The organism is Enterobacter sp. 22452 (genome assembly GCF_052045065.1).
Lineage (GTDB): Bacteria > Pseudomonadota > Gammaproteobacteria > Enterobacterales > Enterobacteriaceae > Enterobacter > Enterobacter mori.
The window spans coordinates 1-57671 of sequence record NZ_JBQEOB010000012.1 but is presented as its reverse complement, the minus strand read 5'-3'; the positions used below and the strand labels follow the sequence as shown (position 1 = coordinate 57671).

General features: G+C 57.5%; 52 protein-coding genes (1 of these 52 running past the window's edge). 21 read left to right on the top strand and 31 right to left on the bottom strand.

What is annotated here, in order from left to right; genetic code table 11:
- Window positions 1-282: the end of an MFS transporter gene (locus ACTJJA_RS22365; RefSeq protein ID WP_042716414.1), read on the top strand. Its footprint begins 996 nt before the window's first position; the window shows 282 of its 1278 coding nt (coding positions 997-1278); its start codon lies beyond the left edge, outside the window; its stop codon occupies window positions 280-282.
- Here the strand turns inward: ACTJJA_RS22365 and rhaM are convergent.
- The 9 genes from rhaM to rhaB form a co-directional block, all read right to left on the bottom strand.
- A complete protein-coding gene (gene rhaM, locus ACTJJA_RS22360) occupies window positions 270-584 on the bottom strand; it encodes an L-rhamnose mutarotase (RefSeq protein WP_126546066.1) in 315 nt (104 codons plus the stop codon). The two genes, ACTJJA_RS22365 and rhaM, sit on opposite strands and share 13 nt — an antisense overlap.
- Window positions 581-1729 carry a lactaldehyde reductase gene (gene fucO, locus ACTJJA_RS22355; protein WP_440669238.1) on the bottom strand — a complete coding sequence of 383 codons (1149 nt, stop codon included), beginning with the start codon at window positions 1727-1729 and terminating at the stop codon, window positions 581-583. The genes rhaM and fucO overlap by 4 nt, the downstream gene beginning before the upstream one ends.
- Before the next feature lie 137 nt (window positions 1730-1866).
- Window positions 1867-2871 (bottom strand): ABC transporter permease, encoded by a 1005-nt coding sequence (locus tag ACTJJA_RS22350; RefSeq protein ID WP_440669237.1) that lies wholly within the window; start codon window positions 2869-2871, stop codon window positions 1867-1869.
- The gene (locus tag ACTJJA_RS22345; protein ID WP_440669236.1) at window positions 2868-3872 is read right to left on the bottom strand and encodes an ABC transporter permease; all 1005 of its coding nucleotides are present in this window, start codon (window positions 3870-3872) and stop codon (window positions 2868-2870) included. Before ACTJJA_RS22345 ends, ACTJJA_RS22350 begins: the two co-directional genes overlap by 4 nt.
- Complete coding sequence (locus ACTJJA_RS22340; RefSeq protein ID WP_120159764.1) at window positions 3872-5374, bottom strand: sugar ABC transporter ATP-binding protein; 1503 nt, start codon at window positions 5372-5374, stop codon at window positions 3872-3874. Before ACTJJA_RS22340 ends, ACTJJA_RS22345 begins: the two co-directional genes overlap by 1 nt.
- Before the next feature lie 99 nt (window positions 5375-5473).
- Window positions 5474-6460: a rhamnose ABC transporter substrate-binding protein gene (rhaS, locus tag ACTJJA_RS22335; RefSeq protein ID WP_440669235.1), complete on the bottom strand. Its 987-nt coding sequence runs from the start codon at window positions 6458-6460 to the stop codon at window positions 5474-5476.
- A gap of 82 nt (window positions 6461-6542) precedes the next feature.
- Window positions 6543-7373, bottom strand: a complete 831-nt coding sequence (gene rhaD, locus ACTJJA_RS22330; RefSeq protein WP_042716420.1) for a rhamnulose-1-phosphate aldolase — start codon at window positions 7371-7373, stop codon at window positions 6543-6545.
- Between the two features lie 121 nt (window positions 7374-7494).
- Window positions 7495-8754: an L-rhamnose isomerase gene (rhaA, locus tag ACTJJA_RS22325; protein WP_440669234.1), complete on the bottom strand. Its 1260-nt coding sequence runs from the start codon at window positions 8752-8754 to the stop codon at window positions 7495-7497.
- A complete protein-coding gene (rhaB, locus tag ACTJJA_RS22320) occupies window positions 8751-10220 on the bottom strand; it encodes a rhamnulokinase (protein WP_440669233.1) in 1470 nt (489 codons plus the stop codon). The genes rhaA and rhaB overlap by 4 nt, the downstream gene beginning before the upstream one ends.
- 301 nt (window positions 10221-10521) lie before the next feature.
- On the opposite strand from rhaB, the gene rhaS (ACTJJA_RS22315) reads away from it, so the two are divergent.
- Window positions 10522-11358, top strand: a complete 837-nt coding sequence (gene rhaS, locus ACTJJA_RS22315) for an HTH-type transcriptional activator RhaS (protein ID WP_010436901.1) — start codon at window positions 10522-10524, stop codon at window positions 11356-11358.
- Between the two features lie 73 nt (window positions 11359-11431).
- Window positions 11432-12280, top strand: a complete 849-nt coding sequence (rhaR, locus tag ACTJJA_RS22310; RefSeq protein WP_440669232.1) for an HTH-type transcriptional activator RhaR — start codon at window positions 11432-11434, stop codon at window positions 12278-12280.
- Here the strand turns inward: rhaR and rhaT are convergent, their stop codons facing one another.
- Window positions 12281-13315 (bottom strand): L-rhamnose/proton symporter RhaT, encoded by a 1035-nt coding sequence (gene rhaT / locus ACTJJA_RS22305; RefSeq protein ID WP_010436905.1) that lies wholly within the window; start codon window positions 13313-13315, stop codon window positions 12281-12283.
- A 288-nt stretch (window positions 13316-13603) separates the two neighbouring features.
- Here rhaT and sodA point away from each other — a divergent pair, with 288 nt between their 5' ends.
- Window positions 13604-14224 (top strand): superoxide dismutase [Mn], encoded by a 621-nt coding sequence (gene sodA / locus ACTJJA_RS22300; RefSeq protein ID WP_004203668.1) that lies wholly within the window; start codon window positions 13604-13606, stop codon window positions 14222-14224.
- Window positions 14225-14294: 70 nt separating this feature from the next.
- The gene (gene yiiM, locus ACTJJA_RS22295; protein ID WP_440669231.1) at window positions 14295-14969 is read left to right on the top strand and encodes a 6-hydroxyaminopurine reductase; all 675 of its coding nucleotides are present in this window, start codon (window positions 14295-14297) and stop codon (window positions 14967-14969) included.
- A 52-nt stretch (window positions 14970-15021) separates the two neighbouring features.
- On the opposite strand, the gene cpxA is transcribed toward yiiM, so the two are convergent.
- Both cpxA and cpxR read right to left on the bottom strand, forming a co-directional pair.
- Window positions 15022-16395 (bottom strand): envelope stress sensor histidine kinase CpxA, encoded by a 1374-nt coding sequence (gene cpxA / locus ACTJJA_RS22290; RefSeq protein WP_010436910.1) that lies wholly within the window; start codon window positions 16393-16395, stop codon window positions 15022-15024.
- The gene (gene cpxR, locus ACTJJA_RS22285; protein ID WP_003862004.1) at window positions 16392-17090 is read right to left on the bottom strand and encodes an envelope stress response regulator transcription factor CpxR; all 699 of its coding nucleotides are present in this window, start codon (window positions 17088-17090) and stop codon (window positions 16392-16394) included. The genes cpxA and cpxR overlap by 4 nt, the downstream gene beginning before the upstream one ends.
- Before the next feature lie 150 nt (window positions 17091-17240).
- Here cpxR and cpxP point away from each other — a divergent pair, with 150 nt between their 5' ends.
- The 6 genes from cpxP (at window position 17241) to ACTJJA_RS22255 (ending at window position 23364) form a co-directional block, all read left to right on the top strand.
- Complete coding sequence (gene cpxP, locus ACTJJA_RS22280; protein ID WP_420985051.1) at window positions 17241-17747, top strand: cell-envelope stress modulator CpxP; 507 nt, start codon at window positions 17241-17243, stop codon at window positions 17745-17747.
- 153 nt (window positions 17748-17900) lie between these two features.
- Entirely contained in the window at window positions 17901-18794 is an 894-nt protein-coding gene (fieF, locus tag ACTJJA_RS22275) for a CDF family cation-efflux transporter FieF (protein WP_010436917.1), read from the top strand.
- Between the two features lie 174 nt (window positions 18795-18968).
- Window positions 18969-19931 (top strand): 6-phosphofructokinase, encoded by a 963-nt coding sequence (gene pfkA / locus ACTJJA_RS22270; RefSeq protein ID WP_010436919.1) that lies wholly within the window; start codon window positions 18969-18971, stop codon window positions 19929-19931.
- A 210-nt stretch (window positions 19932-20141) separates the two neighbouring features.
- Complete coding sequence (locus ACTJJA_RS22265; protein ID WP_440669230.1) at window positions 20142-21131, top strand: sulfate ABC transporter substrate-binding protein; 990 nt, start codon at window positions 20142-20144, stop codon at window positions 21129-21131.
- A gap of 111 nt (window positions 21132-21242) precedes the next feature.
- Window positions 21243-21986: a CDP-diacylglycerol diphosphatase gene (locus ACTJJA_RS22260; RefSeq protein WP_440669229.1), complete on the top strand. Its 744-nt coding sequence runs from the start codon at window positions 21243-21245 to the stop codon at window positions 21984-21986.
- Window positions 21987-22059: 73 nt separating this feature from the next.
- Window positions 22060-23364 carry an SLC13 family permease gene (locus ACTJJA_RS22255; protein ID WP_440669228.1) on the top strand — a complete coding sequence of 435 codons (1305 nt, stop codon included), beginning with the start codon at window positions 22060-22062 and terminating at the stop codon, window positions 23362-23364.
- Between the two features lie 81 nt (window positions 23365-23445).
- On the opposite strand, the gene tpiA is transcribed toward ACTJJA_RS22255, so the two are convergent.
- Both tpiA and ACTJJA_RS22245 read right to left on the bottom strand, forming a co-directional pair.
- Complete coding sequence (gene tpiA / locus ACTJJA_RS22250; RefSeq protein WP_010436926.1) at window positions 23446-24213, bottom strand: triose-phosphate isomerase; 768 nt, start codon at window positions 24211-24213, stop codon at window positions 23446-23448.
- Window positions 24214-24324: 111 nt separating this feature from the next.
- A complete protein-coding gene (locus tag ACTJJA_RS22245) occupies window positions 24325-24882 on the bottom strand; it encodes a DUF1454 family protein (protein WP_430393483.1) in 558 nt (185 codons plus the stop codon).
- A 151-nt stretch (window positions 24883-25033) separates the two neighbouring features.
- Here ACTJJA_RS22245 and ACTJJA_RS22240 point away from each other — a divergent pair, with 151 nt between their 5' ends.
- The gene (locus tag ACTJJA_RS22240) at window positions 25034-25453 is read left to right on the top strand and encodes a DUF805 domain-containing protein (protein ID WP_010436930.1); all 420 of its coding nucleotides are present in this window, start codon (window positions 25034-25036) and stop codon (window positions 25451-25453) included.
- Here ACTJJA_RS22240 and fpr read toward each other — a convergent pair whose 3' ends face one another.
- The 4 genes from fpr to ACTJJA_RS22220 all read right to left on the bottom strand — a co-directional run bounded on the left by fpr (window position 25454) and on the right by ACTJJA_RS22220 (window position 29854).
- The gene (gene fpr / locus ACTJJA_RS22235; RefSeq protein WP_089599290.1) at window positions 25454-26200 is read right to left on the bottom strand and encodes a ferredoxin--NADP(+) reductase; all 747 of its coding nucleotides are present in this window, start codon (window positions 26198-26200) and stop codon (window positions 25454-25456) included.
- 96 nt (window positions 26201-26296) lie between these two features.
- Window positions 26297-27307 carry a class II fructose-bisphosphatase gene (gene glpX / locus ACTJJA_RS22230; protein ID WP_108417942.1) on the bottom strand — a complete coding sequence of 337 codons (1011 nt, stop codon included), beginning with the start codon at window positions 27305-27307 and terminating at the stop codon, window positions 26297-26299.
- A gap of 171 nt (window positions 27308-27478) precedes the next feature.
- Window positions 27479-28987, bottom strand: coding sequence for a glycerol kinase GlpK (gene glpK / locus ACTJJA_RS22225; RefSeq protein ID WP_089599288.1), 1509 nt, complete (start codon window positions 28985-28987; stop codon window positions 27479-27481).
- Window positions 28988-29008: 21 nt separating this feature from the next.
- Entirely contained in the window at window positions 29009-29854 is an 846-nt protein-coding gene (locus ACTJJA_RS22220; RefSeq protein ID WP_010436934.1) for an MIP/aquaporin family protein, read from the bottom strand.
- A 399-nt stretch (window positions 29855-30253) separates the two neighbouring features.
- On the opposite strand from ACTJJA_RS22220, the gene zapB reads away from it, so the two are divergent.
- The gene (gene zapB / locus ACTJJA_RS22215; RefSeq protein ID WP_010436935.1) at window positions 30254-30493 is read left to right on the top strand and encodes a septal ring assembly protein ZapB; all 240 of its coding nucleotides are present in this window, start codon (window positions 30254-30256) and stop codon (window positions 30491-30493) included.
- Between the two features lie 581 nt (window positions 30494-31074).
- On the opposite strand, the gene rraA is transcribed toward zapB, so the two are convergent.
- From rraA to priA, 7 genes are all read right to left on the bottom strand, one after another.
- A complete protein-coding gene (gene rraA, locus ACTJJA_RS22210) occupies window positions 31075-31560 on the bottom strand; it encodes a ribonuclease E activity regulator RraA (protein ID WP_010436943.1) in 486 nt (161 codons plus the stop codon).
- 92 nt (window positions 31561-31652) lie between these two features.
- Window positions 31653-32573: a 1,4-dihydroxy-2-naphthoate polyprenyltransferase gene (gene menA, locus ACTJJA_RS22205; protein ID WP_440669226.1), complete on the bottom strand. Its 921-nt coding sequence runs from the start codon at window positions 32571-32573 to the stop codon at window positions 31653-31655.
- A 68-nt stretch (window positions 32574-32641) separates the two neighbouring features.
- The gene (gene hslU / locus ACTJJA_RS22200; protein WP_023309685.1) at window positions 32642-33976 is read right to left on the bottom strand and encodes an HslU--HslV peptidase ATPase subunit; all 1335 of its coding nucleotides are present in this window, start codon (window positions 33974-33976) and stop codon (window positions 32642-32644) included.
- A 9-nt stretch (window positions 33977-33985) separates the two neighbouring features.
- Complete coding sequence (gene hslV / locus ACTJJA_RS22195) at window positions 33986-34516, bottom strand: ATP-dependent protease subunit HslV (RefSeq protein ID WP_008501802.1); 531 nt, start codon at window positions 34514-34516, stop codon at window positions 33986-33988.
- A 94-nt stretch (window positions 34517-34610) separates the two neighbouring features.
- On the bottom strand, window positions 34611-35600 hold the full coding sequence (gene ftsN, locus ACTJJA_RS22190; RefSeq protein WP_440669225.1) for a cell division protein FtsN: 990 nt from the start codon (window positions 35598-35600) through the stop codon (window positions 34611-34613).
- A 93-nt stretch (window positions 35601-35693) separates the two neighbouring features.
- On the bottom strand, window positions 35694-36719 hold the full coding sequence (gene cytR, locus ACTJJA_RS22185; RefSeq protein WP_042718153.1) for a DNA-binding transcriptional regulator CytR: 1026 nt from the start codon (window positions 36717-36719) through the stop codon (window positions 35694-35696).
- A gap of 119 nt (window positions 36720-36838) precedes the next feature.
- Window positions 36839-39034, bottom strand: a complete 2196-nt coding sequence (gene priA, locus ACTJJA_RS22180; RefSeq protein ID WP_108417939.1) for a primosomal protein N' — start codon at window positions 39032-39034, stop codon at window positions 36839-36841.
- A 200-nt stretch (window positions 39035-39234) separates the two neighbouring features.
- Here priA and rpmE point away from each other — a divergent pair, with 200 nt between their 5' ends.
- Window positions 39235-39447, top strand: a complete 213-nt coding sequence (gene rpmE, locus ACTJJA_RS22175) for a 50S ribosomal protein L31 (protein WP_003862040.1) — start codon at window positions 39235-39237, stop codon at window positions 39445-39447.
- Window positions 39448-39496: 49 nt separating this feature from the next.
- On the opposite strand, the gene metJ is transcribed toward rpmE, so the two are convergent.
- Complete coding sequence (gene metJ / locus ACTJJA_RS22170; protein ID WP_010436961.1) at window positions 39497-39814, bottom strand: met regulon transcriptional regulator MetJ; 318 nt, start codon at window positions 39812-39814, stop codon at window positions 39497-39499.
- A gap of 276 nt (window positions 39815-40090) precedes the next feature.
- On the opposite strand from metJ, the gene metB reads away from it, so the two are divergent.
- The 4 genes from metB (at window position 40091) to katG (ending at window position 47237) form a co-directional block, all read left to right on the top strand.
- Window positions 40091-41251 carry a cystathionine gamma-synthase gene (gene metB, locus ACTJJA_RS22165; protein ID WP_260663356.1) on the top strand — a complete coding sequence of 387 codons (1161 nt, stop codon included), beginning with the start codon at window positions 40091-40093 and terminating at the stop codon, window positions 41249-41251.
- A 2-nt stretch (window positions 41252-41253) separates the two neighbouring features.
- On the top strand, window positions 41254-43686 hold the full coding sequence (locus ACTJJA_RS22160) for a bifunctional aspartate kinase/homoserine dehydrogenase II (RefSeq protein ID WP_440669224.1): 2433 nt from the start codon (window positions 41254-41256) through the stop codon (window positions 43684-43686).
- Window positions 43687-43956: 270 nt separating this feature from the next.
- Window positions 43957-44847 (top strand): methylenetetrahydrofolate reductase, encoded by an 891-nt coding sequence (gene metF / locus ACTJJA_RS22155; protein WP_010436968.1) that lies wholly within the window; start codon window positions 43957-43959, stop codon window positions 44845-44847.
- A gap of 209 nt (window positions 44848-45056) precedes the next feature.
- Window positions 45057-47237, top strand: a complete 2181-nt coding sequence (gene katG, locus ACTJJA_RS22150) for a catalase/peroxidase HPI (protein ID WP_440669223.1) — start codon at window positions 45057-45059, stop codon at window positions 47235-47237.
- 83 nt (window positions 47238-47320) lie between these two features.
- Here katG and gldA read toward each other — a convergent pair whose 3' ends face one another.
- From gldA to argE, 5 genes are all read right to left on the bottom strand, one after another.
- Window positions 47321-48424: a bifunctional L-1,2-propanediol dehydrogenase/glycerol dehydrogenase gene (gene gldA, locus ACTJJA_RS22145; RefSeq protein WP_089599279.1), complete on the bottom strand. Its 1104-nt coding sequence runs from the start codon at window positions 48422-48424 to the stop codon at window positions 47321-47323.
- 12 nt (window positions 48425-48436) lie between these two features.
- Complete coding sequence (fsa, locus tag ACTJJA_RS22140; RefSeq protein WP_440669222.1) at window positions 48437-49099, bottom strand: fructose-6-phosphate aldolase; 663 nt, start codon at window positions 49097-49099, stop codon at window positions 48437-48439.
- 128 nt (window positions 49100-49227) lie between these two features.
- Window positions 49228-49992 (bottom strand): helix-turn-helix transcriptional regulator, encoded by a 765-nt coding sequence (locus ACTJJA_RS22135; protein ID WP_023298892.1) that lies wholly within the window; start codon window positions 49990-49992, stop codon window positions 49228-49230.
- A gap of 102 nt (window positions 49993-50094) precedes the next feature.
- Complete coding sequence (gene ppc / locus ACTJJA_RS22130) at window positions 50095-52746, bottom strand: phosphoenolpyruvate carboxylase (protein WP_440669221.1); 2652 nt, start codon at window positions 52744-52746, stop codon at window positions 50095-50097.
- 271 nt (window positions 52747-53017) lie between these two features.
- Complete coding sequence (gene argE, locus ACTJJA_RS22125) at window positions 53018-54169, bottom strand: acetylornithine deacetylase (RefSeq protein ID WP_028014830.1); 1152 nt, start codon at window positions 54167-54169, stop codon at window positions 53018-53020.
- Between the two features lie 88 nt (window positions 54170-54257).
- Here argE and argC point away from each other — a divergent pair, with 88 nt between their 5' ends.
- The 3 genes from argC to argH all read left to right on the top strand — a co-directional run bounded on the left by argC (window position 54258) and on the right by argH (window position 57524).
- Window positions 54258-55262 (top strand): N-acetyl-gamma-glutamyl-phosphate reductase, encoded by a 1005-nt coding sequence (gene argC / locus ACTJJA_RS22120; RefSeq protein WP_260663360.1) that lies wholly within the window; start codon window positions 54258-54260, stop codon window positions 55260-55262.
- A gap of 6 nt (window positions 55263-55268) precedes the next feature.
- A complete protein-coding gene (argB, locus tag ACTJJA_RS22115) occupies window positions 55269-56045 on the top strand; it encodes an acetylglutamate kinase (protein ID WP_128568645.1) in 777 nt (258 codons plus the stop codon).
- A 105-nt stretch (window positions 56046-56150) separates the two neighbouring features.
- Window positions 56151-57524, top strand: coding sequence for an argininosuccinate lyase (gene argH / locus ACTJJA_RS22110; RefSeq protein ID WP_440669220.1), 1374 nt, complete (start codon window positions 56151-56153; stop codon window positions 57522-57524).
- Window positions 57525-57671: the final 147 nt, after the last annotated feature.

Below are 57671 nucleotides of genomic sequence, written 5' to 3'. Positions count from 1 at the left end.
TTCCTGCTGGTGGGCGCATTCAAATACATTACGGGCGTGTTTGATACGCGGCTTTCGGCCACCATCTACCTGATTGGCTTCCAGTTTGCCAAACAGTCGGCGGCGATTTTTCTCTCCGCCTTTGCCGGGAATATGTATGACCGGATCGGCTTCCAGGAGACGTACCTGATGCTGGGCTGCTTCGTGCTGGCGATTACAGTGGTGTCGGCGTTTACGCTGAGTGGCAGGCGGGAGATTGCTGCCGCCTCGGGGGCAGCAGCGTTAACACATCAGTCCAGGTAAAACACCTCTTCCAGCTCCGTACTCACCGGGCTGTTATCCGGGTTCGACGGCATGACGTCACCCATATGCTTCCACCAGCGCTGGCAGACGTCGGTATTCGCTACCGCGTTCCAGCGCTCCTCCGATTCAATCTCCACGGTTGCAAACAGCAGGTTGCGGGCTTTGTCGAGATAGATGGCGTAGTGGTGCGCGCCGTGGGCTTTCAGCACCGCTTCCAGCTCGGGCCAGATAGGGTTGTGGCGACGCGCGTACTCCTCGTGCGCGTCCGGGTTTACCTGCATCACAAAGGCTTTGCGGATCATAGTGCCTCCAGGTACAGCTCGCGGACCTCATCGCGGCTGGCGGTGCGCGGGTTGCACGGCGCGCACGGGTCGGCGAGGGCTTTATCCAGCCAGCCTTCGATGTCCGCTTTGGTCACGCCGAGCTTGCTGAAGCCGGACGGAATGCCGACGCGAGCGCTCAGGTCGCGAATCGCCTGAATGGCCGACATGCTGGCGGCTTCGTCGCTCATCCCCTGCGTATCGACGCCCATCGCCTGCGCCACGCGGGCGAAACGTGCGACCGCGTGCGGACGGTTAAAGTTTTCGATGATCGGCAGCAGGATGGCGTTGCACACGCCGTGCGGCAGGTTGTGCGTCGCGCCCGGCTGGTGCGCCAAAGCATGCACAAGGCCAAGGCCCGCACTGTTAAACGCCATGCCCGCCAGATACTGACCAAACGCCATCTGCTCACGCGCTTCAAGGTGATGACCGTCCTCGACCGCTTTCGGCAGCCACAGGTTGATCAGGCGAATCGCTTCCAGCGCGTTGGCATCAGTGAGCGGGTGCGCGCCGACGGACACGTAGGCTTCGATGGCGTGGGTTAGCGCATCCATGCCGGTCGCAGCGGTCACGGAGGCGGGAATATCGAGCATCACGCTGGCATCGTCCACGGCGATATCCGGGATGATGTTCGGATCGATGATCACCTCTTTCACCTGCCGCGCGGAGTCGATGATCACCGCGTTGCTGGTCATCTCCGCCGCCGTGCCTGCGGTGGTGTTGATCGCCACCAGCGGCACGCCCGCGTTTTTCACTTTGCCGACGCCGGAGTAATCGGTTGACGGACCGGGATTGGCGGTGAGGATTTTGATCGCCTTGGCGGTATCAATCGGGCTGCCGCCGCCGAAGGCAATCACGTAATCACACTCCGCGTCCTGATATGCCGCATAGCCTTTCTGCACCAGCGCCTCCGTCGGGTTGGGGAACACCTCATCGAACAGGTGATACGACATCTGATGGGCGTCCAGCGCGTTAAACAGGCTGTCGAGCAGGCCGAGTTTTACCAGCTGACCGTCGGTGACAACCAGCGCTTTTCCCCACTGCTTGCACGCCACCAGGTTGACCATATCGCCGATTGCGCCCGCGCCGTGCAGGCTGATTTTTGGAAGCGCCAACATAAAGCTCATGATAATTCTCCTTAATATGATTTTGAGGTAATCCGTTTCCCCCTCACCCCGGCCCTCTCCCCATAGGGGAGAGGGTGAAAGGCCGCACCGAGAAGTCCCCTCTCCCCTATGGGGAGAGGGTTAGGGTGAGGGGCAATTTAATTCCGTCTTCGCTGCATCACCCGGCGGGTAATAATCGGCAGCGAAATCACCACGATCAGCATCGCGCCGATGATCACCGACATCACGATGCCGGGCACGTTGAGCAGGCTCAGGCCAAAGGTCACCAGTCCCATCAGGAAGGCGGCGATAATCACGCCCACCATGCTGCCGGACCCGCCGAGAATATTGACGCCGCCGAGCACCGCCATCGTCACCACTGCCAGCTCCCAGCCCATCGCAATCGTCGGGCGAGTGCTGCCCAGGCGCGAGGTGAGCAGCACCGACGCCAGGCCGGACATTAGCCCCACCAGCGCGAACAAGATCAGGTTGTGGCGCTTAACGTTGATGCCGGAATACCACGCGCCGGTCGGGTTATTGCCGATGGCGTAGGTGCGGCGGCCAAAGTTGGTACGGTGCAGCACAAAGGCAAACACCGCGGCCAGCACGATAAACAGCGCGAACTCAAACGACAGCGCGCCCCAGACGTAGCCCTGGCCGAACCAGGCGAAGCTCTCCGGGTAGCTGTTCAGCGCCTTATCGCCGAGCAGGATGTAGGTGATCCCGCGGTACAGGCTCATGGTGCCGATGGTGATAACGATGGACGACAGGTTGAAGCGCGTCACCAGAATGCCGTTGAACAGTCCGCACAGCAGCCCCACGCCCAGCCCGACGCAGACCAGCAGCGGCGTATCCACGCCCGCCGCCGCGCAGAAGCCCATCACCGTGGAGCTAAGCGCAATGGTGGATGCCACCGACAGGTCAATTTCCCGGGCGATAATCAGCATCGCCATCGGCAACACGATGATCGCTTTTTCGGTGAAGTTGAACGTCGCGTCGGAGAGATTCCAGACGTTGAGGAAGTAGGGTGAGGCCAGCGCGTTCACCACGAACACCGCCAGCGTCACCGCCAGCAGGAAGCCTTCCCAGCACAGCAGGCGCTGGAAAATGCCCGACACAGCAGGCACGTTTTTGATCTCTTCAGAGGCCATCATTTTGCTCATGATTTCACCGCCAGTTTCTGACGTGCCAGCGCCGCGTCGCGCAGAATCAGCCGTCCTTTACGCCTGTTGCTGCGTTCGTTCAGCAGCACCGCAATGACGATCACCGTGCCGGAAATTGCCATTTGCCAGAACGGGGAGACGCCAATCACCGGCAGGGCGTTGTTTATCACGCCGAGGAACAGCGCGCCGAACAGGCAGCCGAGTACGCGCCCGGTGCCGCCCATGGTGCTGATGCCGCCAATCACGCAGGCGGCGACCACCTGCAACTCAAAGCCGTTCGCCACGTCGACATAGGCCACGGCGAAACGGGAAATCCACAGATACCCGCAGAACCCGGCCAACAGCCCGGAGAGGCAGAAGCTGACAAACTGCATTTTCCCGGCGTTGATCCCGGTGTAGTACGCCGCCGTAGCGTTGCCGCCCGCGGTATACAGCGCCCGTCCTGTACGGCTGTAGCGCAGGAAGTAACCCACCAGCAGCAGCGCGGCGACGGCGCACCAGCTCAGCACCGGCAGGCCCAGCACGGAGGCGCGCGGCAGGCTGAGGAAGTCCGCGCCCATCTGGTTGGCGTTCACCCAGCCGCCGCCGGAGAGCAAAAAGATAATCCCGCGGTAGATGCTCATGGTGCCGAGCGTTACCACAATCGCCGGAATGCCCAGCTTCCAGACCAGCAGGCCGTTAATCGCGCCCATCAGCAGCCCGAGCGCGCTGGCGAGGATCAGCAGTGCCCAGACCGGCACGTCCGGGTAATGGAGGTTAATCAGGGCGACAATCATCCCGGTCAGCGCCAGATTGGCCGCCATCGACAGGTCTATACCTTTGGTGAGCAGCACCATCATCTGCCCGAGCGCGAGGACGATCAGAATGGAAGTGTCGTTAAACATCTCAACCAGGTTATCCGGTGTGATAAACGACGGCACGCGGCTGCCGATGGCGATGACCATCAGCACAATCACCGTGCCCAGCAGGGCTTCGCGGTGTTTTAACAGCGAGTTAAGCATTATGCCGCCTCCTGTTTTGCACCGCTGGCGGCGCTGACGATGGTTTCCGCCGTCGCGTCACCCGCCCGGTATTCGGCCACCATCAGCCCTTCGTGCATCACGATAATGCGGTCCGCCATGCCCATCACTTCCGGCAGTTCGGAGGAGACCATAATCACCGCCAGCCCCTGGCCGACCAGCTCGGACATAAATTGATGAACGGCTGCCTTTGAGCCGATATCGATGCCTTTTGTCGGCTCATCGAGGATGATCACGTCAGGATGCGTTGCCAGCCACTTACCGATAACCACCTTTTGCTGGTTGCCGCCGGAGAGGGTATCCACCGCCTGTTTCCAGCTAAAGGCTTTCACCTGCAGGCGTTTGGCGTATTCATCCGCCAGCCGCCATTCGCGGTCGTCGTGCAGCACGCCGTTCGGGTTGAGCTTGCCAAGCTGCGGCAGGCTGATGTTCTGGGCAATCGACAGTTCGATAATCGCGCCCTGCTTCTGCCGCTCTTCCGGCACGCAGACGATACCGGCTTTGATCGCATCCGCAGGCTGGCGGAAGCGCCGGGCCTGACCGTTAAGAATAATTTCGCCAGACGATGGCCGCGTGACGCCGGAAAGCGCTTGCATCAGCTCGGTACGCCCGGCACCCACCAGCCCATAGAAGCCGAGGATTTCCCCTTTACGCAGGGAGAAAGAGATATTGGCGAACTCGGTCGGGTGGCAGAGATTTTTTACCTCCAGCACCGTCTCGCCTTTTTCGCACGCCACCTTCGGAAAGGTCTGGGTGATGGCGCGCCCGACCATCATCGATACCATCCGCTCTTCGGTTATCGCACTCATCGCGCCTTCTCCGACGAACACGCCGTCGCGCAAAATGGTGTAGTGATCTGCAAGTTCGAAGATTTCGTCGAACTTGTGGGAGATAAACAGGATGGCCTTGCCCTCCTGCTTCAGACGTTCAACGATTTGGTAAAACTCGAGGATTTCGTGCTGCGACAGCGCCGCTGTAGGTTCATCAAGAATAACCACCTGCGCCTCAAACGACAGCGCGCGGGCGATGGCGACCATGTGGCGCTGGGCGATGCTCAGGGTTTTCAGCGTCGCGCGCGGGTCGATTTGCACTTCAAGGCGGGTGAGGATCGCCTGCGCCCGGCGGTGCATCTCCGGCCAGTCGAGCGTTTTCAGAAAGCCTTTGTAGAGGTACTGCCCGACAAAGATATTTTCGGTGACCGAGAGCTCATCGAACAGGACAGTTTCCTGATGAATAGCGGTGATGCCGATCTTATGCGCCGAGTCCGGCGTCGGGAGGTGAACGGGGATCGCCTTGTAGAGGATTTCGCCCTCGTCGGGCTGGTAAATGCCGGTCATCACTTTAACCAGCGTCGACTTGCCCGCGCCGTTTTCGCCGATAAGCGCCGTCACTTTGCCGGGCCAGAGCGCAAGCTGCACGTTCTCAAGGGCACGCACGCCGGGGAACACCTTGGTGATGCCAGAAAGCTGTAGCAATGGGGTCATGATAGTTCTCCTGGTCAGGGGAATTTGTAGGGCGGGTAAGCGGCAGCGCCACCCGCCTTTTGCCGGATGGCGCTACGCTTATCCGGCCTACAAATCGCATCAAAAGATCTTCGAGAACTTATCAATATTGCTGGCATCGTAGACGAACGGCTCGGCCATCGCTCCGTTGCCGTCGGCATCCAGCTTCACTTTGCCCAGCTTGCCCATGCTGGCCTCGCCCTTCGTGGCGGTGCCTTTCACCAGATCGTCTGCTAAATAGGTTGCCGCATAGCCCAGGTCAATCGGGTTCCAGATGGCAAAGCTTTTGCTCGCGCCGGATTTCACCGCGCCCGCCATTTCAGACGGCAGGCCTAACCCGGTGACGTACACTTTGCCGATCTTGCCCTGGTCTTTCACCGCCTGCGCCGCAGCGACAATGCCCACGGACGACGGTGAAACGATCACTTTCAAATCAGGGTAGGTTTTCAGAAGGCCGACCGCCTCGCGGTAGCTTTTATCAGAGAGATCGTCCCCGTAGGCCACGGTCACCAGATTGACGGACGGGTACTTCGGCAGCACCTTTTTCATCTCCGCAATCCAGGTGTTCTGGTTTGTTGATGTTGGCGTGGCGCTCAGCACCGCCACGTCGCCTTTTTCCTCGTTCAGCGCCTTCAGCGCGTCGGCGGCGAGCTTGACGTTGGTTTCGCCAATCAGGGCGTTATTGGACGGATTCAGGTGGATCTGACGTCCGGCTTTTGCCACGCCGGAATCCCACGACACAACCTTGATGCCGCGCTGCATCGCTTTTTTCAGTACCGGGACTAAGGCGTCCGGATCGTTCGCGGAAATCGCGATCGCATCCACGCCCTGGGCGATCAGTCCGTTCAGCACCTCGATCTGCGCTTCCGCCGTGGTGGTGGTCGGGCCGGTATAAATCACTTTTACATCGCCTAACTCTTTGGCCGCCTCCTGCGCGCCTACGTTCGCTGCTTCGAAGAATCCATTCCCTAAGGACTTCGCCACCAGGGCGATTTTCACTTCTGCTAAAGCGGAACCGGACAACGCCAGAGCGGCAACGGTGAGGATCAAGCTTGTCTTTATTTTCATTGCTTTTACTCCACTGACTTGAGTTAGTTGTAGGGATTGCAGGTGGTTTTCGCCCCGTCTCGGTGAGCGGGGCGCGATGTTGTTATGGGTACAGATCTAACGCGGACTGCATCGGGGTGACGCCAAAGCGTTTGCCCAGGGCGATCAGCTCTTCCCGGGTGATGGTCTGCTTCATGCCGCCCATGGAATAGACCTTCACCAGCACCTCCGCGGATTTCTCGGCGGTGTCGATCAGGCCAAAGGTTTCATCAAGCGTAGGGCCGCTACCGAAGACGCCGTGGAACGGCCACAGCACCAGAGCGTGTTTTTGCATATCCGTTGCGGTTGCCTGGCCAATTTCGTCGGTACCCGGCACCATCCACGGCAGAATGCCGACGCCGTCCGGGAACACCACCAGACACTCGGTGCTGCCTTCCCACAGCTTGCGGGTAATAAAATCAGCGCTGTTTTCCAGCACGTAGGTCAGGGCGATCAGGTTGGTGGCGTGACAGTGCATGATCACGCGGTCTTTGCCGTTGGTGGCCTTAATGCGCTCGCAGTGGGAGAGGAAGTGCGCCGGCAGTTCAGAGGTTGGCACCGCTTCATCGGTCAGACCCCACAGAATGTGGTAGCCCGCGCCGTCGCTGTCCACCTTCACCACGCCGAGGTTGGCCTGCGGGTCGAGCTGGACGTTACGGAAAAACTTCCCAGAGCCGGTGACGATAAACGGCGTGTTGGCGAGCAGCGGCATCGGCTGGCTCAGCGCGATATAGCGCGGCTTCTGGTGGAAATCGGCCGCGAAGGGTTCGATATCCGCGTCGTCCAGGCGCAGCGTCAGGTTGCCGCCGTTGCGCTCGTCCCAACCCTTCAGCCAGGCGTCAGAGGTGGCTTTGATCATGCCCTGGACGAACCAGGAAGTGGTGATGGTCTGCATAGTTTTCATTTCCAGTTATCGCGGTGAGGTTGAACCCCTCACCCTAACCCTCTCCCCAAAGGGGAGAGGGGATGGTTTGCTCCCTCTCCCCTTTGGGGAGAGGGCAGGGGTGAGGGGGCAGTTACCCGCGCTTACTCAACACGCCTTCCTCATACGCCCGCACGTTGTCCAGCCACTGGCTGCCCGCCGGGGCGTCGTTACGCTGGCAGTACATCTCCCACACCGCCTGCCACGGCAGGGATTTCTGCTCTTCCAGCAGCGCCAGACGCGCGGTGTAGTCACCGTTTGCTTCCAGCTTTTTCAGTTCGGCAGTCGGCTCCAGCAGGGCGCGCAGCAGGGCTTTTTTCATGTTGCGGGTGCCGATAACCCACGCCGCGATGCGGTTGATGGAGGCATCGAAGAAGTCGAGGCCGATGTGGACGCGGTCAAAGAGGTCGTGGCGGATGATTTCGCTGGCAATCGCCTGGGTTTCGTCATCCAGCAGCACCACGTGGTCGCTGTCCCAGCGCACCGGGCGGCTGACGTGCAGCAGCAGGCGCGGCACGTAGAGCATGGCAGCGGAGATTTTGTCGGAGATCACCTCGGTCGGATGGAAGTGACCGGCATCCAGGCACAGCGCGGTCTGGCGGCTGGTGGCGTACCCCATGTAAAACTCGTTCGAGCCGACGGTGTAGCTCTCGGCGCCAATACCGAACAGCTTGCTCTCCACGGCGTCGATGTGGTGCGCCGGGTCCAGCTTCTCGCTGATGGCCTCATCCAGCGCGGCCAGCAGGCGCTGGCGCGGAGCCAGACGGTCGACGGTGATGTCCTTCATGCCGTCCGGGATCCAGATGTTCATCACCGACGGTGTGCCGAGCTGCTCGCCAAAGTACGCAGACACGCGGCGGCTGGCCTTCACGTGGTCGATCCAGAACTGACGGATTTCATCGTCCGCGTGGGCGAGGGTAAAACCGTCCGCGTTCAGCGGATGCGAGAAGCAGGACGGGTTGAAATCCAGGCCCAGCTTATTGGCTTTTGCCCACCCCACCCAGTTCTTAAAGTGTTCCGGTTTGATTTCGTTGCGCGCCACCGGCTCGTCGGATTCGAGGTAAATCGCGTGCAGGTTCAGGCGCTTTGGCCCCGGGATCAGGCTCAGGGCCAGCTCCAGGTCGGCGCGCAGCTCGGTCGCGTTACGCGCTTTGCCCGGATAATTACCCGTGGCCTGAATACCACCCGTCAGGGAACCGCCCGGGTTCTCGAAACCGGCGACGTCATCGCCCTGCCAGCAGTGCATAGAGACGGGCAGACGGTCGAGCTGGCGCAGGGCCTCTTCGACATCCACGCCGACGGCGGCGAAACGTTGTTTAGCCAGGTCCCAGGCTTGTTCTAATTGAGTGGTCATGCGCAAAGCTCCTTAGTCAGTCGTTTTTGCTGAAACTGCGCCCGGTAGCGGGCAATCTCATGGCAGGGATTGGGGGTGAAGGTGGTCAGGCTGGCGTTCGCCGCCACCACCGAACGGAAGTCGTCAACGTTGGAGAGTTCGTCCAGCGTCATCAGCTGAATGCCGATATTGCCGAGCGTGGAAGCCTCTACAGGGCCCGCCACCACAGTGATGCCGCAGGCATCCGCGCAAAGCTGGTTCAGCAGCTGGTTCTGGCAGCCGCCGCCCACGATGTGCAGCTGGCTGAACGGCTTACCGCGCAGATCGGCTAGCTCGCTGAGGATGTCGGCATACAGCAGGGCGAGGCTGTCAAAAATGCAGCGCGCTAGCTCTGCCGGGCTGGACGGCACCGGCTGCCCGGCGGCGAAACAGGCGGCCTGGATTTCGGCGCTCATGTGCGCCGGGTTGATAAAGCGGTTATCGTTCGGGTTGATCAGGAAGGTGCAGGCCTTCAGCTTTTCTGTCTCCGCGATAAGCCCAGGCAGGTCGGTAACGTTTTGCTCTTTCAGCACGCGCTGAAGCAGCCACAGGCCCATGATGTTTTTCAGCACGCGATAACGCCCTTCCGCACCACCTTCGTTAGTGATGTTCGCCGCCATCGCGGCATCGCTGGTGTACGGCGTTTTGCTCTCAAAGCCCATCAGCGACCAGGTGCCGGAAGAAAGGTACGCCGCGTCTTTGCTGGAAAGCGGCGAGGCAATAACCGCGCTGGCGGTATCGTGGCTGGCGACGGCAACGACGGGGATTTCGTTCCCCTGCGGGCAAATCCACTGACCGATCACATTTCCGGGGTGCGTTGGCGTGCCGAACCAGGACGGCGACGCGCCCGTCCACGCCAGCAGGTTTTCATCCCAGTTATCGGTGTTGATGTTCACCAGTTGGGTGGTGGTGGCGTTGGTGTATTCCCAGTTCATATTGCCGGTCAGGCGGTAGCTCAGGTAATCCGGGATCAGCAGCGCGTGGGCCACGTTCGCGACCAGCTCCGGCTGCTGCTCGACGAGAGCGCGCAGCTGGTACAGCGTGTTAAACGGCAGAAACTGAATGCCGCTGCGCCCGTAGATGTTGTCCTTGCCAAGCTGGGCGATGGCGTGCGCCATCAGGCCGTCGGTGCGGCTGTCGCGGTAGGAGACGGGCAGGCCGACGCGCTCGCCGTTACCGTCCAGCAGCACGTAATCCACGCCCCAGGTATCAATACCGATGCTGTCGATACGAATGCCGTCGTTGCAGACGTTGTTCAGCCCGGTGCGGATCTCCGCCTCCAGGGCATCGATATCCCAGGTCTCAACACCGTCCTGCTTTTTCAGGCAGTTGGCGAAACGGTGCATTTCGCGAAGCGAAAGTGTGCGCTGGCTACAGTCCCAGGTGGCGAGCATTACGCGGCCGCTGGATGCGCCTAAATCGACAGCCACACAATGGCGAAAAGTCATGGTCGGATCCTTTCTTAATTCATTAGCGATGAGTGTAAGAAAGGGAAGAAAAAGGCACCTTCTCGCCACTGACAGGCCAAATCCGGCGCTGGCAAGAAAGCAAAGATGAACGTGAGGGAGTTCACAGTTTCCAGTAATTGCGGGGTTTTCAGGCAGTGTGACGCTTACCGCATTTCCCGATCTTTCCTCCGGTTTCTTGAAAAACGGACAGCTTTTGCGAGGTTTGCTGCCGAAAATTTAAGGTGAGGGTGCAAGGCCTTAATTACTATTTTGAGAACATTTCTCATTGGTGGGGGCCGTTATGACCGTACTACACAGCGTGGATTTTTTCCCTGCAGGAGGGTCGCCCGTCGCGATTGAGCCGCGGCTCCCTCAGGCCGCGTTCCCGGAGCATCATCATGATTTCCATGAGATTGTGATTGTTGAGCACGGCACGGGCATTCACGTGTTTAACGGCCAGCCGTACACCATCAGCGGCGGCACCGTGTGCTTCGTGCGGGACCACGACAGGCACCTGTATGAACATACCGACAACCTGTGCCTGACCAACGTGCTCTATCGTTCCCCGGACGCGTTCCAGTTTCTCTCCGGGCTGAATCAGCTGCTGCCGCAGGAGCAGGACGGACACTATCCGTCGCACTGGCGTGTGAACCAGTCCACCTTACAGCAGGTGCGACAGCTGGTGAGCCAGATGGAGCAGAGCGAGGACGGGCAGGAGACGCACGCCATTGCCACGCGCGAGCTGCTGTTCATGCAGCTGCTGGTGCTGCTGCGCCGCAGTAGTCTGGTGGAGGGGCTGGAAAACAACGACGCCCGGCTGAACCATCTGATGGCCTGGCTGGAAGACCATTTCGCCGAAGATGTCTGCTGGGAAACGCTGGCGGATGATTTTTCGCTGTCGCTGCGCACCCTGCATCGCCAGCTGAAGCAGCACACCGGGCTGACGCCCCAGCGCTACCTTAACCGCCTGCGGTTAATCAAAGCGCGTCATCTTTTACGCCATACTGACGAAAGCGTCACGGATATCGCCTATCGCTGCGGTTTCGGGGACAGTAACCACTTTTCGACGCTTTTTCGTCGGGAGTTTAGCTGGTCGCCGCGCGATATTCGTCAGGGAAAAGACGCGTTGCTTCAGTAACGCGAGGGCAGTCACCGTTTTATTGCCGCAATAAAGCTAATAATGTCAGGTTTTTCGGCACAGAGGTCGTGGTGTGGCTGCTCAGTTAATCCTTCGCAAAGATGATTTTTTTGCCTCCGCGAGTCAGGCCGTCGCGGTGGCCGATCGCTACCCGCAAAACGTCTTTGCCGAGCATACCCACGAGTTTTGCGAGCTGGTGCTGGTGTGGCGCGGCAACGGCCTGCACGTCCTCAACGACCGACCCTACCGCATCACGCGCGGGGATCTGTTCTATATCCGCGCCGAAGATAAACACTCCTACGCCTCGGTTAACGACCTGGTGCTGCAGAACGTCATCTACTGCCCGGACAGGCTCAGGCTTAACGTCGACTGGGTGGCCAACATCCCCGGTTTTCTTGATGCTCGAGGAGAACCGCGCTGGCGCTTAAGCAGCGGCGGCATGACCCAGGTTCGGCAGGTTATCTCTCAGCTGGAGCAGGAGAGCCAGAAGAGCGACCCGGTCGCCAACCAGATGGCGGAGCTGCTTTTCGCCCAGCTGGTGATGACGCTGAAACGCCACCGTTACGCCACCGACAACCCCTCTGCCACGACGCAGGAAGCGCTGCTGGATAAGCTCATCACCACGCTTGCGGGCAGCCTGAACAAAAGCTTCGTGCTGGAGAAATTCTGCGAGCAGGAGCAGTGCAGCGAGCGCGCGCTGCGCCAGCAGTTCCGCACCCAGACGGGGATGACGGTCAACCATTACCTGCGCCAGCTGCGCATCTGTCACGCCCAGTATCTGCTGCAGCATACGGAGCTGATGGTGAGTGAAGTGGCGATGCGCTGCGGCTTTGAGGACAGCAACTACTTTTCGGTGGTGTTTAACCGCGAGGTGGGGATGACGCCGGTTCAGTGGCGTCATCGCAGTCGAAAGGCGGCGTAATCAGTTCGCCATGCCGAGGCCAACGATGTTGGCGGCAATGATAATCACCACGCAGCCCAGGCTCAGCACGCCCACCGGACGACGCCCGGCGTTGTTCCACTCCTTCAGCACCAGCCCAACCAGCCCGCCGCACAGCACGTAGAAGCTCATGTGCAGCATCCAGCTCATGTAGTCGTACTGCGCCGGAATGCTGGCGTGGCCCCAGGCGTAGAAGAAGAACTGCAGGTACCACATCAGGCCGCCGAGAGCGGAGAGCAGCACGTTGGTGATGATGAGCGGTTTTGCCAGCGAGAAATCGGCTTTTACCGACAGGTTCTTCACTTTTGCCAGACGAATGAAGCAGAAGCCGAGGTTAACCAGCGCGCCGCCGCCCATGATCACCACGTAGCTTGGCAGGGCAGCGTACAGCGGGTCAACGCCCAGCGCCGCGGCCGCTTCGTGCATCGGTTTGGCGGCGTTCATGGCGAACGACATGCCCGCCGAGAAGATGCCGCACATCACCGCCAGCAGCAGCCCTTTCTTCAGGTTGAAGTCTTCGGCCCTGATGCCCATCTTGCGCTCTTTCAGCTGGCCCGCGCGGGTGACGATACCCACGCCGATCACCGCGACCAGCACGCCCAGCAGCGTCATTCGTCCGCCCTGGGTGTTGATCAGCACGTCGAAGTTGCCGTTGAGGATCGGCGTCATCAGGGTGCCGACGATAAGCGTAATGCCAATCGCGATGCCGATGCCCATCGACATGCCGAGATAGCGCATGGTAAGGCCGTAGTTGATGTTGCCGATGCCCCACATCGCGCCGAACAGAAACACCGGCAGCAGGGTAGAGGCGCTGAAGGAGGAGAAGTAGCCCCAGAAATCCGGGAGCAGCATGGCGCTAATGGTCCACGGCAAAATCAGCCATGACACGGTACCGCCGACGGACCACATGGTTTCCCATGACCAGCCTTTCACTTTTTTAAACGGGGCATAGAAACAGGCAGCACTGGCCGCGCCTATCAAATGCCAGAAGATACCCATCGTAATCGCATGATTCATTTTTACATCCTCATCGTTTTTATAGTCGGTGGCTTCCCGCCGACTTGATGAGTGTAAAAATTAGGCGGTTTGGGAACCTTCAGAAGGTTGCCGCACTTTTGTTCTGGATGGCAATCAGCACGTTAACCGCGTGAGCAGACTCACATTTCCGCCATTAATCGAAAAACGAATAACCTTATAAAAACTACGGCATTGATAATCATTTTCAATATCATTTAATTAACTATAATGAACCAACTGCTTACGCGGCATTAACAGCTGTGCCGCCCGACAATAATGGAGAGGATTATGAGTTATACACTGCCATCCCTGCCGTATGCCTACGACGCACTGGAACCGCATTTCGACAAGCAGACGATGGAAATCCATCACACTAAACACCACCAGACCTATGTGAACAACGCGAACGCCGCGCTGGAAAGCCTGCCAGAGTTCGCGAACCTGTCTGCTGAAGAGCTGATCACCAAGCTGGACCAGCTGCCAGCGGACAAGAAAACCGTTCTGCGTAACAATGCGGGCGGTCACGCTAACCACAGCCTGTTCTGGAAAGGCCTGAAAACCGGTACCACCCTGCAGGGCGACCTGAAAGCGGCTATCGAGCGCGACTTCGGTTCCGTAGACAACTTCAAAGCGGAATTCGAAAAAGCCGCCGCAACCCGTTTCGGCTCTGGCTGGGCGTGGCTGGTTCTGAAAGGCGACAAGCTGGCGGTTGTTTCTACCGCTAACCAGGACTCCCCGCTGATGGGTGAAGCAATTTCTGGCGCATCCGGCTTCCCAATCCTGGGCCTGGACGTGTGGGAACACGCTTACTACCTGAAATTCCAGAACCGTCGCCCGGACTACATCAAAGCCTTCTGGGACGTGGTGAACTGGGACGAAGCAGCAGCGCGTTTCGCCGCTAAAAAATAAGGTTGCATTGACGCCTGTGAGAAGCGAGTCTGATGACTCGCTTTTTTTGTATCTGCAGAAAGGAGCAGCGATGCATTATCCGGTGAACGTGTTTACAGGCAAGGTAAGGGAATACGACGGCAGCCGCCCGAGCGCCATCGCCAAAATTCAGGTCGACGGTGAGCTGACGTTAACTGACCTCGGGTTGGCGGGTGACGAGCAGGCCGAAAAGAAAATTCACGGCGGGCCGGATCGCGCGCTGTGCCACTATCCGCGCGAGCACTATCAGCACTGGAAAGCCGAATTCCCCGAACAGGCGGATCTGTTTGTTGCCCCCGCGTTTGGCGAGAACCTCTCGACCGAAGGGATGACCGAGAAAAACGTCTTTATCGGTGATATTTACCGCTGGGGCGACGCCCTGATTCAGGTGACGCAGCCGCGCTCGCCGTGCTTCAAGCTCAACTTCCATTTCGGCATCAGCGATATGTCCGAGCAGCTGCAAAATGCGGGTAAAACCGGCTGGCTGTACCGCGTGGTGCTGGCCGGGCAGATTTCTGCGGATGCACCGCTGGAGCTGGCGTCGCGGCTGAGCGATGTTTCGGTGTATGACGCCTGCGCCATTGCGTGGCATATGCCGTTTGACGACGAGCAATATCACCGCCTGTTGTCGGCGGCGGGGTTATCGACCAGCTGGACCAGAACGATGCAGAAGCGGCGCGTAAGCGGCAAGATCGAGGATAATTCGCGGAGATTGTGGGGAAAGTAGTCGTCCGTAGAAAGTAGGCCGGGTAAGGCGAAGCCGCCACCCGGCACCACAGCTACGAACGCTTATACAACGGCAGCCACAGCGTTAACCGCAACCCGCCCAGCGGGCTGTCGTCGGCTTTCACCCAGCCTCGGTGCTGCTGCATGGCGGTTTCAACAATCGCCAGTCCCAGCCCCGTGCCGCCTGATTCGCGGTCGCGCGCTTCGTCGGTACGGTAGAACGGACGGAAAATCTGCTCGCGATCTTCCGGGCTCACGCCAGGGCCGTCATCGTCCACGATGATGGTGATCCCGTCTTTATCCACCGAGAACGCCACCTCAATCTTCGTGTGCGAATAGCGCAGGGCGTTACGCACGATATTCTCCAGCGCGCTTTCCAGCGTGTTGGGGTTACCGTACAGCGGCCACGGGCCCGGCGGGAAGTTGACGGTGAAGGATTTACCCATCTGTTCCGCTTCAAACGCCGCGTTGTCCAGCACCTCGTGCCACAGGTGATTGGCTTTGACCGTTTCGCTCACCAGCGCGTTTTTCTGCTGATTGCGCGACATCACCAGCAGGTCGTTAATCATGCTGTCCAGACGGTGAGCTTCCGTCTCAATACGCTCCAGCTCTTTGCTCTCACCGCTGCGGCGTCGCAGCAGGGCGGTGCCAAGCTGCAAGCGCGTGAGCGGGGTACGCAGCTCATGCGAGATATCCGACAGCAGACGCTGCTGGGCGGTCATCATGCGATCCAGCGCGCTCACCATCTGGTTGAAGCTGGTGCCGGCGGCCAGAAACTCCTGCGGCCCGGCTTCCAGCTCCGGATGCTGCCTCAGGTTGCCCTGCGCCACTTCATCCGCCGCATTTTTCAGCTTACGCGCCGGTTTTGCCAGGCTCCACGCCAGCCATAACAGCAGCGGGGAACTGACCAGCATGGTGACAATCAGCAGCAGCAGCGGGCGGTCAAACAGCAGGTTGATGAAATCGGACTGGGAGTTGCTCGCAGGGCGAATCAGGTAAAGCTGATAGTTATCTTCCCCATCCCGTACCGAGAAAGGGCCAACCATCTCTACCCGACCATATTTCTTCTTCTGTGGGTGATCGGCGTTATCCGCCTGGCCAATGAAGTTACGGATAATCTGCATTTCATTGCGATCGGCCCCAATGACGCGGCCTTCGCTGGTGACCAGCAGCAGGCGTTGTCCGGGCGGCGCCCACTTGTCGATAGCGCGAAATAATCTGCGCCACCACATTAAATCGTTCGGCGGATCGTTTGCCAGCTCGGCTTCCACGTGCTGCTCGATCATCACGCCCTGACGTTGCTCGCTGTCGAGAAGCTCCGTCATCTGGCGTGAGTCGAGTTTTGGCAACATCAAAACGAGCATTAAAACCAATGCCAGCGTCAGCCAGAAGATGGCGAAGATGCGGGCGGTTAAGCTTCCTATCATGAAGCGGAAACCATCAAGTAACCGCGACCACGCAGGGTTTTAAACCATGGGTGACCGTCTTTACGCTCCGGCAGCTTGCGGCGCAGGTTAGAGATGTGCATGTCGATGGCGCGGTCAAACGGGGTAAGGCGTTTGCCCAGCACTTCCTGACTTAAATGTTCACGCGATACCACCTGGCCGAGATGCTGCGCCAGCAGGTAAAGCAGGGTGAACTCGGTGCCGGTCAGTTCCAGCGTTTCACCGTCGAAGCTCGCTTCCTGACGGCCCGGGTTCAGGCTCAGGGAGTCCACTTCAAGCGTTGGTGAGCTGTTGTCGGTATTCTGCTGCTGCTCGCTCCAGTGGGAACGACGCAGGATCGCGCGAATACGGGCCACCAGTTCACGGTCGTTGAACGGCTTCGGTAAATAGTCATCCGCGCCCAGCTCAAGGCCGAGTACACGGTCAAGTTCGCTGCCGCGTGCGGTCAGCATGATAACGGGGGTCTGGTGTGTCTGGCGAAGCTCTTTCAACGTATCAATGCCGTTTTTCTTCGGCATCATCACGTCGAGCAAAAGTAAATCGATGCTGTCGTCAAGGAGACTCAGCGCCTGCTCGCCATCATGGGCAACCAGGACGTTGAAACCTTCCATGTCGAGCAACTCCTTTAAAAGAGATGTGAGCTCTCGGTCATCATCAACTAACAGGATTTTATTCATTGTTTAAATACCTCCGAGGCAGAAATTACGACATCAAGGCTATCTAATCCATGACTTTACGTTGTTTTACACCCCCTGACGCATGTTTGCAGCCTGAATCGTAGACTGTCTCTCGTTGAATCGCGACACGAAAGATTTTGGGAGCAAGTGATGCGCAAAGTTACCGCTGCCGTCATGGCCTCAACGCTGGCGTTCAGTGCGTTTAGCCAGGCTGCTGTAGCTATCATCGGCGATAACAGTTCCTCGCAAGAGGGTACAACGCAGCACAGCGGCCAAAGCCATATGTTTGACGGCATAAGTTTAACCGAACATCAGCGTCAACAGATGCGAGATCTGATGCAGAGGGCAAGACACGACCAGCCCCCTGTTAATGTTAGCGAAATGGAGACAATGCATCGCCTTGTCACCGCAGAAAATTTTGACGAAAGCGCTGTACGCGCTCAGGCAGAAAAAATGGCACAGGAACAGGTTGCCCGCCAGGTAGAGATGGCGAAGGTCCGCAACCAGATGTTCCATCTGCTATCGCCCGAGCAGCAAGCGGTTTTGAACGACAAACATCAGCAACGCATGGACCAGTTGCGTAAGGTTGCACGGATGCAGCGAAGCTCAGAAACGACGCTTTTCAGTAGCAATAGCAGTACCCGTAGTAACCAGTAAACCATGTTTTCCTTGCCATAGACACCATCCCTGTCTTCCCCCACATGATGTGGGGGTTTTTTTTGCCCGTCATTCTCTTTTGTTAACCGTTTATTCATCCTTTGACTCCGCAACCATCCGTTATACTAGCGCCATGGCATGACAGGAGTGTTTATGAATCAATCCTATGGACGGCTGGTAAGCCGGGCCGCAATCGCCGCGACGATAATGGCGTCGTGTTTGCTGGTGATCAAAATTTTCGCGTGGTGGTACACCGGCTCGGTCAGTATTCTGGCGGCGCTGGTGGATTCTTTAGTGGATATCGCCGCCTCGCTGACCAACCTGCTGGTGGTGCGCTATTCGCTGCAACCGGCGGATGAAGAGCACACATTTGGACACGGAAAAGCAGAATCGCTCGCGGCGCTGGCGCAAAGCATGTTTATTTCTGGCTCCGCGCTGTTCCTGTTTTTGACCGGTATTCAGCATCTCATTTCACCCTCACCGATGAACGATCCCGGTGTCGGCGTGATCGTCACGGTCATTGCACTTATTAGCACACTTGTTCTGGTAACGTTCCAGCGCTGGGTCGTGCGTAAAACTCAAAGCCAGGCTGTACGGGCGGATATGCTTCATTATCAGTCTGATGTTATGATGAATGGGGCTATTCTTATTGCGCTCGGTCTGGCCTGGTATGGCTGGCATCGGGCCGATGCATTGTTTGCGTTAGGGATAGGGGTCTATATCTTATATAGCGCCTTACGGATGGGATATGAAGCGGTGCAATCGCTTCTTGACCGTGCGCTCCCTGATGCAGAACGTGATGAAATTTTTGCCATTGTGACCCACTGGCCCGGCGTCAGTGGTGCCCACGATCTTCGTACGCGGCAGTCAGGGCCGACCCGCTTTATACAGATCCACATTGAAATGGAAGACAACCTGCCGTTGGTTCAGGCTCACGTTATAGCTGAGCAGGTCGAGCAGGCGATTTTGCAGCGTTTTCCTGGTTCGGACGTCATCATTCACCAGGATCCCTGCTCGGTTGTACCCGGACATGTTGAGCTTTCGTAATTCGTTGTAAAAAAGTGAGCCAGGCCAGCATTTTGTGTATAAATTACCGCCATTTGGTCTGACCTGAATCAATTCAGCTGGAAGCGATTGATATACTATTTGCAGTATTCGTTGGTCGAACAGTTTCTTCCGGCAACAGATTTCAATTTTGCATTCCTAAGTTCAGAGGTAGTCATGATTAAGAAAATCGGTGTGTTGACAAGCGGCGGTGATGCGCCGGGCATGAACGCGGCAATTCGTGGTGTTGTCCGTGCAGCACTGACGGAAGGTCTGGAAGTGTTTGGCGTTTATGACGGTTACCTGGGTCTGTACGAAGACCGCATGGTTCAACTGGACCGCTACAGCGTGTCTGACATGATCAACCGTGGCGGTACCTTCCTCGGTTCTGCGCGCTTCCCGGAATTCCGTGATGAACACGTTCGCGAAGTGGCTATCGAAAACATGAAGAAACGTGGCCTGGACGCACTGGTTGTTATCGGTGGTGACGGCTCTTATATGGGTGCAAAACGTCTGACCGAAATGGGTTTCCCGTGCATCGGTCTGCCTGGCACCATCGACAACGACATCAAAGGCACTGACTACACCATCGGTTACTTCACTGCGCTGGGTACCGTTGTTGAAGCGATTGACCGCCTGCGTGACACCTCTTCTTCTCACCAGCGTATCTCCATCGTTGAAGTGATGGGCCGTTACTGCGGCGATCTGACGCTGGCGGCCGCTATCGCCGGTGGCTGTGAGTTCGTGGTGGTACCGGAAGTGGAATTCAGCCGTGAAGATCTGGTGAACGAAATCAAAGCCGGTATCGCGAAAGGTAAAAAACACGCCATCGTCGCCATCACTGAGCACATCTGTGACGTTGACGAGCTGGCGAAGTACATCGAAACCGAAACCAAACGCGAAACCCGTGCGACCGTTCTGGGCCACATCCAGCGTGGCGGTTCCCCTGGCCCGTACGACCGTATTCTGGCCTCCCGTATGGGTGCGTATGCTATCGAACTGCTGCTGCAGGGGCATGGCGGTCGTTGCGTCGGTATTCAGAACGAACAACTGGTACACCATGACATCATCGACGCGATTGAAAACATGAAGCGTCCGTTCAAAGGTGACTGGCTGGACTGCGCGAAAAAACTGTATTGATCGGCGTCTGTTGCCCGGTGGCGCTGCGCTTACCGGGCCTACAAAAGCACAACTCGTAGGCCGGGTAAGGCGTAGCCGCCACCCGGCTTTTTCATGCGTGCTCGCTTTTTTATTCCACTACGTTATAGCCAATCTTTTTTTATTCTTTAATCATCGATTCGCTTTCTGGCACGCTGCATTCATCAAAACACTACACAAGAGAGCTGGGCGATGAATAAATGGGGCGTGGGTTTAACATTATTGCTGGCATCGACCAGCGTTCTGGCAAAGGACATCCAGTTACTGAACGTGTCGTACGACCCGACGCGTGAGCTGTACGATCAATACAACAAAGCCTTCGCGGCGCACTACAAGCAGGAAACCGGCGATAACGTGGTGATTCGCCAGTCTCACGGCGGCTCGGGCAAACAGGCAACGTCTGTGATTAACGGCATTGAAGCCGACGTGGTGACCCTGGCGCTGGCCTACGACGTGGACGCAATCGCGGAACGTGGCCGTATTGATAAAAACTGGATCAAACGTCTGCCGGATAACTCCGCGCCATACACCTCGACCATCGTTTTCCTGGTGCGTAAAGGCAACCCGAAACAAATTAAGGACTGGAACGACCTGATCAAACCGGGCGTTTCCGTGATTACCCCGAACCCGAAAAGCTCCGGCGGCGCGCGCTGGAACTACCTGGCGGCCTGGGGCTACGCGCTGCACCACAACAACGGTGACCAGGCTAAAGCGCAGGAATTCGTGAAAGCCCTGTTTAAAAACGTCGAAGTGCTGGATTCCGGCGCGCGCGGCGCAACCAACACCTTCGTTGAGCGCGGCATCGGCGATGTGCTGATTGCGTGGGAAAACGAAGCCCTGCTGGCGACCAACGAGCTGGGTAAAGACAAGTTCGAGATCGTCACCCCAAGCGAATCTATTCTCGCCGAGCCGACCGTCTCCGTGGTCGACAAAGTCGTTGAGAAGAAAGACACCAAAGCGGTGGCGGAAGCCTACCTGAAGTATCTCTACTCACCGGAAGGTCAGGAAATTGCGGCGAAGAACTTCTATCGCCCGCGTGACCCGGATGTGGCGAAGAAATACGACAGCGAATTCCCGAAACTGAAGCTCTTCACCATTGACGATGTTTTCGGCGGCTGGACCAAAGCGCAGAAAGAGCACTTCTCTAACGGCGGTACCTTCGACCAGATCAGTAAACGCTAAGCGCGACACAACGAACGACACGGTGACCCGGTGTGAGAAATCCGCCGGGTTTTTTATTTGGTCATCATTTTGCGTTACTCTTTCGCCTCTATCGAAAACAGGGAACGCGTTGTGAAAAAAATTATCGTATTGATCCTGATTGTCATCGCCCTGGCCGCTGGCGGCGCGTACTGGATGAAGGCGGGTAATCCGAACGCGTTGCGGCATATCGTTCTCGACCAGTGCGTGCCGAATCAGATCCAACACCGTAACCCCGCGCCGTGCGCGCAGGTGAAAACGGATGCAGGCTATGCGGTGTTTAAAGACCGCAACGGTCCGCTGCAGTATCTGCTGATGCCCACGTACCGCATCAACGGCACCGAAAGTCCCCTTTTGACCGAGCCTCACACGCCGAACTTTTTCTGGCTGGCGTGGCAGTCCCGCAGCTTTATGACGCTGAAGCGCGGTTCAGAGGTGCCTGACAGCGCCATTTCGCTGACGATCAACTCCCCAACTGGCCGCACGCAAAACCATTTACATATTCATATCTCCTGCCTGCGCCCGGACGTGCGCGAGAAGCTCAATGCCGCTCAGGGGCAAATTAGCACCCAGTGGTTACCGTTCCCGGGCAGGCTGGAAGGGCATGAATATCTTGCCCGTCGGGTGACGGAGAATGAGCTGGTCCAGCGCAGCCCGTTTATGATGCTGGCAGAAGAGCTGCCGGAAGCGCGCGACCATATGGGGCGCTTCGCGCTGGCGATGGCGCAGCAGTCGGACGGTTCGTTTGTTTTGCTGGCGACCGGGCGTAATCTGCTGATGCTTAACCGCGCGTCGGCGGAGGAACTTCAGGATCATCAATGCGATATCCTGAAGTGACCCCACTATAAATGGCGTTTACTCGTCCTGCCTGTCGCCGTAGACTTGCTGAAAAATTCTACAGGAGACAGGTATGTCGCTCTGGTTAACGCATCCTCTGCTGCTGCCCTCACTGATTGTTGGCGTCACCATCGTGCTGTGGGCGACGTCGCTGCTGCCGGAATTTCTCACCGCGCTGCTGTTTTTCACGGCGGCGATGATCGCCAAAATTGCCCCGCCGGAAGTGATTTTTGGCGGTTTTGCTTCGTCGGCTTTCTGGCTGGTATTTAGCGGTTTTGTCCTTGGCGTGGCGATCCGTAAAACCGGCCTGGCGGACAGGGCCGCCCGGGCGCTCTCCGCAAAGCTTACCGACTCCTGGCCGCTGATGGTGGCAAGCGTGGTGCTGCTGAGCTATGCGCTGGCGTTTGTGATGCCGTCGAACATGGGACGTATTGCGCTGCTGATGCCGATTGTCGCGGCGATGGCAAAACGCGCCGGTATAGCCGACGGCTCCCGCGCCTGGTTCGGTCTGGCGCTGGCCGTCGGGTTTGGCACCTTCCAGCTCTCAGCCACTATCCTGCCTGCTAACGTCCCCAATCTGGTGATGAGCGGTGCGGCGGAGGGCTCGTACGGTATTCACCTGAACTATGTCCCGTATCTGCTGCTGCACACGCCGGTGCTCGGTATCCTCAAAGGCCTGATCCTGATTGGCCTGATCTGCTGGCTATTTCCCGGCAGCCCGAAACCGCCGAAGGATCTGACGCCCTCTGAGCCCATGGGGCGGGACGAAAAGCGTCTCGCCTGGCTGCTGGCGGTGGTGTTGGGAATGTGGGTGACGGAGAGCTGGCACGGCGTGGGGCCTGCGTGGGCAGGACTGGCGGCAGCGGTCATCGTTATGCTGCCGCGCATCGGTTTTATCACCGGAGAGGAGTTTTCTGCGGGGGTGAATATGCGAACCTGTATTTACGTCGCGGGTATTCTCGGTCTGGCAATCGTGGTGACGCAAACCGGCATTGGAACGGCTGTGGGCGAGGCATTGCTTCGCATCATGCCGCTGAATGCAGACAGACCGTTCACCAGTTTCCTCGCGTTGACCGGGATTACCACGGCGCTCAACTTCATTATGACCGCCAACGGCGTTCCTGCACTCTATACCACGCTGGCGCAAAGCTTCTCGGACGCGACCGGTTTCCCGCTGCTGTCGGTGATCATGATTCAGGTGCTGGGCTACTCCACGCCGCTGCTGCCGTATCAGGCGTCGCCGATTGTGGTGGCGATGGGCTTAGGAAAGGTGCCTGCAAGGGCGGGGATGGTGCTCTGTCTGGCGCTGGCCATTGCAACGTATCTTGTGCTACTGCCGCTGGATTATCTGTGGTTTAACCTACTGGGACAGCTGTAAAAAAGCCCGGTGGCGCTGACACTTACCGGGCCTACAGAACCGTAGGGCGAGTTAGCGAAGCGCCACCCACCACAAAGGCAATTACGCCTGTTTAGCCGCTTCTGCCGCTTTAACGATCACCGCGAAAGCGTCAGCTTTCAGGGATGCACCGCCAACCAGCGCGCCATCGATGTCTGGCTGGGTGAACAGCTCAGCAGCGTTGGCTGCGTTTACGGAACCACCGTACTGGATGATCACTTGCTCAGCCACTTTCGCGTCGGCTTTAGCAATGTGGTCACGGATGAATTTGTGAACCGCCTGAGCCTGTGCAGGGGTTGCAGATTTGCCGGTACCGATCGCCCAGACTGGCTCGTAAGCAATGACCGCGCCTTCGAACGCTGCTGCGCCCTGGGTTTTCAGCACGGCGTCGATCTGGCGTGCGCACACTTCTTCAGTTTTGCCCGCTTCGTTTTCCGCTTCGGTTTCACCGATACACAGAACCGGGATCAGGCCCTGCTCTTTCAGCACGGCGAATTTCTTCGCGATGAACTCATCAGATTCTTTGTGGTAGGTGCGACGCTCAGAGTGGCCGATGATGATGTATTTCGCGCCGATATCTTTCAGCATTTCAGCAGAGGTTTCACCGGTGAATGCGCCAGACAGGTTAACGTCAACGTTCTGCGCACCCAGCACGATGTGGCTGCCGTCAGCGGCGTGTTTAGCCAGGTCCAGGTACATATCCGGCGGAGCGATAGCAACCGCGCAGCCCGTTACGCCAGCCAGCTCTTTACGCAGGTTCGCAACCAGCTCGTTTACCATGTGGCGGCTGCCGTTCAGTTTCCAGTTACCCATCACTAAAGGATGTCGCATTTCAATTCTCCACGCTAAATAAGCGAATTAAGGAATATGGCCGCCCTTATGGGCAGCATGGTCTGTGAATCAGTATAGAGATTTTCCCCTGAAAGGCTTTGCTTTTTGTCATTAATTCGCCCCTCCGAGTGAGTCTGATAGCGCCAGCTTAATCGGTTCAACAGCGAAGGTCAGGCCTTTTTCGCCGTTATCCGCCACCACATAGCGAATGGCGCCTTCCGTATCGGCGTAGTAACGCTTGTTTTTACCTGCCGTCAGCAATTTTTGCAGCTTTTGCTGGCTTTGCGTTTTCGTTAGCGCCGGGGTGAAGGCATGCAAAATGGCGCTCATATACTCCAGCGCTTTCGCCCTGGCCGCTTTCTGTTCCGGCCCCTGGATTGGCAGCCAGGTGATCTGCATGCTTTTAATTTTTAGCGTGCCGCGTTCCAGCGCTGTCGATGCGTATAAATTCTCGTTAATTTTGCTCGCTGCACGGGTCAGGGTTGGGGTATCTCGGGCGCTATCAATGGCGCGAAATTCGTCCAGCGGCAGCTTTGGGTTGGCCTGATTAAAGGCTTCACGAAACTGGCTGATGGATTGGTCGAAGGAGGGCGCGCCCGCCAGGAGATACGGCGCTGTTGTTGGAGCGGTGGTTTCAGCGGCATGCAGAGAGCTGCCTGCGCTCAGCATCGCTAAACACAGGAATAGAGAGTGTGCCGTTAATTTCATCAATATTGCCCCTGGCCGTAAGTGCTCATGATTAAAACGATATCTGGTCGGCTTGTCAAAAGGTCACAACTCCAGGGTAAAATGCGCGCTATACGATAATAAGGAACCTTACATGACCATACAGCAGTGGCTGTTTTCATTCAAAGGGCGTATTGGACGCCGTGATTTCTGGGTTTGGATGGTGACGTGGGTTGTCGCCATGCTGCTTCTGTTTTTTGTTGCTTATAACGCGTGGCTGAGCACGCAAACGGCGGCGTTTGCGCTGGTCTGCCTGCTGTGGCCAACGGCCGCCGTGGTGGTGAAACGTCTGCACGATCGCGGCCGTTCCGGCGCATGGGCTTTTCTGATTATTCTGGCGTGGATGCTGGTGGCAGGAAACTGGTCAGTGCTGCCGTCTATCCTGCCGTGGGTCGTGGGCAGGATGGTGCCGAGCATTATCTTCGTGATGATGGTTGTCGATCTGGGCGCGTTTATCGGCACCCAGAGCGAAAACAAATACGGTAAAGATACCCTTGAGGTGAAGTACCGCTGATCACCAGTAGTGTTCAGCCGTCATATGGCCCGGCCGGCGACGAAGGTGTTTCGTCATCTGCCGGGTATCCTTCAGAAGCTGCTGCGTGTCACGAACCATCTGCGGGTTACCGCACAGCATCACATGGCTGGTTTCGATATTCATTGGCAAGCCAACCGCCTCCTCCAGCGCACCGCTCTCAATCAACGCCGGAACACGTCCGGTCAGTGAGCCTGACGCCGTTTCACGGCTGACCACGGTTTGAATTTTCAGTTTCCCGCCGTACTGCTGTTCCAGCGCCTGCATTTGCGGCAGGTAGCTCAGGTCTGCGGCGTAGCGCGCGGCATGAACCAGCACGATGTTTTTGAAACGTTCCAGATCTTTGCCGTACTGCAAAATAGAGAGATAAGGGCCGATGGCGGTGCCGGTTGCCAGCATCCACAGGGTGTCACAGTCTGGAATTTCGTCGAGCACGAAGAAACCGGCCGCTTCTGCCACAATCTGCACATCATCGCCAGGCTTCAGCGCCGCGAGGCGTGGGCTGAGTTTGCCGTCCGGGACGGTGACCAGATAGAACTCGAGATCCGGGTTATCAGGCGCGTTAACGTAAGAGTAGGCGCGCTGCACGCGTTCGCCGTCAACATCCAGCCCCAGCTTCGCAAATTGCCCAGCTGTGAACGGGTGGACGGGAGCATGCAGGGTGAGACTAAATAGCGCATCGGTCCAGAACTGTACCTTTGTGACTTTACCTGTTACCCAGTCCGCCATGATCTTCTCCTGTGCTGTTTCTCTGTTCTATCTTCCGTACTTAGCGGGGAGATTTCCAGCCCATTTGGGCCGGAAAGCTCAATCGATCAAACGGTTTTACAGAATGTGCGTCTGCACGTCCGGGTCTTTGCGGTCGAGATAGTGGATAGACTGAATGCGGCGAATGGTGCGCGATTTACCGCGGATCAGCAGCGTTTCGGTGGTCGCCATGTTGCCCTTGCGGGTGATGCCGTCCAGCAGATCGCCTTTGGTGATGCCGGTCGCGGAGAAGACAACGTTGTCGCTGCGCGCCATCTCGTCCAGAGCCAGCACTTTATTGGCCTCGATGCCCATCGCTTCGCAGCGTGCCAGCTCGTTTTCCCCGATACGGCGGTTCTCGTCGCTGTCGCCTTTCACCTCATGACGTGGCAGCAGACGCGCCTGCATATCGCCGTCCAGCGCGCGGATTACCGCTGCAGAGACCACGCCTTCCGGCGCGCCGCCGATACCGTACAGCACGTCTACTTCACTGTCCGGCATGCAGGTCAGGATCGAGGCGGCAACATCACCGTCAGGGATAGCAAACACGCGCACGCCGAGCTTTTGCATCTGTGCGATGGTGGCGTCGTGGCGCGGTTTCGCCAGAATCGTCACGGTCAGCTCGCTGAGCGGTTTGCCCAGGGCTTTGGCGATATTGCGCAGGTTCTCTTCCAGCGGCAGGCTGAGGTCGATTGCGCCCTTCGCGCCAGGACCGACAATCAGCTTTTCCATGTACATATCCGGCGCGTTGAGGAAGCAGCCCTTATCGCCCACGGCCAGCACTGCCAGCGCGTTGGCCTGGCCCATCGCCGTCATTCGGGTGCCTTCGATCGGGTCGACGGCGATATCCACGGCGTCGCCTTTGCCGGTACCGACTTTTTCACCGATATAGAGCATCGGCGCTTCGTCGATCTCGCCTTCGCCGATCACGATGGTGCCGTCGATGTTGACCTGGTTAAGTACAATGCGCATGGCGTGGACGGCGGCGCCGTCGGCGGTATTTTTGTCGCCACGACCCAGCCATTTATAGCCTGCAAGTGCGGCCGCTTCGGTGACGCGGGAAAACTCGATAGCAAGTTCACGTTTCATGAGGTACTCGTGCAATCAAAAGGAATTGCACGAAGTTTATCACAGAGTGGGGAGGGGTGAGGGGTGGTGCGGTCTGAGCCCCTCACCCCGGCCCTCTCCCCAAAGGGGAGAGGGTGTTTTAAGTCCCCTCGCCCCTTTGGGGAGAGGGTTAGGGTGAGGGGTGAGTCTGTCTTATTCTTCGTGCTCTTCCCACGCCAGAGCGCGTTTCACCGCTTTTTTCCAGCCGCTGTAGCGGAAGTTACGCTCGGTGGTTTCGATGCCCGGGCGGAATTCGCGTTCGATAACCGCTTTTTCCTGCAGCTCGTCCAGGTTCTGCCAGAAGCCTACCGCCAGACCGGCAAGGTACGCCGCACCCAGCGCCGTCACTTCGCGCACTTCAGGGCGCTCAACGCGGGTGCCCAGAATGTCGGACTGGAACTGCATCAGGAAGTTATTCGCTACCGCACCGCCGTCCACGCGCAGGGCGTGCAGACGAATGCCGGAGTCAGCCTGCATCGCCTCCAGCACGTCGCGCGTCTGGTAGGCGATGGATTCCAGGGTGGCGCGAATAATGTGGTTAGAGTTCACACCGCGCGTCAGACCGAAAATCGCGCCGCGTGCATACGGATCCCAGTACGGTGCGCCCAGACCGGTGAACGCAGGCACCACGTACACGCCGTTGGTGTCTTTCACTTTGGTCGCGAAGTACTCGGAATCGAACGCATCGCTGATCAGCTTCATCTCGTCGCGCAGCCACTGAATGGACGCACCGGCCATAAACACCGCACCTTCCAGCGCATAGTTCACTTCGCCGCGCGGGCCGCAGGCGATGGTGGTCAGCAGGCCGTTTTCTGATTTCACCGCTTTCTCACCAGTGTTCATCAGCATAAAGCAGCCGGTGCCATAGGTATTCTTCGCCATCCCTTCCTTGACGCACAGTTGGCCGAACAGCGCCGCCTGCTGGTCACCGGCGATACCGGCGATAGGAATACGGGTGCCGCCTTTACCACCGATGTTGGTCTGGCCGTACACTTCTGAAGACTTACGCACTTCAGGCAGCATCGCGCGCGGGATGTCCAGCGCGTCCAGCATCTTGTCATCCCACTCCAGGGTGTTGATGTTGAACAGCATGGTACGCGAGGCGTTGGTATAGTCGGTGACGTGAACGCGTCCCTGGGTCATTTTCCAGATAAGCCAGGTATCAACGGTACCGAACAGCAGCTCGCCGCGTTTAGCACGCTCGCGTGAGCCTTCCACGTGGTCGAGGATCCACTTCACCTTGGTGCCGGAGAAATACGGGTCAACCACCAGGCCGGTAGCGCTACGAACGTACTCTTCCATACCGTCGCGCTTTAGCTTCTCACAGATTTCTGAGGTACGACGGCACTGCCAGACGATGGCGTTGTAAATTGGCTTACCGGTTTCGCGCTCCCAGACCACGGTGGTTTCACGCTGGTTGGTGATACCGATGGCGGCAATTTCGTCGGAGCTGATGTCGGCTTTCGCCAGCACTTCGACCAGCGTGGAGCTTTGTGACGCCCAAATCTCCATTGGGTCATGCTCTACCCAGCCTGGACGAGGATAAATTTGCTCGAATTCGCGCTGTGACACGCTGACGATGTTCGCGTCATGATCCATTACGACAGCGCGGGAGCTGGTAGTGCCCTGGTCGAGCGCAACAATATATTTTTTTTCGGTCATGTTAGGTGTCCCGTAGTCAGATTACAGCGAAGCTTTTTGTTGTGCGGTAGACGTTGTTTCTTTCTCTTCTTCCACACAGGTGTCGCACGGTAAGTGGCGACCAATTAATTTGCGATAGCCGAATGCACCCAGCGCCGCCCCTACGATTGGCCCGAACAGCGGAACCAGGAAGTAAGGAATATCTTTGCCACCGGTGAAGGCGACGTCGCCCCATCCAGCGAAGAAGGCGAAGGTTTTTGGCCCCAGGTCACGCGCCGGGTTCATCGCGAAGCCGGTCAGTGGACCCATTGATGCGCCGATAACCGCAATCAGCAGGCCAATCAGCAGCGGGGCCAGCGGGCCGCGCGGAATGCCGTTGCCGTCATCGCCCAGCGCCATAATGACGCCCATCAGAATAGCGGTAATCACCATTTCAACTGCGAACGCCTGCACAAAATTGATATGCGGGTTCGGATAGGTTGAGAAGATGCCAGCCAGATCCAGACTTTCGACACTGCCGCGCACCATATGATGCGTCTGTTCGAAGTCGATGAAAAGATTGTAATAAAGCCCGTAAACTAACGCCGCTGCGCAAAAGGCGCCGGCAAACTGAGAAATGATGAAAGGAACAACTTTGCGTCCATCGAAGCACGCGAACAGCCACAGCGCGATGGTCACCGCCGGGTTAAGATGTGCACCGGAAACCCCTGCAGTCAGGTAGATGGCCATCGCCACGCCCAGACCCCAGATGATACTGATTTCCCACTGACCAAAACTGGCACCCGCCACTTTCAGTGCAGCGACACAGCCCACTCCGAAGAATATCAACAACCCGGTACCAAGGAACTCGGCAATGCACTGGCCTTTTAAGGTTGATGTCTGACTCATAATCGGAATCCTGAAGAGATGAATGTTTATTGTTAGCATGGCCGCCCGTGACAGCCACGATGTCCTGTAGACATAGTGTTAATTTATCGTTAACGAGCAAAAACGAGAAATATCGAAATCAAAATGTGTGGTCTGCGTCAATAAAATGAGCGTTTTCGCGCCATAAAGCACATTTTTGCATCAGCCTCAGAATGTGAGCTGAATCATTTCATTAACGAATGAGTTAACAATTTAGGGGGATATGACGCGAACGCACCAGGACCAGACCTAAAAGTGTTGCAAACCGCGATCTGCGCGGAGTGTCGCTGGACACAGAGCGCCGCGCTCCATACAATCGACGGTATATGTCGTGCGCGTTTACGTTAAAGCGTCGCCTTGCAATTCAGGAGAGGTAGCATCATGTCTTTAGAAGTGTTTGAGAAACTGGAATCGAAAGTACAGCAGGCGATTGACACCATCACCCTGCTGCAGATGGAAATTGAAGAGCTGAAAGAGAAGAACAACAGCCTGGCGCAGGAAGTTCAGAACGCTCAGCACGGCCGCGAAGAGCTGGAGCGCGAAAACAACCAGCTGCGCGAACAGCAGAACGGCTGGCAGGATCGCCTGCAGGCGCTGCTGGGACGTATGGAAGAAGTCTGATTCCCTTAGGGATGACTGACCAGGCCGGGTAAGGCGAAGCCGCCACCCGGCTTTTTTATGGTTATTGCTCACGGATTTCAACCATAAAAAAGGCCGCCGGAGGCGGCCTTAACGCTACTTGTCCTGCGCTGTCATAGCATAAGCAACAAACCCACTCGGTTCATCACTCTTTACCACGAGTACGCTGGCGACAATGAACGCGATACATAAATAGCGTTTCATTATGCGGTCCCTGCTGCTAACCGCTCCACCGTTCACCACCGGTGATAAGTCGGTGGACACAAGCCCGGTTAAAGGTTGCTTTACGGTGGTGAATACACCTTTCCCTGGACCGATGCCCATTTGCGAGATGGCGGAAAGGGACGCAGCATGATAGTTAGCAACAGCAGCGGAGTTAAGGTTTTTATAAATAATTAGGAATTTATAAAGGGTCGATGGGGTTACCTGAGGTTTGAACCAGGGTAAGATAAAAATCCTGGTTAAAGGTTGCTAGACTTCCCAACGGACCGCGAATCCCGAGGGACAAAAAAACCGCCACATTGCTGTTGGCGGTTTTTTTATGGTTCACGCTGACTGTTCTATTACTCGATATCCAGCGGATCTTCGGAAAGGATAATGCCGGTGTTATCGGCGTAGAGATGGTCGCCGGAGAAGAAGGTCACGCCGCCGAAATTGACGCGCACGTCACTTTCGCCGATGCCGTCGCCCGCTGCGCCTACCGGTATGGCCGCGATGGCCTGAATCCCGATATCCAGGTCTTCGAGATCGTCCACCTGACGCACGGAGCCGTACACCACAATGCCTTCCCACTCGTTCTGGACGGCAATTCCCGCCAGTTCAGCATCAATCAATGCTCGGCGCACGGAACCGCCGCCGTCGACCACCAGAACGCGGCCACGACCATTCTGTTCGAGCAGATCGTACAGCAACCCGTTATCCTCGAAACATTTCACCGTGATGATTTGCCCGCCAAACGACGACCGCCCACCAAAGTTGGAGAACAGCGGTTCAACGACGTTAACATCTTCCTGGTAGATGTCACAAAGCTCGGAGGTATCGTATTTCATAGGTTTAACGCTCAGTTGCTGCGAATGTGTTCAGTATATCGTGCGAAATGCGTTGTTGGCAAAATCATCAATTGTTAATTGATATTTGTCAGCTAACTGAGCGTCTGGCTTAACACAATCCCGATGACGAACAACAGGTTAGTCAACAGCGCGCCTTTTACCGTACGTTCCAGCATTGGCGGCATAGCGGACGGACTGAGCTCACGCATCACAAAGCGGGCCTGCTTAACCAGCAACGGCGCGGCAAGCACAAACAGCCAGCCCCACAAGCTCTGCAAGGAAATCAGGTTAAACAACGCCAGACAGACCAGAGCACCCAACAGCAGGCAGGCATGGTAGCGACGCGCATTAACCGGCCCCAGACGCACGGCCAGGGTGTTTTTGCCGTTCTCGCGATCGCTGTCGATATCGCGCAGGTTGTTGATGTTGAGCACCGCCGTCGCCAGCAGGCCGCAGGCGGTTGCGGGCAGGAACAGGGCAGGGATGACCGTATGCGCCTGCAGATACCAGCTCCCCATCACGCTCAGCCAGCCGAAGAACACCAGCACGGAGATATCACCCAGCCCAATATAACCGTAAGGGCGCGTGCCAACGGTGTAGGTAATGGCTGCGATAATCGCGAGCAGACCCAGCACCAGGAAACCGATGAAATCGCTGGTGGTCTTAGACGCGACCGTCACCAGCGCCAGGCCGGACAAGCAAATCAGCACCACGGTGATAATCAGCGCGCGTTTCATCTGTGCCTGGGTAATGACCCCTTTCTGCATCCCGCGCAGCGGCCCGATGCGATCGGGCTTGTCGCTGCCTTTCACCGCATCGCCGTAGTCGTTGGCAAGATTGGAAAGAATTTGCAGCAGGCCGGCGGTAATCAATGCCAGCGCGGCGACCAGCGGATCAAAATAACCTTGCCACCAGGCAAGCGCAGTACCGACGATAATCGCGGCAAAGGCCAGAGGAAGCGTTTTAGGGCGCAAACTTTCGAGCCACGCCTGAGTACGGCTGATGTCAGTCATAAGTATTTAGCCAATAAAAATGGGGGCATTAGCCCCCATTAAACGTGATGAGAATGCAGTAACCGCGATTATAGGATAAAACGGCTCAGATCTTCATCTGCCACTAACGCATCCAGATGTTTACTCACATATTCTGCGTCAATGGTAACGGTTTGACCGTTAAGGTCGCTCGCATCATAAGAGATATCTTCCACCAGGCGTTCCAGTACGGTGTGCAGACGACGCGCACCGATGTTCTCGGTGGTTTCGTTCACCTGCCATGCGGCCTGGGCGATACGTTTGATACCGTCTTCGGTGAACTCGAGGTTCACACCTTCGGTTGCCATCAGCGCTTTGTACTGCACGGTGGCAGAGGCGTTTGGCTCGGTCAGGATACGTTCGAAATCTTCGGTGGTCAGCGCCTGCAGCTCAACGCGGATAGGCAGACGGCCCTGCAGTTCCGGGATCAGATCCGACGGGCTGGCAACCTGGAACGCACCGGAAGCGATAAACAGGATGTGGTCCGTTTTCACCATGCCGTGCTTCGTGGAGACGGTGCAGCCTTCAACCAGCGGCAGCAGGTCGCGCTGAACGCCTTCGCGGGATACATCCGGGCCGGAGCTGTTGCCGCCGCGCTTACAAATTTTGTCGATTTCGTCGATAAACACGATGCCGTGCTGCTCAACCGCGTCGATAGCGTCCTGCTTCAGCTCTTCCGGGTTCACCAGCTTCGCCGCTTCTTCTTCAATCAGCAGCTTCATCGCGTCTTTGATTTTCAGCTTACGTGCTTTCTGCTTCTGGCCGCCCAGGTTCTGGAACATGGACTGCAGCTGGCTGGTCATCTCTTCCATGCCCGGAGGCGCCATGATTTCCACACCCATCGGCGCGGCAGCGAGATCGATCTCAATCTCTTTGTCGTCCAACTGGCCTTCACGCAGTTTCTTGCGGAATGCCTGGCGCGCTGCGGACGGTTCCGCCTGCTGCTCTGCCTGGCCCCAGTTGTTTTTAGCCGGTGGGATCAGCACGTCGAGAATGCGCTCTTCGGCCATCTCTTCTGCGCGATAGCGGTTTTTCTCGATAGCCTGGACGCGCACCATCTTGATTGCCGAGTCGGTCAGATCGCGGATGATGGAGTCCACTTCTTTACCTACGTAGCCCACTTCGGTGAACTTAGTGGCTTCCACTTTGATGAACGGCGCGTTAGCGAGTTTCGCCAGGCGACGAGCGATTTCGGTTTTACCAACGCCGGTCGGCCCGATCATCAGAATGTTTTTCGGGGTTACTTCGTGGCGCAGCTCTTCGTCAAGCTGCATACGACGCCAGCGGTTACGCAGGGCAATCGCCACGGAACGCTTGGCGTTATCCTGGCCGATAATGTGTTTGTTCAGTTCGCTGACAATTTCGCGTGGGGTCATTTCAGACATGGGAGATCCTTACGCTTTGGAGGTCAATTCTTCGATGGTGTGGTTGTGGTTGGTATAAATGCAGATATCACCTGCAATATCCAACGCTTTCACCGCGATATCACGCGCGTTCATGTCGGTATTTTCCAACAGAGCGCGGGCTGCAGCCTGGGCGTACGGGCCGCCGGAGCCGATGGCAATCAGGTCATTTTCCGGCTGAATCACGTCACCGTTACCGGTGATGATTAGCGAGGCGGTTTCATCGGCCACGGCCAGCAGCGCTTCGAGCTTGCGCAGCATGCGGTCGGTACGCCAGTCTTTCGCCAGCTCAACGGCGGCTTTCACCAGATGACCCTGGTGCATTTCCAGTTTGCGTTCAAACAGTTCAAACAGCGTGAAGGCATCCGCCGTGCCGCCTGCAAAACCGGCGATCACTTTGTCGTTGTAGAGACGACGCACTTTCTTCACGTTGCCTTTCATGACGGTATTACCCAGCGTGGCCTGGCCATCACCGGCGATTACCACATGGCCGTTACGGCGTACACTTACTATTGTTGTCACGAGCAGACCCCCTGGTTACAGATTCGGGAAACAGAAGCCCTGAGCCAGTGCTCAGGGCTGAATTAAATGATAGATGGGGGGGATTTTGGGGGTTTCAACCCCCGGAGGCGAGTCGAATGCAGTTTGTGTGACCGGCTACTTTCAAACGAGAGATAGTGCCATCGGCATTTTCTTTGCCTTTGACCGGGCCAATCACCACGCGGTTCCAGCCGTTGTTGGTGGTAATGCGTGAGTCAAATCCTTCGAACGCGAGCTGAGCACGCACGGTTTCGGCCTGCTCGGCGCCTTTAAACGAGCCGCACTGCACCATCCAGCGGCGTTCGTCTTTTTTCTCTGCCGTTTGCTTCGGTGCTTCGGTCTCTTTGGTCACCGGCGCGGTCTGCTGCGTTTTCGGCTGCTGCGCCGTGGTATGCGCTGGCGTCTGGAGCAGATCCTGATACGGCTGCGCCGCCTGCTTTTGCGGCTGCGCTTTTGGCTGTTGCTGAACAGGCTGCGTTTGTACCGTACGCGTCTGCTGCTGTGGCTGCTGGTATGGCTGGGCCTTCGGCTGTTGTACCGGCTGGGTTTGCGTCCACTGCTGCTGTTGCTGCTGCTGAATTTGTGCCTGGCGCTGACGCTGCATCTGCAACGTTTGCTGACGCTGCGCAGGCGTTTGTTCGTTCCACGGCACTTCATTCAGCTGCGTAGGCTGCTGACGCATATCGGCCTGCATCTGTGCCAGCAGCTGGCGCTGTTCGTTCGTCAGCTGATCGGCATTTTTCACTTCGCCACCGGCAGACGGCTCGGTAGGCGCACGCACGCCAGGCTGGCGGCTTTCCAGCTCTTTAATATAGCGCCAGCGCTCCTCAGGCTTCGGCGGAAGGCCATTACCGGCCACTTTGTTGCCCTGAAGCGCTTCAGATTCTTCTTTTTTATGGTGCGTAATGAAGTACAGGCCGCCAATGAAGGCCACCAGTACAGCCGCAGCAATAGCGACCATTGCTGGCGAGACGGCAGGCATGTTCCGCTGCTTGCTTTTTGAACTACTCTTTTTGCGTCGCGAAGGTGCCGGCTGGCCGCGACGTACATAATCTCGTTGTGCCACTATCGTTTCGCTGTATTTATTCGTTCGTCAGCCCGCCATGTTACTTAAGCGGCGGGGCTTTGACCAGATAAGGGTGTCCGAAAGGCATTTACTTTAAGTCAATGCCTGGGTAGAGCCGCGAACAATCAGCTCGCAGTCGAGTAACCGCGAGCCGCTGCTAACCGTTTGACCCTGCAGCTGATCCAGCAAAAGCAGCATCGCTTCGCGGCCAATCTGATAGCGCGGTTGAGAAACGGTTGAGAGCGGCGGATCGCAAAACTCTGAAAGCGAAATATTATCGAAGCCGATAATCGACAGGTCTTTTGGCACGCGTAACCCACGACGTTTGGCGTGTGACAGCGCGCCCAGTGCCATCACGTCGCTGTGGCAGAACACCGCCGTTGGCGGTTGCGGCAGTGCCAGCAGTTTCTCCAGCGCTTGTCCGCCCGCTTCAAAGGTAAAATCACCGCGCGCAATATAGTGCGGATCAACGATGGCTCCGGTACGACGCAGCGCCTGAACATAGCCCTGCAGGCGGTAGTGGCAAAGCGGCATCTCTTCCGGTCCGGCAATACAGCCAATACGCTTATGCCCCAGTTCCTGAAGATAGTTCACCGCATTGAACGCGGCCGTCAGGTTATCAATATGCACCGTCGGCAGTTCCAGCTCTGGCGCGAACTCGTTGGCCATCACCATCGGCGGTAAATTGCGTTGTTCTTCAATGCTGGCATCAAACGGCAGGCGGGAGCCAAGCAGCAACATGCCGTCAATCTGCTTGGTGATAATGAGATCGATAAAGGTTTTTTCCTGCTGATTCTGGTGGGCGCAGTCGCCAATCAGCACCAGATAGCCTTGTTCAGCCGCCGTCACTTCGATACCGCGAATGATCTCGCTAAAGAAGGGGTCGCAGATGTCCGGCACAATCACCAGAATAGTCCGCGATTCGTTGCGCTTTACGTTGCGCCCCATCGCCTGCGGGAAATAGCCCACTTCCAGCGCCGCCTGTTCAACCTTGTTACGGGTCGCCTGGGAGACTTTATCCGGGTTCATTAATGCGCGGGACACGGTTGCCGTTGAGACTTGTGCTTTCTCGGCAACGTCTTTCATGGTCGCCGTAGTGACCTCTTTCCTGGACTTCAACGTCTTCTCCTCGCCTGAACACCGAACTGCGGACATCACCATTTTTACAGATAGTTAATGGAATCGGTTACAGAATTTTCATAAAAAGTGTGAGGCGCGTTAAATTTTTCGATCCGTCTTCAGCCTTCGATGGGATCGACGTCCAGAACCCACTTCACTTTGCGCGCTTCCGGCAGGGTGTTGATCAGCGCCAGCGTGCCGCTGACGATATGCTGCAGGCGGATACGTGACGGGTGCTGAAGTAAGATTTGCCAGCGGAAACGTCCGCCGCGTTTCGGGGCCAGCGCTGGAACCGGACCCAAAATCCACAGCTGACTATCCACCAGCGGGCTGGCCTGCAGGAGGTTTCTCAGCTGTTGCAGGAAAAGCGGCGCCTGCTGGTTGTTATGGTCTTCCGCGCGGATGATGACGTGGCTGGTCCACGGCGGCAGCTGCATGGTCTGGCGTTCGGCCAGCGCCTGTTCGGCAAAGGCGTCATAGCCTTTATGCAGCAACGTTTGCAGCAGCGGGTGCTCAGGGTGGTGCGTTTGCAGCACCACTTCGCCTTGCTTTCCTGCGCGTCCGGCACGCCCCGCCACCTGCGTATAAAGCTGGGCGAAGCGCTCGGCGGAGCGGAAATCTGCCGAAAACAGCGCGCCGTCAACGTCCAGCAGGGCGACCAGCGTGACGTCCGGGAAGTGATGCCCTTTTGCCAGCATCTGGGTGCCAATCAATATGCGTGCCCCACCGCGATGCACTTCCGCCAGCTGTTGTTCCAGGGCGCCTTTGCGGCTGGTGGTGTCCCGATCGATACGCGAAATCGGCACGTCCGGGAAGAAGGGGCCAAGGGCCTGTTCAAGCTGTTCCGTGCCCAGACCGACCGGCACGATATGTGTTGAGCCACACGATGGACACTGGCGCGGCACCGGGCGCTGGCTGTCGCAGTGGTGGCAGCGTAAATGACGCTGGGCCTGATGGAAGGTGTAGTAGTGGTCGCAGCGCGGGCATTCCGCTATCCAGCCGCAGTCGTGGCACAGCAGGGCGGGCGCGAAGCCGCGTCGGTTAAGGAACAGGATCACCTGGTTGCCCGCCTGCAAGTGCTGTCGCATTCGGGTAATCAATGCTGGCGCGAGCCCGGCCTGAACCTGCTGACCTTTCAGATCCAGCACGTGCTGAATCGCCGGACGGGCATTACCCGCGCGACGCGTCAGGCGCAGCATATGGTATTTACGCTGGCGCACGTTGTGCAGCGTTTCGAGCGCAGGCGTGGCGGAGCCGAGAATAATGGGAATTTGCTCGCTGTGCGCGCGGTATACCGCTAAGTCACGGGCGTGATAGCGCCAGCCTTCCTGCTGTTTATAGGAGCTGTCGTGCTCTTCATCTATTACGATAACGCCGAGATTTTTAAACGGTGTAAACAGCGACGAGCGGGTGCCGATCACAATCGCCGCTTCGCCGTTTTTCGCTTTCAGCCAGGCGCTGAGGCGCTCGCTGTCGTTAAGCCCTGAGTGCAGCACCTCAACCGGCGCGTTAAAGCGTTCGCGGAATCGGGCGATGGTTTGGGGCGTCAGGCCGATTTCCGGCACCATCACCAGCGCCTGTTTGCCCTGTGCGAGCACGTTTTCCAGCACGCTCAAATACACTTCGGTCTTGCCGGACCCCGTCACGCCCGCCAGCAGCCAGGCAGAGAAATGGTCCGAGGCACTGTGAATCGCCCCCACGGCGGTGGCCTGCTCGGTGTTCAGACGCAGGCGATCGCCGGAGACGGAGAAGCCGTCGCGCCAGTCGTGAAGGGCGGGCGCTTCGCTTGCCAGTTCGCTCAGCCCTTTCTTTCTTAATGCCTGGAGCGCGGTTTCGCTGACCTCAAGCTCGTCGACCTGATGCCGCCAGATTTTTCCCTGACGCAGCGCCGCCAGCGCCTGCTGCTGTTTCTGCGAACGCTTCAGGCTGTTGATATCCACTGCCTGACCCTGCTCGGTAGCAAACCAGTACCACATTGGCGCATGGCTGGCGCTTTTGCCCTGGCGCAGCATGATTGGCAGCGCGTGGAACAGGACGTCGCCAATCGGATGGTGATAGTAATCCGCCGCCCACAGCAGCAGTCGCCAGGTGCTGGTGGAGTAAACCGGCTCGCTGTCCAGTACCTCAACAACCGATTTCAGTTCATTAAGCGGCAGCTCGCTTTTTTCACTCACGGAAACCACGATCCCCACGCGCTGCTGTTTGCCAAACGGCACGGTCACGCGACAGCCCGCTTTGGCGCTCATGCTGTCGGGCAGCAGGTAGTCAAAGGTGCGGGGAAGCGGAACGGGCAGGGCAACGTGAGCGACGGGCATCGAATCTTCCTGACTTGAAAAGTGGCGCGTTAGTATACACATTAGTGAAAGCGGCGTGCGGATCAGTTTGCATACGCTGGTCAAATTCTGTATGATTCGCCGCCTTTGGTGTATATTACGCCAAAGAAATTACATTCAACATCGCGTGGTGTCTGGCGTTAGGGCTGGAAGAGCGACGCGGCCTTAACTGAGGTTCTCCCATGAAAAAAGATATTCACCCGAAATACGAAATGATTACTGCAAACTGCTCTTGCGGTAACTCTATCCAGATCCGCTCCACCGTGGGTCACGATCTGAACCTGGACGTGTGCGGCAAATGCCACCCGTTCTACACTGGTAAGCAGCGTGATGTTGCAACCGGTGGCCGTGTTGACCGCTTCAACAAGCGTTTCAGCATCCCGGGCGCTAAATAAGTATCCCGAAAGAAAAGGCACCGCAAGGTGCCTTTTTTGTATCTGCTTCTCAGTATTCCCACGTATCCGGGTCAATGCCCAGTTCACGCATGATGATTTTCGCCTCTTCCGGGATTTCATCACTGCGCTCTTTGCGCAAATCGTCATCGTTCGGCAACGGTTGGCCGGTAAACGCATGCAGGAACGCTTCGCACAGCAGTTCGCTGTTGGTCGCGTGGCGCAGGTTGTTCACCTGACGACGCGTACGTTCATCGGTGAGGATCTTCAACACCTTCAGAGGAATGGAAACCGTAATTTTCTTTACTTGCTCACTCTTCTTACCGTGCTCAGCGTATGGGCTGATATATTCGCCGCTCCATTCAGCCATGAGATACCTTTAATCCTCTCAGTCATTAATCTAAAGGTGCAGAACCGATAACCGCCGGTTTTGAACCGTAATCTTGCCTAGTTTACCGTAGAGACGATACCGTGGCACGGATATTGCCGCTGCAGCGTGCACTAAAGCATATAATTTTAACGGCTATTTGCGCATTGCTCAATCTATACGCAAAGAAGTTTAGATGTCCAGATGTATTGACGTCCATACTTTCAATGTTTACTCTGGTGCCTGACTTTTCACCTATTAAGCCAGGAAGCCCTCACCATGACGCGTAAACAGGCCACCATCGCAGTGCGTAGCGGATTGAATGATGACGAGCAGTACGGCTGCGTTGTCCCGCCGATTCATCTTTCCAGTACCTATAATTTCACCGGATTTAATGAACCCCGTACGCATGACTATTCCCGTCGTGGCAACCCTACGCGTGACGTTACCCAGCGTGCCCTTGCAGAGCTGGAAGGGGGAGCGGGTGCGGTATTAACCAATACGGGGATGTCCGCAATCCACCTGGTGACGACGGTGTTCCTGAAGCCCGGCGACCTGCTGGTTGCTCCGCACGACTGCTACGGCGGCAGCTATCGCCTGTTTGACAGCCTGGCAAAACGCGGCTGCTACCGCGTGCTGTTTGTCGATCAAAACGACGAACAGGCGCTGAAGCAGGCGCTGGCAGAGCAGCCGAAGCTGGTTCTGGTGGAAAGTCCAAGCAACCCATTGTTGCGCGTTGTCGATATTGCGAAAATTTGTCAGCTCGCAAGGGATGCGGGAGCGATAAGTGTAGTGGATAATACGTTCCTCAGTCCGGCCCTTCAGAACCCGTTAGCACTGGGTGCCGATCTGGTGTTGCATTCATGCACTAAATATCTGAACGGTCATTCTGATGTGGTGGCAGGCGTGGTGATTGCAAAAGATCCCGACGTTGTCACCGAACTGGCATGGTGGGCCAATAATATTGGCGTCACCGCGAGCGCCTTCGACAGCTACCTGCTGTTACGCGGCATTCGCACCCTGTCGCCACGCATGGAAGTGGCGCAGCGCAATGCCCAGGCGATCGTCGATTTCCTGAAAACCCAGCCGCTGGTGAAGAAACTCTATCACCCGTCGCTGCCGGAAAATCAGGGGCACGAGATTGCCGCGCGCCAGCAGAAGGGATTTGGCGCCATGTTAAGTTTTGAACTGGACGGTGACGAGCAAACGCTGCGTCGCTTCCTGAGCGGGCTGTCATTGTTTACGCTGGCGGAATCATTAGGTGGGGTTGAAAGCTTAATCTCCCACGCCGCGACCATGACGCACGCAGGTATGGCACCGGAAGCACGTGCCGCCGCCGGGATCTCTGAGACGCTGCTGCGTATCTCAACCGGCATTGAAGATTCTGAAGATTTAATTGCCGATCTGGAAAATGGCTTCCAGGTCGCAGCCAAGGGGTAATCATGAGTGTGATAGCGCAGGCAGGGGCGAAGGGTCGTCAACTGCACAAGTTTGGTGGTAGTAGTCTTGCTGATGTGAAGTGTTACCTGCGCGTTGCAGGGATCATGACCGAGTATTCACAGCCGGGTGACATGATGGTTGTCTCGGCGGCGGGCAGCACCACCAACCAGTTGATTAGCTGGCTGAAACTGAGCCAGACCGATCGCCTTTCTGCGCATCAGGTACAACAGTCTTTACGCCGTTACCAGAGCGAGCTGATTGCCGGCCTGCTGCCTGCGGACGTGGCGGATGGACTGATCAGCGCCTTTACCCATGACCTTGAGCGTCTGGCTGCCCTGCTGGACAGCGGTATTACCGACGCGGTCTATGCCGAAGTGGTGGGCCACGGTGAAGTGTGGTCCGCACGTCTGATGGCCGCCGTTCTGCAACACCTGGGGGTCGACGCTGCCTGGCTCGACGCGCGTGATTTCCTGCGCGCCGAACGCGCCGCGCAGCCGCAGGTGGATGAAGGCTTGTCCTACCCGCTGCTGCAACAGCTGCTGGTGCAGCATCCGGGCAAACGTATCGTCGTGACAGGCTTTATCAGCCGCAGCAACGCGGGCGAAACCGTGCTGCTGGGCCGTAACGGCTCGGACTACTCGGCAACGCAAATTGGTGCCCTGGCGGGCGTGTCCCGCGTCACCATCTGGAGCGACGTGGCCGGTGTCTACAGCGCGGACCCGCGTAAGGTGAAAGATGCCTGCCTGCTGCCGCTGCTGCGTCTCGACGAAGCCAGCGAGCTGGCGCGCCTGGCCGCGCCGGTACTGCACGCCCGTACGCTGCAGCCGGTTTCCGGTAGCGATATCGACCTGCAGCTGCGCTGCAGCTATACCCCGGATCAAGGCTCTACCCGTATCGAACGCGTACTGGCCTCCGGTACGGGCGCGCGTATTGTCACCAGCCACGACGACATCTGCCTGATTGAGTTCCAGGTGCCTGCGGGCCAGGACTTCAGGCTGGCGCATAAAGATATCGACCTGATCCTCAAACGTGCTCAGGTGCGCCCGCTGGCCGTCGGCGTTCACAACGACCGCCAGCTGCTGCAGTTCTGCTATACCGCAGAAGTGGCGGACAGCGCGCTGAAAATCCTTGATGAAGCGGGCCTGCCGGGCGAGCTTCGCCTGCGTCAGGGTCTGGCGCTGGTGGCGATGGTGGGCGCGGGCGTCACCCGTAACCCGCTGCACTGCCACCGCTTCTGGCAGCAGCTGAAAGGCCAGCCGGTGGAGTTCACCTGGCAGTCGGAAGAGGGAATCAGCCTGGTGGCCGTGCTGCGTAAAGGGCCAACCGAGAGCCTGATTCAGGGTCTGCATACCTCCCTGTTCCGCGCGGAAAAACGCATCGGCCTGGTGCTGTTCGGGAAAGGGAACATCGGTTCCCGCTGGCTGGAACTGTTCGCCCGTGAGCAGGAAACGCTCTCCGCGCGTACCGGATTTGAATTTATTCTCGCGGGCGTGGTGGACAGTCGCCGTAGCCTGTTGAATTACGAAGGGCTGGACGCCAGCCGCGCGCTTGCCTTCTTTAATGATGAAGCCGTTGAGCAGGATGAAGAGTCCCTGTTCCTGTGGATGCGCGCGCACCCTTACGATGACCTGGTCGTGCTGGACGTGACCGCCAGCGAGCAGCTTGCGGATCAGTATCTGGATTTCGCCAGCCACGGCTTCCACGTCATCAGCGCCAACAAGCTGGCGGGGGCGAGCAGCACCGATAAATACCGTCAGATCCACGACGCGTTTGAAAAAACCGGTCGTCACTGGCTGTACAACGCCACCGTTGGCGCGGGGCTGCCGGTTAACCATACCGTGCGCGACCTGATTGAAAGCGGCGACAGCATTCTGGCGCTGAGCGGTATCTTCTCCGGTACGCTCTCCTGGCTGTTCCTGCAGTTCGACGGCACCGTACCCTTCACCGACCTGGTGGATCAGGCATGGCAGCAGGGCTTAACCGAGCCCGATCCGCGCGTGGACCTTGCCGGGAAAGACGTGATGCGTAAGCTGGTGATCCTGGCGCGTGAAGCGGGCTACGACATCGAACCGGGTCAGGTGCGTGTTGAATCGCTGGTGCCTGCGGGCTGTGAGGAAGGGTCTGTGGATCACTTCTTCGAAAACGGCGACGAGCTGAACGAGCAGATGGTACAGCGTCTGGAAGCCGCCAACGAGATGGGCCTGGTGCTGCGCTACGTGGCGCGTTTCGAGGCGAACGGTAAAGCGCGCGTAGGCGTGGAGGCGGTGCGTCCTGAACACCCGCTGGCGGCGCTGCTGCCGTGCGATAACGTCTTCGCTATCGAAAGCCGCTGGTACCGCGATAACCCGCTGGTGATCCGCGGTCCGGGCGCGGGGCGCGATGTCACCGCCGGGGCGATCCAATCTGACATTAACCGTCTGGCTAAGCTACTATAACCCCTCACCCTAACCCTCTCCCCTTAGGGGAGAGGGGACTGCTCGGTGCGGTCTTTCCCCCCTCGCCCCTTTGGGGAGAGGGCTGGGGTGAGGGGCCTTCTCACCCCCCATCATGAATCCCCTTCATCTTCCCTGAACAAACCTCACCGTTATTGTTGATTATTTATGTTGACGTCACTCCGCTTTTCCGTCATTTTTACATCTGGACGTCTAAACGTATAGAAGTTCACAACACAACAGACAACGACACGCGATAGATAGAGGTAAGGTATGAGCTTTTTTCACGCCAACCAGCGGGAAGCCCTGAATCAGAGCCTGGCCGAAGTAAACGGCCAGATTAACGTCTCTTTTGAATTTTTCCCGCCGCGCACCAGTGAAATGGAGCAAACCCTGTGGAGCTCTATCGATCGCCTGAGCAGCCTGAAACCGAAGTTTGTTTCCGTGACTTATGGTGCTAACTCCGGCGAGCGTGACCGTACGCACAGCATCATTAAAGGCATCAAAGATCGTACCGGTCTGGAAGCGGCACCGCACCTTACCTGTATCGACGCCACCCGCGACGAGCTGCGGGCTATCGCCCAGGATTACTGGAATAACGGCATTCGTCATATCGTTGCCCTGCGCGGTGACCTGCCGCCGGGGAGCGGCAAGCCGGACATGTATGCCGCCGATCTGGTTGCGCTGCTGAAAGACGTGGCTGACTTTGATATCTCCGTTGCTGCTTATCCTGAAGTGCATCCGGAAGCGAAAAGCGCCCAGGCGGACCTGCTCAACCTGAAACGCAAAGTCGACGCTGGCGCGAACCGCGCGATAACGCAATTCTTCTTCGATGTTGAAAGCTACCTGCGCTTCCGTGACCGCTGCGTTTCTGCGGGTATCGACGTCGAAATTATTCCAGGCATTCTGCCGGTCTCTAATTTCAAACAGGCGAAGAAATTTGCCGATATGACCAATGTGCGCATTCCGCTTTGGATGTCTAAAATGTACGAGGGGCTGGACGATGACCCGGAAACACGCAAGCTGGTGGGCGCAAATATCGCGATGGACATGGTGAAGATCTTGAGTCGTGAAGGGGTGAAGGATTTCCACTTCTACACGCTGAACCGTGCAGAGATGAGTTACGCCATATGCCACACGCTCGGCGTTAGACCAGGCGTGTAACAAAAAAGAGCCCTCTTCGGAGGGTTTTTTGATTTATAAGGGTTTTATTTTCCTGCCATAACAGCGATGCTGCCTTTGACGTACAAAACTCATGTATTTTCCATGGGAAATTAAACGGATTTAACTATCGAATCTGTGGGTTATCTCAACTATACCTTATCAACAAGGGCGTATATCGTAACGGTAACACTGTAAAAGGGAGCAAAGCGATGAGCACGTCAGACGAGACCAATAAAGCGGCATCAGTCGGCAAATGCCCGTTCCATCAGGGCGGCGTCGATCACAGCGCGGGCGCAGGTACAGGCAGCCGCGACTGGTGGCCAAAACAACTCCGCATCGATCTTCTTAACCAACATTCCAATCGTTCGAACCCACTGGGTGAAGACTTCGACTACCGCAAAGAATTTAGCAAGCTTGATTACTCCGCCCTTAAAGGCGATCTCAAAACACTTTTAACCGACTCTCAACCGTGGTGGCCTGCCGACTGGGGCAGCTATGCGGGCCTGTTTATCCGTATGGCCTGGCACGGGGCAGGTACCTATCGCTCCGTTGACGGACGCGGCGGTGCCGGACGCGGTCAACAACGCTTTGCACCGCTGAACTCCTGGCCTGATAACGTGAGCCTGGATAAGGCGCGCCGCCTGCTGTGGCCTATCAAACAAAAATACGGACAAAAAATTTCCTGGGCTGACCTGTTTATCCTCGCGGGTAACGTGGCGCTGGAGAACTCCGGCTTCCGCACCTTTGGTTTTGGCGCCGGGCGTGAAGACGTCTGGGAGCCGGATCTGGACGTGAACTGGGGCGATGAAAAGGCCTGGCTGACCCACCGTGACCCGGAAGCGCTGGCGAAGCGTCCTCTCGCCGCCACCGAAATGGGCCTGATTTACGTCAACCCGGAAGGGCCAAACGCCAGCGGTGAACCCCTGTCTGCTGCGGCGGCCATTCGCGCGACCTTCGGCAACATGGGCATGAACGACGAAGAGACCGTTGCGCTGATCGCGGGCGGCCACACTCTCGGCAAAACCCACGGCGCGGGTGAAGCCACGCACGTGGGCACCGACCCGGAAGCCTCGCCGATTGAAGCGCAGGGCCTGGGCTGGGCGAGCACGCACGGCACGGGGATTGGCGCAGATGCCATTACCTCCGGTCTGGAAGTTATATGGTCGCAAACCCCGACTCAGTGGAGCAACTACTTCTTCGAGAACCTGTTCAAATACGAATGGGTGCAGACCCGCAGCCCGGCAGGTGCGATTCAGTTTGAAGCCGTGGATGCACCGGAAATCATGCCTGACCCGTTCGACCCGTCGAAAAAACGTAAGCCAACCATGCTGGTCACCGACCTGACGCTGCGTTTTGACCCGGAGTTCGAGAAAATTTCCCGCCGCTTCCTGAACGATCCGCAGGCCTTCAACGAAGCCTTCGCGCGTGCCTGGTTCAAGCTGACCCACCGCGATATGGGGCCAAAAGCGCGTTACATCGGCCCGGAAGTGCCGAAAGAAGATCTGATTTGGCAGGATCCACTGCCGCAGGCGGTGTTCAATCCTTCGAAAGAAGACATTGAAAGCCTGAAAGCGGAAATTGTGGCATCCGGTCTGTCCGTGAGCGAACTGGTTTCGGTTGCCTGGGCGTCAGCTTCAACCTTCCGCGGTGGCGATAAGCGCGGCGGTGCCAACGGCGCGCGTCTGGCACTGGCACCTCAGCGCGATTGGGATGTGAACGCCGCGGCGGTTCGCGCGTTACCGGCTCTGGAAGCTATCCAGCGCACCACCAACAAAGCCTCACTGGCCGATATCATCGTGCTGGCGGGCGTCGTGGGCGTTGAGCAGGCTGCGAAAGCCGCAGGTGTTTACGTCAACGTACCGTTCACGCCGGGCCGCGTCGATGCGCGTCAGGACCAAACGGATATCGAGATGTTTACTCTGCTCGAACCGATTGCCGACGGCTTCCGCAACTACCGTGCGCAGGTGGATGTATCCACCACCGAGTCACTGTTGATCGACAAAGCCCAGCAGCTGACGCTGACCGCGCCAGAGCTGACGGTGCTGATCGGTGGCCTGCGCGTTCTGGGTGCCAACTTCGATGGCAGCAAGAATGGTGTATTCACCAACCGTGAAGGCGTGCTGAGCAACGATTTCTTCGTGAACCTGCTGGATATGAACACCCAGTGGAAAGCGACCGACGACTCAAACGAACTGTTTGCCGGTAGCGACCGCACCAGCGGTGAAGTGAAATACACCGCTACCCGTGCCGACCTTGTCTTCGGTTCCAACGCTGTCCTGCGCGCGCTGGCTGAGGTTTACGCCAGCAGCGATGCCAGCGAGAAGTTCGTTCGTGACTTCGTAGCGGCATGGGCGAAGGTGATGGATCTGGATCGGTTTGACCTGCAGTAACCCTTGTGCCGGGTGGCGCTAACGCTTACCCGGCCTACGGGCAAAAAAATCCCCGCTGATGCGGGGATTTTTATTCACGCTATTTACTCCCACTCCTGCAGGAAACGCTGCCCATACTGGTCGGCAACCAGCAGCGCCGCGTAAACCTGATCCGGTGACACGCCACCCGGCATGTTGTGAATGGTTTCACCTTCTGCGCAAGATGCTTCCGCAATCAGACGCATTTTCGCCGGAATGTCTTCTTTGATATTCAACTGCGCCAACGTGATCGGCAGCCCCACGCTGTGACAAAGTGCCGCGACGGTTTCGATCTCCTCTACCGGCGCGTTTTCCAGCACCAGTTGAGTCAGCGTGCCAAACGCCACTTTTTCGCCGTGGTAGAAGTGATGCGCATCCGGTACCGCCGTCATACCGTTATGAATAGCGTGTGCCGCTGCCAGACCACCGCTTTCAAAACCTACGCCGCTGAGATAGGTGTTGGCTTCGATAATGCGTTCAAGAGCAGGCGTCACCACGTGCTGTTCCGCTGCCAGCATCGCCTTCTCACCCTCTTCAACCAGCGTGTTGTAGCACAGTTCGGCCAGCGCTAACGCCGCCTGTGTGCACTTTCCGCCGGCCATAGTGGTTGCCCCGCTGCGCGAGCAGGCGCGTGCTTCAAACCAGGTTGCCAGTGCATCGCCAATCCCGGCGGCCAGCAGCCGCGCCGGTGCGCCCGCCACCACTTTGGTGTCGACAATGACCATGTTCGGGTTATGCGGCAGCATCAGATAGCGGTCGAACTCACCGCTGTCGGTATAAATCACGGAAAGGGCGCTGCACGGCGCATCGGTGGATGCGATGGTTGGCGCAATGGCGACCGGCACGTCCATAAAGTGGGCAAGCGCTTTGGCGGTATCCAGCGTTTTACCGCCGCCAATGCCCAGCACTGCCATGCAGTCGGCGCTGTCGGCCAGCTTTTTCAGGCGATCGATTTCATTTTGTGAACATTCGCCACCAAACGGCGCGATTTCGGCATGCAGTTCGGCTTTTTTAAAACTCTGACGCAGGGTTTCTTCGGCAAAACCCAGCACAAATTTATCGCCGACAACCAGCCAACGCTGTGCCAGCGGTTTCAGATAGTCGCCGAGACGGGTAAGCACATCAGCACCCTGGATGTATTTCCCAGGTGATTGAATGATACGGTCCATAACAGTTCTCCCTTAGAGGTTGAGGTTACCAAACGCGTTTTTCCAGTCCTGCTCGAACTTCTCTATGGCTGACTCTACCGCCGGGGTGCCGAGCATTTGTTGCGCTACATCTAAAGGAAGCGTGATTGCTTCACATCCGGTGAGAAGGCAGTCCAACGCCTGGCGCGGCGTTTTGAAGCTGGCGGCGAGCACCCTGCTTTCCGGCGCGTGCAGTTCCAGCAGGGATTGCAGCTCCTGGACCGTGCGAATGCCGTCACCACCCTGAGCATCAACGCGGTTTACATAGGGAGCGACATATTTCGCTCCCGCCAGCGCGGCGAGCAAACCCTGTGCGGCGCTATAAACGGCAGTACCCAGCGTGGTAATGCCCTCTTTTTTCAGCGCCTTGATCGCGGTAAGCCCCTCCGCCGTGACCGGGATTTTTACCACGATGTCCGGGATGGCATTACTCAGGCGTTTAGCTTCCGCCACCATGCCTTCTGCGTCGCGGCTCAGGGTTTGGGCAAACAGCGTGCCGTCCGGGCCGATAGCCTGTTGCAGGCGCGGCAGCACGTCCCAGATGGATTCGCCGCTGGCGGCAATGATGCTTGGGTTGGTGGTGACGCCCGCGATGGGGAAGATGCGCGCCAGGCGTTCAACGTCCGCCACGCTGGCGGTATCCAGGTACAGTTCCATTATTTTTCCTTAAGTCAGAAAGGTTGAATAAAGGATACGGCGCACCCAGGCGCGGCGAATACAGGTCAATTTTGCCAAATACTGGACAAATGTATTCTGCTTAATGAAGTGCGATGCCGATCACAGTGCTACTTTTTGGCGATTAGCTGGCTGTGATACTGGCGTCGATATTCGGAAGGGGAACGTTCGGTGTGCTTGCGAAAGAGGCGGCAGAAGTAGTTGCTGTCCGTAAACCCACAGCTGGCGGCGATATCTTTGATTTTAAACTCGTAGCCTTTAAGAAGCTGACGCGCGTGCTCGAGGCGTGTTTGCGTAAGATATTCGTTGAAGCCCACGCTGCCTGTTTTTTGAAAAAGATGAGAAAGGTAGTTCGGTGAAATATAAAACGCCTGCGCCACCGATTCACGGGTCAGTGCAGAGGCGTGATGTTCTTCGATGTAGTGACGAATCGCTTCAAATAATGCACGGCTGCGGCTGGCGGTATGGATATCGCTGCCCAGCAGATCGCGACAGTGGCTGAGCAAACTTAATACCACCAGTCTGGCCGTTTCCCGATCGTCTGGCTGCATTTGCAATTCAGCGAGCGTCTGCAAAAGGAATGCGCCCACTCGCGGCCCGCGTCTGGCAACCTGTTGCTGTTGCAAAAGCGTGTTGTCGCGCTCGAGCTGAAGAGTCAGTTGCTGCTTGCCGAAGCTGATGTTGAGCGAAAAGGCGGGTTGAAGCGGAATATTACCGGATGAAAAAAATAACGCTTCGCAGGCCGTATCAAAGCTAAGCACGAGGCAAGGTGACGTTCGGGGGAGCGGTTTAGCCGAAGGGGGGAAATGCACCTGACGCAGCGGCAAGGTGCCGTTGATCAGGTCATTCAGGATGTGGGGGATATCGTGGTGCATGGTGTGGATACCAGGGTATTGCCCGGCGGCGCTGGCGCTTGCCGGGCCTACGAAAAGCATATTGTAGGCCGGGTAAGCGTAAGCGCCACCCGGCAAAACCGATTAACCAGTGTTACGCATACCTGCCGCAACGCCTGCAATCGTCACCATTAACGCCTGTTCGACGCGTGGATCCGGCTCTTTACCTTCCTCTTCTGCCAGACGCGAACGGTGCAGCAGCTCTGCCTGCAGGACGTTCAGCGGGTCGGTATAGATATTACGCAGCTGGATAGATTCGGCAATCCACGGCAGGTCTTCCATCAGGTGTGAGTCGTTGGCGATATCCAGCACCACTTTGATGTCGCCTTCCAGCAGTTCGCGCAGCTCTTTACCCAGCGCCCACAGCTCAGGTTTCACCAGACGCTGATCGTAGTATTCCGCCAGCCACAGGTCAGCTTTCGAGAAGACCATCTCAAGCATGCCCAGGCGGGTAGAGAAGAACGGCCAGTCGCGGCACATGGTTTCCAGTTCATTTTGCTTGCCGTCTTCCACCACTTTCTGCAGTGCGGCACCGGCACCCAGCCAGGCGGGCAGCATCAGACGGTTTTGTGTCCAGGCGAAGATCCACGGAATTGCACGCAGAGACTCGACGCCACCGGTTGGGCGACGTTTGGCCGGACGCGAGCCCAGCGGCAGTTTACCCAGCTCCTGCTCAGGCGTGGCTGAACGGAAGTAAGGCACGAAATCTTTGTTTTCACGCACGTAGCCGCGGTACAGATCGCAGGAGATATCTGACAGCTCGTCCATGATGCGACACCAGGATTCTTTTGGCTCCGGCGGAGGCAGCAGGTTCGCTTCCAGAATGGCGCTGGTGTAGAGCGACAGGCTGCTGATGGTCACTTCCGGCAGGCCGTACTTGAAGCGGATCATCTCGCCTTGCTCGGTGACGCGCAGGCCGCCTTTCAGGCTTCCCGGTGGTTGTGACAGCAGTGCCGCGTGAGCAGGCGCGCCGCCACGGCCGATTGAGCCACCGCGTCCGTGGAACAGGGTCAGTTCAATACCGGCTTTCTCGCAGGTTTTGATCAGTGCGTCCTGCGCCTGATACTGCGCCCAGGATGCCGCCATCACGCCCGCGTCTTTTGCAGAGTCGGAATAGCCGATCATCACCATCTGCTTACCCTGAATAAAGCCGCGATACCAGTCGATGTTCAGCAACTGCGTCATCACGTCGTTGGCGTTGTTCAGGTCGTCGAGGGTTTCAAAGAGTGGCGCGACCGGCAGAGCGTAGTCGATACCGGCTTCTTTCAGCAGAAGGTGAACGCCCAGCACGTCGGATGGGGTCTTCGCCATGGAGATCACATAGGCGGCCACCGATCCTTTCGGCGCATCCACGATCGCCTTACAGGTATTGAGCACTTCGCGGGTGTCGTTGCTTGGCTCCCAGTTGCGCGGCAGGAGAGGGCGCTTGGAATTCAGTTCGCGGATCAGGAAGGCCTGCTTGTCGGCTTCGGACCAGCTCTCATAATCGCCGATGCCGAGGTAGCGGGTCAGTTCACCCAGCGCTTCAGTATGACGGGTACTTTCCTGACGCACATCGATACGCACCAGCGGCACACCGAAACACTTCACGCGGCGCAGGGTGTCGAGCAGTTCGCCGTTAGCGATGATGCCCATGCCACAGGCCTGAAGCGACTGGTAACAGGCGTACAGCGGCTCCCAGAGTTGCTCGTTCTGGCTGAGCAGACCTTCGGGTTTCGGCAGGCGCTGACCTTTGAGGCGTGCTTCCAGCCAGGCCTGAGTCGCCATCAGCTGACCACGCAGTTTTTTCATCAGGAAACGGTACGGCTCGCTGGCGCCTTCTTCTCCGGCCAGCGCGCGCAGTTCCGGTGTTGCTTCAACCATCGACAGCTCGGAGATCAGCACCTGAATATCTTTCAGGAACAGATCGGTCGCTTTCCAGCGGCTCAGCAGCAGGACGTGACGGGTGATTTCCGCGGTCACGTTCGGGTTACCGTCGCGGTCGCCGCCCATCCAGGAGGTGAAGCGCACCGGAACAAAGTCGACCGGCAGGCGGTAGCCCAGGTTCTCTTCCAGCTGTTCGTTCAGCTCGCGCAGGTAGTTTGGTATCCCTTCCCACAGGCTGTTTTCCACCACCGCAAAGCCCCATTTGGCCTCGTCGACCGGGCTTGGGCGGTGCTTACGAATTTCATCGGTGTGCCAGGACTGAGCAATCAGCTGGCGCAGACGGCGCATTAGCTGGTTGCGTTCGTAGTCGGCAATGTCTTTATTATCCAACTGCTTGAGGCAGTTATTCACTTCCACCATTTTATGGATCAGGGTGCGACGGGTGATCTCGGTTGGGTGAGCAGTGAGTACCAGCTCCAGCGAAAGAGACTCCACCGCTTTTTTGATGGTGGCTTCGTTGAGGTCTGGCTGGTCTTTCAGTTTACGAAGGGTGCGGGCAATGACTTCCGGGTTGCTGGCCGCTTCGCCGTTTGGCGAAATGCTGTGGTATTGCTCAGCGGTATTTGCCAGGTTCAGGAACTGGCTGAATGCGCGTGCAACGGGCAGCAGCTCATCATTTGACAGGTTCTGCAAGGTGGTGAGCAGCTCCTGACGATTGGCTTCGTTACCGGCACGGGAAGATTTAGACAGCTTGCGGATGGTTTCAACGCGGTCGAGGATGTTTTCCCCCAACGCATCTTTGATGGTATCTCCAAGCACTTTGCCGAGCATACTGACATTACTACGCAACGCGGAATATTGTTCGTTCATAAAAACCCAGTCACCCCATCATTTTTGTTTATGCCCAATCGAAAATCTTTTGGACATTATTTTGTCATCTCCCTTTATAAAGCCACGTAAAACCCCCGTCGTCAATTGCTGCGAAAACGGTTCAGCAAACGAATAAATGTGGGCAATTTACGAAATTTAATTCGCTTTGCGTCAGATAAGAGATGCTTATGGGAATGTGACGGAGATCATGCGATTTGTTGCCCTCACCCTAACCCTCTCCCACAGGGAGAGGGGACTCTTCGGTGCGGTTTTAATGCCAGCAGAAGTGGTGCACAACCTGAGTAATCAGTTCGCGGGTGGGCTTGATGAAGCGGGTTTCCAGATATTCATCCGGCTGGTGGGCCTGGTTGATGGAGCCCGGGCCGAGCACCAGCGTCGGGCACAGGGTCTGAATAAACGGCGCTTCGGTGCAGTAGTTCACCACGTCGGTTTTTTCGCCGAGCAGTTTTTCCACCACCTGGACCAACTGGTGATCCGGCGGGCATTCATAGCCCGGGATCGGCGGATGCAATTCCGAGACCGTCAGGCGGCCCGGCCAGCGTTCGCTCACCGGGGCCAGCGCTTCATTCAGCAGGCCGTCGAGATCGCTCAGGGTCATGCCCGGCAGCGGGCGGATGTCCATGTGCAGTTCACAGCAGGCGCAGATGCGGTTCGAGGCATCACCACCGTGCAGGCTGCCGAGGTTCAGCGTCGGATACGGCACGGTGAACGCCTCGTAGTGATAGCGCTCTTTCAGGTCGTCGCGCAGGGTCATGATGCGGCCGATGGCGTCATGCATCAGTTCGATGGCGTTCACGCCGCGCGCCGGATCGCTGGAGTGGCCGGACTGGCCCAGCACGCGCACGGCGGTAGAGATATGGCCTTTATGCGCGCGAATCGGCTGCAGTGAAGTCGGCTCGCCGATGATCGCGCAATCCGGGCGAATCGACGTGTTTTCAGAGAAGTAGCGCGCGCCCGCCATGCTGGTCTCTTCATCGGCGGTCGCCAGAATGTAGAGCGGTTTTTTCAGCTTCGTCACGTCCACGTCACGCAGCGCGTCGAGGATAAAGGCGAAGAAGCCTTTCATGTCGGCGGTACCCAGCCCGTAGAGCTTGTTATCGTGCTCGGTCAGGGTGAACGGGTCGCGCGTCCAGCGGCCATCGTCAAACGGCACGGTGTCGGTATGACCGGCCAGCAGCAGGCCGCCCGCACCGGTACCGGTGCTGGCGAGCAGGTTGAATTTGTGGCGTGTTCCGGGGACGGGCTGAACCTCAACGTTAAACCCAAGATCGCTAAACCACCCCGCCAGCAGATTGATTAAAGACTCATTGCTCTGATCCAGCGCTTCTTCCGTTGCGCTGATGGACGGAGTGGCAATCAGGGCGCGGTAGATCTCGATAAATGGCGGTAAGTTCATTTTCATTGTTGACACACCTTAGGTCGTGATAGTATCAATATTCATGCAATAAATGTGAATAAAAATACATTAACGTTGAGCATAAAGGAACCCGATGTTGAATACGCTGATTGTAGGCGCTAGCGGTTATGCGGGCGCAGAGCTTGTAAGCTACGTGAATCGCCATCCACATATGACCATAACCGCTTTGACCGTGTCAGCGCAAAGCAATGATGCAGGAAAGTTAATTTCCGATTTGCATCCGCAGCTTAGGGGCATTGTCGATCTGCCGCTGCAGCCAATGTCTGACATCAGCGAGTTTACCGACGGCGTCGACGTGGTGTTTTTAGCCACCGCGCACGAGGTCAGCCACGACCTGGCGCCGCAGTTCCTGGCGGCTGGCTGCGTAGTCTTCGACCTCTCCGGCGCGTTCCGCGTTAACGACGGCGCGTTTTACGAAAAATATTACGGTTTCACCCATCAGCACCCGGATCTGCTTGAAAAAGCGGTGTACGGCCTGGCGGAGTGGAGCGCAGACAAGCTGAAAGAAGCGAACCTGATTGCCGTGCCGGGCTGCTACCCGACGGCGGCGCAGCTTTCCCTGAAGCCGCTGATCGACGCGGGCCTGCTGGATCTCAACCAGTGGCCGGTGATCAACGCCACCAGCGGCGTGAGCGGAGCAGGGCGCAAGGCCGCTATCTCCAACAGCTTCTGCGAAGTGAGCCTTCAGCCGTATGGCGTGTTTAATCACCGTCATCACCCTGAAATCACGACGCATCTGGGCGCGGACGTGATTTTCACGCCGCACCTGGGCAGCTTCCCGCGTGGGATCCTCGAAACCATTACCTGCCGCCTGAAACCTGGCGTAACCAAAGAGCAGGTGAGCGAGGCCTTCACGCAGGCGTACGCGGATAAACCGCTGGTGCGTCTGTACGACAAAGGCGTGCCGGCGCTGAAAAACGTGGTCGGCCTGCCATTCTGCGATATCGGTTTTGCCGTGCAGGGCGAGCACCTGATTGTGGTGGCCGCAGAAGATAACTTACTCAAAGGCGCTGCCGCGCAGGCAATGCAGTGTGCAAATATTCGTTTCGGTTTCCCGGAAACGCAGGCTCTTATTTAAGGTGTGATGATGAACCCATTAATTATCAAACTCGGTGGTGTACTGCTGGACAGCGAAGAAGCGCTGGAGCGTCTGTTTACCGCGCTGGTGAACTATCGTGAATCACACCAACGTCCGCTGGTGATTGTGCACGGCGGCGGCTGCGTGGTGGACGAGCTGATGAAAGGGCTCAACCTGCCGGTGAAAAAGAAGAACGGCCTGCGCGTCACGCCTGCTGACCAGATCGACATCATTACCGGTGCGCTGGCGGGTACGGCGAACAAAACGCTGCTGGCGTGGGCGAAGAAACACCACATTGCCTCCGTTGGCCTCTATCTGGGCGATGGCGACAGCGTAAAAGTGACCCAGCTCGACGAAGCGCTCGGCCACGTTGGACTGGCACAGCCGGGTTCGCCTAAGCTGATTAACACGCTGCTGGAAGGGGGGTTCCTGCCGGTGGTGAGCTCTATCGGCGTGACCGAAGAGGGCGAGCTGATGAACGTCAACGCGGACCAGGCGGCAACGGCACTGGCGGCAACGCTGGGCGCGGATTTGATCCTGCTCTCCGACGTGAGCGGCATTCTGGACGGCAAAGGCCAGCGCATTGCGGAAATGACCGCCGCCAAAGCCGAGCAGCTGATCGAACAGGGCATTATTACCGACGGCATGATCGTTAAAGTGAACGCCGCGCTGGATGCGGCGCGCACGCTGGGCCGCCCTGTGGATATCGCCTCCTGGCGTCACGCGGAGCAGCTCCCGGCGCTGTTCAACGGCACGCCGATTGGCACGCGTATTCTGGCTTAAGACTCTGTGCCGGATGGCGCTTCGCTTATCCGGCCTACGTGAATTTTGTAGGCCCGGTAAGCGTAGCGCCACCGGGCAAAAATATCATCATTAAGGAAATTCGTTATGGCACTTTGGGGTGGGCGTTTTACACAGGCAGCGGATCAGCGGTTCAAACAGTTCAACGACTCTTTGCGCTTCGACTACCGCCTGGCCGAACAGGATATTGTCGGCTCTGTGGCCTGGTCCAAAGCGCTGGTGACGGTGGGCGTACTGACCGCAGACGAACAATTACAGCTGGAAGACGCGCTGAACAATCTGCTGGAAGAGGTGCGTCTTAACCCGCAGCAGATCCTCGAAAGCGATGCTGAAGATATTCACAGCTGGGTGGAAGGCAAACTGATCGACAAAGTCGGCCAACTGGGAAAAAAGCTGCACACCGGGCGCAGCCGTAACGATCAGGTCGCCACCGACCTGAAGCTGTGGTGTAAAGATACCGTTGGCGAACTGCTGGCGGCCAACCGTCAGCTGCAGAGTGCGCTGGTGGAGACCGCGCAGAACAACCAGGACGCGGTAATGCCGGGTTATACCCACCTGCAGCGCGCCCAGCCAGTGACCTTTGCGCACTGGTGTCTGGCCTACGTTGAGATGTTGGCGCGTGATGAAAGCCGTCTGCAGGATACCCTGAAGCGTCTGGACGTGAGCCCACTGGGCAGCGGTGCGCTGGCCGGTACGGCGTATGAAATCGACCGTGAACAGCTGGCAGGCTGGCTGGGCTTTGCCTCCGCCACCCGTAACAGCCTGGACAGCGTCTCTGACCGCGACCACGTGCTGGAGCTGCTCTCCAATGCCTCTATCGGGATGGTGCACCTGTCGCGCTTTGCCGAAGACCTGATCTTCTTTAACTCTGGCGAAGCGGGCTTCGTCGAGCTGTCCGACCGCGTGACCTCAGGCTCATCCCTGATGCCGCAGAAGAAAAACCCGGACGCGCTGGAGCTGATCCGCGGCAAGTGTGGCCGCGTGCAGGGTGCGCTGACCGGCATGATGATGACCCTGAAAGGGCTGCCGCTGGCGTACAACAAAGATATGCAGGAAGACAAAGAAGGGCTGTTCGACGCGCTCGACACCTGGCTGGACTGTCTGCATATGGGCGCGCTGGTGTTGGACGGCATTCAGGTGAAACGTCCGCGCTGCCAGGAAGCGGCGCAGCAGGGCTATGCGAACTCTACCGAACTGGCAGATTATCTGGTAGCGAAAGGCGTACCGTTCCGTGAAGCGCACCATATTGTGGGTGAAGCGGTAGTGGAAGCCATTCGCCAGGGTAAACCGCTGGAAGATCTGACGCTGGCCGACCTGCAGAAATTCAGCGCGGTGATTGGAGACGATGTGTATCCGATTCTGGCGCTGCAGTCTTGTCTGGATAAGCGTGCGGCGAAAGGCGGCGTGTCGCCGAAGCAGGTGGCGCAGGCGATTGCGGATGCGAAAAACCGGTTGGTTTGATTTGGTTTGAACAGTGCGGGCTGGTGCCCTCACCCCGGCCCTCTCCCACTGTACGGTCCGGGGACATAGTGAACACTTGTTCGGGGACATGGTAGACACTTACAACTAAGGCATAAGAACCCGTTTATGGAGTCGCTTATGCCCTGG

Coding starts and splice junctions, on each gene's coding strand:
- argE (WP_028014830.1), bottom strand. CDS start 54,169: ATGAAAATGAACTTACCGCCATTTATCGAGATCTACCGCGCCCTGATT.
- ACTJJA_RS22350 (WP_440669237.1), bottom strand. CDS start 2,871: ATGAGCAAAATGATGGCCTCTGAAGAGATCAAAAACGTGCCTGCTGTG.
- zapB (WP_010436935.1), top strand. CDS start 30,254: ATGTCTTTAGAAGTGTTTGAGAAACTGGAATCGAAAGTACAGCAGGCG.
- cpxP (WP_420985051.1), top strand. CDS start 17,241: ATGCGCAAAGTTACCGCTGCCGTCATGGCCTCAACGCTGGCGTTCAGT.
- metJ (WP_010436961.1), bottom strand. CDS start 39,814: ATGGCTGAATGGAGCGGCGAATATATCAGCCCATACGCTGAGCACGGT.
- rhaA (WP_440669234.1), bottom strand. CDS start 8,754: ATGACCACTCAATTAGAACAAGCCTGGGACCTGGCTAAACAACGTTTC.
- metB (WP_260663356.1), top strand. CDS start 40,091: ATGACGCGTAAACAGGCCACCATCGCAGTGCGTAGCGGATTGAATGAT.
- ACTJJA_RS22135 (WP_023298892.1), bottom strand. CDS start 49,992: ATGCACCACGATATCCCCCACATCCTGAATGACCTGATCAACGGCACC.
- ACTJJA_RS22240 (WP_010436930.1), top strand. CDS start 25,034: ATGACCATACAGCAGTGGCTGTTTTCATTCAAAGGGCGTATTGGACGC.
- glpX (WP_108417942.1), bottom strand. CDS start 27,307: ATGAAACGTGAACTTGCTATCGAGTTTTCCCGCGTCACCGAAGCGGCC.
- fsa (WP_440669222.1), bottom strand. CDS start 49,099: ATGGAACTGTACCTGGATACCGCCAGCGTGGCGGACGTTGAACGCCTG.
- metF (WP_010436968.1), top strand. CDS start 43,957: ATGAGCTTTTTTCACGCCAACCAGCGGGAAGCCCTGAATCAGAGCCTG.
- pfkA (WP_010436919.1), top strand. CDS start 18,969: ATGATTAAGAAAATCGGTGTGTTGACAAGCGGCGGTGATGCGCCGGGC.
- cpxA (WP_010436910.1), bottom strand. CDS start 16,395: ATGATAGGAAGCTTAACCGCCCGCATCTTCGCCATCTTCTGGCTGACG.
- ACTJJA_RS22265 (WP_440669230.1), top strand. CDS start 20,142: ATGAATAAATGGGGCGTGGGTTTAACATTATTGCTGGCATCGACCAGC.
- sodA (WP_004203668.1), top strand. CDS start 13,604: ATGAGTTATACACTGCCATCCCTGCCGTATGCCTACGACGCACTGGAA.
- glpK (WP_089599288.1), bottom strand. CDS start 28,987: ATGACCGAAAAAAAATATATTGTTGCGCTCGACCAGGGCACTACCAGC.
- ACTJJA_RS22255 (WP_440669228.1), top strand. CDS start 22,060: ATGTCGCTCTGGTTAACGCATCCTCTGCTGCTGCCCTCACTGATTGTT.
- gldA (WP_089599279.1), bottom strand. CDS start 48,424: ATGGACCGTATCATTCAATCACCTGGGAAATACATCCAGGGTGCTGAT.
- ACTJJA_RS22160 (WP_440669224.1), top strand. CDS start 41,254: ATGAGTGTGATAGCGCAGGCAGGGGCGAAGGGTCGTCAACTGCACAAG.
- argC (WP_260663360.1), top strand. CDS start 54,258: ATGTTGAATACGCTGATTGTAGGCGCTAGCGGTTATGCGGGCGCAGAG.
- rhaB (WP_440669233.1), bottom strand. CDS start 10,220: ATGACTTTTCGCCATTGTGTGGCTGTCGATTTAGGCGCATCCAGCGGC.
- ppc (WP_440669221.1), bottom strand. CDS start 52,746: ATGAACGAACAATATTCCGCGTTGCGTAGTAATGTCAGTATGCTCGGC.
- fpr (WP_089599290.1), bottom strand. CDS start 26,200: ATGGCGGACTGGGTAACAGGTAAAGTCACAAAGGTACAGTTCTGGACC.
- rhaD (WP_042716420.1), bottom strand. CDS start 7,373: ATGCAGACCATCACCACTTCCTGGTTCGTCCAGGGCATGATCAAAGCC.
- rhaT (WP_010436905.1), bottom strand. CDS start 13,315: ATGAATCATGCGATTACGATGGGTATCTTCTGGCATTTGATAGGCGCG.
- rhaM (WP_126546066.1), bottom strand. CDS start 584: ATGATCCGCAAAGCCTTTGTGATGCAGGTAAACCCGGACGCGCACGAG.
- katG (WP_440669223.1), top strand. CDS start 45,057: ATGAGCACGTCAGACGAGACCAATAAAGCGGCATCAGTCGGCAAATGC.
- menA (WP_440669226.1), bottom strand. CDS start 32,573: ATGACTGACATCAGCCGTACTCAGGCGTGGCTCGAAAGTTTGCGCCCT.
- rhaS (WP_010436901.1), top strand. CDS start 10,522: ATGACCGTACTACACAGCGTGGATTTTTTCCCTGCAGGAGGGTCGCCC.
- ACTJJA_RS22340 (WP_120159764.1), bottom strand. CDS start 5,374: ATGACCCCATTGCTACAGCTTTCTGGCATCACCAAGGTGTTCCCCGGC.
- ACTJJA_RS22220 (WP_010436934.1), bottom strand. CDS start 29,854: ATGAGTCAGACATCAACCTTAAAAGGCCAGTGCATTGCCGAGTTCCTT.
- rhaS (WP_440669235.1), bottom strand. CDS start 6,460: ATGAAAATAAAGACAAGCTTGATCCTCACCGTTGCCGCTCTGGCGTTG.
- priA (WP_108417939.1), bottom strand. CDS start 39,034: ATGCCCGTCGCTCACGTTGCCCTGCCCGTTCCGCTTCCCCGCACCTTT.
- ACTJJA_RS22345 (WP_440669236.1), bottom strand. CDS start 3,872: ATGCTTAACTCGCTGTTAAAACACCGCGAAGCCCTGCTGGGCACGGTG.
- argH (WP_440669220.1), top strand. CDS start 56,151: ATGGCACTTTGGGGTGGGCGTTTTACACAGGCAGCGGATCAGCGGTTC.
- ACTJJA_RS22245 (WP_430393483.1), bottom strand. CDS start 24,882: ATGCTGAGCGCAGGCAGCTCTCTGCATGCCGCTGAAACCACCGCTCCA.
- tpiA (WP_010436926.1), bottom strand. CDS start 24,213: ATGCGACATCCTTTAGTGATGGGTAACTGGAAACTGAACGGCAGCCGC.
- cpxR (WP_003862004.1), bottom strand. CDS start 17,090: ATGAATAAAATCCTGTTAGTTGATGATGACCGAGAGCTCACATCTCTT.
- argB (WP_128568645.1), top strand. CDS start 55,269: ATGATGAACCCATTAATTATCAAACTCGGTGGTGTACTGCTGGACAGC.
- rraA (WP_010436943.1), bottom strand. CDS start 31,560: ATGAAATACGATACCTCCGAGCTTTGTGACATCTACCAGGAAGATGTT.
- hslU (WP_023309685.1), bottom strand. CDS start 33,976: ATGTCTGAAATGACCCCACGCGAAATTGTCAGCGAACTGAACAAACAC.
- fieF (WP_010436917.1), top strand. CDS start 17,901: ATGAATCAATCCTATGGACGGCTGGTAAGCCGGGCCGCAATCGCCGCG.
- yiiM (WP_440669231.1), top strand. CDS start 14,295: ATGCATTATCCGGTGAACGTGTTTACAGGCAAGGTAAGGGAATACGAC.
- fucO (WP_440669238.1), bottom strand. CDS start 1,729: ATGAGCTTTATGTTGGCGCTTCCAAAAATCAGCCTGCACGGCGCGGGC.
- rpmE (WP_003862040.1), top strand. CDS start 39,235: ATGAAAAAAGATATTCACCCGAAATACGAAATGATTACTGCAAACTGC.